60 protein-coding genes and 3 tRNA genes (2 of these 63 cut by a window edge) are annotated in these 55301 nt (G+C 73.1%); 40 read left to right on the top strand and 23 right to left on the bottom strand.

What is annotated here, in order from left to right; translation table 11 throughout:
• Nucleotides 1-135, bottom strand: the 5' portion of a protein-coding gene (locus tag IEZ03_RS09450) for a hypothetical protein (protein WP_184887111.1). 1092 nt of this gene lie to the left of the window's left edge; the window shows 135 of its 1227 coding nt (coding positions 1-135); the start codon lies at nt 133-135; its stop codon lies off the left edge, out of view.
• Nucleotides 136-221: 86 nt separating this feature from the next.
• Here IEZ03_RS09450 and IEZ03_RS09445 point away from each other — a divergent pair, with 86 nt between their 5' ends.
• A complete protein-coding gene (locus tag IEZ03_RS09445; protein WP_184887109.1) occupies nt 222-563 on the top strand; it encodes a hypothetical protein in 342 nt (113 codons plus the stop codon).
• 59 nt (nt 564-622) lie between these two features.
• Nucleotides 623-1015 (top strand): VOC family protein, encoded by a 393-nt coding sequence (locus IEZ03_RS09440; protein ID WP_184887107.1) that lies wholly within the window; start codon nt 623-625, stop codon nt 1013-1015.
• Nucleotides 1016-1035: 20 nt separating this feature from the next.
• Here the strand turns inward: IEZ03_RS09440 and IEZ03_RS09435 are convergent, their stop codons facing one another.
• The 3 genes from IEZ03_RS09435 to IEZ03_RS09425 form a co-directional block, all read right to left on the bottom strand.
• A complete protein-coding gene (locus IEZ03_RS09435) occupies nt 1036-1887 on the bottom strand; it encodes a DUF6416 domain-containing protein (protein WP_184887105.1) in 852 nt (283 codons plus the stop codon).
• Nucleotides 1888-1998: 111 nt separating this feature from the next.
• A complete protein-coding gene (locus tag IEZ03_RS09430) occupies nt 1999-4008 on the bottom strand; it encodes an MMPL family transporter (protein ID WP_184887103.1) in 2010 nt (669 codons plus the stop codon).
• Nucleotides 4009-4122: 114 nt separating this feature from the next.
• A complete protein-coding gene (locus tag IEZ03_RS09425) occupies nt 4123-4683 on the bottom strand; it encodes an ArsR/SmtB family transcription factor (RefSeq protein ID WP_184887101.1) in 561 nt (186 codons plus the stop codon).
• A 161-nt stretch (nt 4684-4844) separates the two neighbouring features.
• On the opposite strand from IEZ03_RS09425, the gene IEZ03_RS09420 reads away from it, so the two are divergent.
• Entirely contained in the window at nt 4845-5363 is a 519-nt protein-coding gene (locus IEZ03_RS09420; RefSeq protein ID WP_184887099.1) for a hypothetical protein, read from the top strand.
• Between the two features lie 142 nt (nt 5364-5505).
• Here IEZ03_RS09420 and IEZ03_RS09415 read toward each other — a convergent pair whose 3' ends face one another.
• The 3 genes from IEZ03_RS09415 to IEZ03_RS09405 form a co-directional block, all read right to left on the bottom strand.
• Entirely contained in the window at nt 5506-6369 is an 864-nt protein-coding gene (locus tag IEZ03_RS09415) for an MHYT domain-containing protein (RefSeq protein ID WP_184887097.1), read from the bottom strand.
• Between the two features lie 166 nt (nt 6370-6535).
• On the bottom strand, nt 6536-6934 hold the full coding sequence (locus IEZ03_RS09410; protein ID WP_184887095.1) for an NUDIX hydrolase: 399 nt from the start codon (nt 6932-6934) through the stop codon (nt 6536-6538).
• Nucleotides 6935-6962: 28 nt separating this feature from the next.
• Nucleotides 6963-7778, bottom strand: coding sequence for an SAM hydrolase/SAM-dependent halogenase family protein (locus IEZ03_RS09405; RefSeq protein WP_184887093.1), 816 nt, complete (start codon nt 7776-7778; stop codon nt 6963-6965).
• 35 nt (nt 7779-7813) lie between these two features.
• Here IEZ03_RS09405 and IEZ03_RS09400 point away from each other — a divergent pair, with 35 nt between their 5' ends.
• A complete protein-coding gene (locus IEZ03_RS09400; protein WP_229808161.1) occupies nt 7814-8725 on the top strand; it encodes a LysR family transcriptional regulator in 912 nt (303 codons plus the stop codon).
• Here the strand turns inward: IEZ03_RS09400 and IEZ03_RS09395 are convergent.
• The 4 genes from IEZ03_RS09395 to IEZ03_RS09380 all read right to left on the bottom strand — a co-directional run bounded on the left by IEZ03_RS09395 (nt 8722) and on the right by IEZ03_RS09380 (nt 13060).
• Entirely contained in the window at nt 8722-9117 is a 396-nt protein-coding gene (locus IEZ03_RS09395; protein WP_184887091.1) for a RidA family protein, read from the bottom strand. The genes IEZ03_RS09400 and IEZ03_RS09395 overlap by 4 nt on opposite strands.
• Before the next feature lie 161 nt (nt 9118-9278).
• Complete coding sequence (locus IEZ03_RS09390; protein WP_132050499.1) at nt 9279-9908, bottom strand: MerR family transcriptional regulator; 630 nt, start codon at nt 9906-9908, stop codon at nt 9279-9281.
• Nucleotides 9909-9968: 60 nt separating this feature from the next.
• On the bottom strand, nt 9969-12311 hold the full coding sequence (locus tag IEZ03_RS09385) for a beta-glucosidase (RefSeq protein ID WP_184887089.1): 2343 nt from the start codon (nt 12309-12311) through the stop codon (nt 9969-9971).
• A 29-nt stretch (nt 12312-12340) separates the two neighbouring features.
• Nucleotides 12341-13060 (bottom strand): IclR family transcriptional regulator, encoded by a 720-nt coding sequence (locus tag IEZ03_RS09380; protein WP_184887087.1) that lies wholly within the window; start codon nt 13058-13060, stop codon nt 12341-12343.
• 102 nt (nt 13061-13162) lie between these two features.
• On the opposite strand from IEZ03_RS09380, the gene leuC reads away from it, so the two are divergent.
• From leuC to IEZ03_RS09360, 4 genes are all read left to right on the top strand, one after another.
• The gene (leuC, locus tag IEZ03_RS09375) at nt 13163-14608 is read left to right on the top strand and encodes a 3-isopropylmalate dehydratase large subunit (RefSeq protein ID WP_184887085.1); all 1446 of its coding nucleotides are present in this window, start codon (nt 13163-13165) and stop codon (nt 14606-14608) included.
• A 9-nt stretch (nt 14609-14617) separates the two neighbouring features.
• Entirely contained in the window at nt 14618-15205 is a 588-nt protein-coding gene (gene leuD / locus IEZ03_RS09370; protein WP_184887084.1) for a 3-isopropylmalate dehydratase small subunit, read from the top strand.
• A gap of 111 nt (nt 15206-15316) precedes the next feature.
• On the top strand, nt 15317-15550 hold the full coding sequence (locus IEZ03_RS09365) for an SCO5555 family protein (RefSeq protein ID WP_184887083.1): 234 nt from the start codon (nt 15317-15319) through the stop codon (nt 15548-15550).
• A gap of 157 nt (nt 15551-15707) precedes the next feature.
• Nucleotides 15708-15986 (top strand): HU family DNA-binding protein, encoded by a 279-nt coding sequence (locus IEZ03_RS09360; RefSeq protein ID WP_021598708.1) that lies wholly within the window; start codon nt 15708-15710, stop codon nt 15984-15986.
• Between the two features lie 67 nt (nt 15987-16053).
• On the opposite strand, the gene IEZ03_RS09355 is transcribed toward IEZ03_RS09360, so the two are convergent.
• Complete coding sequence (locus IEZ03_RS09355; RefSeq protein WP_132050489.1) at nt 16054-16263, bottom strand: hypothetical protein; 210 nt, start codon at nt 16261-16263, stop codon at nt 16054-16056.
• Between the two features lie 9 nt (nt 16264-16272).
• Nucleotides 16273-16953 (bottom strand): 2-phospho-L-lactate guanylyltransferase, encoded by a 681-nt coding sequence (cofC, locus tag IEZ03_RS09350; RefSeq protein WP_184887082.1) that lies wholly within the window; start codon nt 16951-16953, stop codon nt 16273-16275.
• Between the two features lie 87 nt (nt 16954-17040).
• On the opposite strand from cofC, the gene IEZ03_RS09345 reads away from it, so the two are divergent.
• The 3 genes from IEZ03_RS09345 to IEZ03_RS09335 all read left to right on the top strand — a co-directional run bounded on the left by IEZ03_RS09345 (nt 17041) and on the right by IEZ03_RS09335 (nt 20130).
• A complete protein-coding gene (locus IEZ03_RS09345) occupies nt 17041-17913 on the top strand; it encodes a lysophospholipid acyltransferase family protein (RefSeq protein ID WP_184887081.1) in 873 nt (290 codons plus the stop codon).
• Between the two features lie 17 nt (nt 17914-17930).
• Nucleotides 17931-18920, top strand: coding sequence for an NAD(P)H-dependent glycerol-3-phosphate dehydrogenase (locus IEZ03_RS09340; protein WP_132050501.1), 990 nt, complete (start codon nt 17931-17933; stop codon nt 18918-18920).
• A gap of 88 nt (nt 18921-19008) precedes the next feature.
• Nucleotides 19009-20130 (top strand): D-alanine--D-alanine ligase family protein, encoded by a 1122-nt coding sequence (locus IEZ03_RS09335; protein WP_184887080.1) that lies wholly within the window; start codon nt 19009-19011, stop codon nt 20128-20130.
• A 157-nt stretch (nt 20131-20287) separates the two neighbouring features.
• Here the strand turns inward: IEZ03_RS09335 and IEZ03_RS09330 are convergent, their stop codons facing one another.
• From IEZ03_RS09330 to IEZ03_RS09300, 7 genes are read right to left on the bottom strand one after another with little or no spacing between them, the layout of a single operon-like run.
• Nucleotides 20288-22168 (bottom strand): beta-propeller domain-containing protein, encoded by a 1881-nt coding sequence (locus IEZ03_RS09330; protein WP_184887079.1) that lies wholly within the window; start codon nt 22166-22168, stop codon nt 20288-20290.
• 48 nt (nt 22169-22216) lie between these two features.
• On the bottom strand, nt 22217-22603 hold the full coding sequence (locus tag IEZ03_RS09325; protein WP_184887078.1) for a carboxymuconolactone decarboxylase family protein: 387 nt from the start codon (nt 22601-22603) through the stop codon (nt 22217-22219).
• Complete coding sequence (locus IEZ03_RS09320) at nt 22596-23507, bottom strand: NAD(P)-dependent oxidoreductase (RefSeq protein ID WP_221480843.1); 912 nt, start codon at nt 23505-23507, stop codon at nt 22596-22598. The genes IEZ03_RS09325 and IEZ03_RS09320 overlap by 8 nt, the downstream gene beginning before the upstream one ends.
• Entirely contained in the window at nt 23504-24238 is a 735-nt protein-coding gene (locus IEZ03_RS09315) for an SDR family oxidoreductase (protein ID WP_184887076.1), read from the bottom strand. The genes IEZ03_RS09320 and IEZ03_RS09315 overlap by 4 nt, the downstream gene beginning before the upstream one ends.
• The gene (locus IEZ03_RS09310; RefSeq protein ID WP_184887074.1) at nt 24235-25698 is read right to left on the bottom strand and encodes an aldehyde dehydrogenase; all 1464 of its coding nucleotides are present in this window, start codon (nt 25696-25698) and stop codon (nt 24235-24237) included. The genes IEZ03_RS09315 and IEZ03_RS09310 overlap by 4 nt, the downstream gene beginning before the upstream one ends.
• Nucleotides 25699-25751: 53 nt before the next feature.
• Nucleotides 25752-26312: a TetR/AcrR family transcriptional regulator gene (locus IEZ03_RS09305; RefSeq protein WP_184887072.1), complete on the bottom strand. Its 561-nt coding sequence runs from the start codon at nt 26310-26312 to the stop codon at nt 25752-25754.
• 10 nt (nt 26313-26322) lie between these two features.
• A complete protein-coding gene (locus tag IEZ03_RS09300; RefSeq protein WP_184887070.1) occupies nt 26323-27489 on the bottom strand; it encodes an acyl-CoA dehydrogenase family protein in 1167 nt (388 codons plus the stop codon).
• A 138-nt stretch (nt 27490-27627) separates the two neighbouring features.
• Between IEZ03_RS09300 and IEZ03_RS09295 the strand changes: the two genes are divergently transcribed.
• The 10 genes from IEZ03_RS09295 (at nt 27628) to IEZ03_RS09250 (ending at nt 34414) form a co-directional block, all read left to right on the top strand.
• Nucleotides 27628-29175, top strand: a complete 1548-nt coding sequence (locus IEZ03_RS09295) for a protein kinase domain-containing protein (protein ID WP_184887068.1) — start codon at nt 27628-27630, stop codon at nt 29173-29175.
• Between the two features lie 234 nt (nt 29176-29409).
• A tRNA-Leu gene (locus IEZ03_RS09290) sits at nt 29410-29483 on the top strand.
• Between the two features lie 5 nt (nt 29484-29488).
• Nucleotides 29489-29561, top strand: a tRNA-Leu gene (locus tag IEZ03_RS09285).
• A gap of 29 nt (nt 29562-29590) precedes the next feature.
• A tRNA-Tyr gene (locus tag IEZ03_RS09280) sits at nt 29591-29674 on the top strand.
• 68 nt (nt 29675-29742) lie between these two features.
• Nucleotides 29743-30330, top strand: coding sequence for a TetR/AcrR family transcriptional regulator (locus IEZ03_RS09275; RefSeq protein ID WP_229808160.1), 588 nt, complete (start codon nt 29743-29745; stop codon nt 30328-30330).
• 10 nt (nt 30331-30340) lie between these two features.
• Nucleotides 30341-31552 (top strand): cytochrome P450, encoded by a 1212-nt coding sequence (locus tag IEZ03_RS09270; protein WP_229808159.1) that lies wholly within the window; start codon nt 30341-30343, stop codon nt 31550-31552.
• A gap of 3 nt (nt 31553-31555) precedes the next feature.
• Nucleotides 31556-32335: an SDR family oxidoreductase gene (locus IEZ03_RS09265; protein WP_184887066.1), complete on the top strand. Its 780-nt coding sequence runs from the start codon at nt 31556-31558 to the stop codon at nt 32333-32335.
• The gene (cyp51, locus tag IEZ03_RS09260) at nt 32332-33672 is read left to right on the top strand and encodes a lanosterol 14-alpha demethylase (RefSeq protein ID WP_184887064.1); all 1341 of its coding nucleotides are present in this window, start codon (nt 32332-32334) and stop codon (nt 33670-33672) included. The genes IEZ03_RS09265 and cyp51 overlap by 4 nt, the downstream gene beginning before the upstream one ends.
• Nucleotides 33669-33863 carry a ferredoxin gene (locus IEZ03_RS09255; RefSeq protein WP_184887062.1) on the top strand — a complete coding sequence of 65 codons (195 nt, stop codon included), beginning with the start codon at nt 33669-33671 and terminating at the stop codon, nt 33861-33863. Before cyp51 ends, IEZ03_RS09255 begins: the two co-directional genes overlap by 4 nt.
• Nucleotides 33863-34414 carry a Cif family virulence factor gene (locus tag IEZ03_RS09250; RefSeq protein WP_184887060.1) on the top strand — a complete coding sequence of 184 codons (552 nt, stop codon included), beginning with the start codon at nt 33863-33865 and terminating at the stop codon, nt 34412-34414. Before IEZ03_RS09255 ends, IEZ03_RS09250 begins: the two co-directional genes overlap by 1 nt.
• Here the strand turns inward: IEZ03_RS09250 and IEZ03_RS09245 are convergent, their stop codons facing one another.
• Both IEZ03_RS09245 and IEZ03_RS09240 read right to left on the bottom strand, forming a co-directional pair.
• Nucleotides 34415-34876, bottom strand: coding sequence for a DUF3515 domain-containing protein (locus tag IEZ03_RS09245; protein WP_229808158.1), 462 nt, complete (start codon nt 34874-34876; stop codon nt 34415-34417).
• Nucleotides 34863-35096 (bottom strand): Lrp/AsnC family transcriptional regulator, encoded by a 234-nt coding sequence (locus IEZ03_RS09240; protein WP_132050628.1) that lies wholly within the window; start codon nt 35094-35096, stop codon nt 34863-34865. Before IEZ03_RS09240 ends, IEZ03_RS09245 begins: the two co-directional genes overlap by 14 nt.
• 134 nt (nt 35097-35230) lie before the next feature.
• Here IEZ03_RS09240 and IEZ03_RS09235 point away from each other — a divergent pair, with 134 nt between their 5' ends.
• The 3 genes from IEZ03_RS09235 (at nt 35231) to thiD (ending at nt 37989) form a co-directional block, all read left to right on the top strand.
• Nucleotides 35231-36151, top strand: a complete 921-nt coding sequence (locus tag IEZ03_RS09235) for a thiamine-phosphate kinase (protein WP_184887057.1) — start codon at nt 35231-35233, stop codon at nt 36149-36151.
• A gap of 257 nt (nt 36152-36408) precedes the next feature.
• Nucleotides 36409-37125 (top strand): cellulose binding domain-containing protein, encoded by a 717-nt coding sequence (locus IEZ03_RS09230; RefSeq protein WP_184887056.1) that lies wholly within the window; start codon nt 36409-36411, stop codon nt 37123-37125.
• 54 nt (nt 37126-37179) lie between these two features.
• On the top strand, nt 37180-37989 hold the full coding sequence (gene thiD / locus IEZ03_RS09225; RefSeq protein WP_184887055.1) for a bifunctional hydroxymethylpyrimidine kinase/phosphomethylpyrimidine kinase: 810 nt from the start codon (nt 37180-37182) through the stop codon (nt 37987-37989).
• Nucleotides 37990-38064: 75 nt separating this feature from the next.
• Here the strand turns inward: thiD and rpmB are convergent, their stop codons facing one another.
• On the bottom strand, nt 38065-38259 hold the full coding sequence (gene rpmB, locus IEZ03_RS09220; RefSeq protein ID WP_030164391.1) for a 50S ribosomal protein L28: 195 nt from the start codon (nt 38257-38259) through the stop codon (nt 38065-38067).
• A 225-nt stretch (nt 38260-38484) separates the two neighbouring features.
• Here rpmB and fakA point away from each other — a divergent pair, with 225 nt between their 5' ends.
• The 16 genes from fakA to IEZ03_RS09145 form a co-directional block, all read left to right on the top strand.
• Nucleotides 38485-40095, top strand: coding sequence for a DAK2 domain-containing protein (gene fakA, locus IEZ03_RS09215; protein WP_184887053.1), 1611 nt, complete (start codon nt 38485-38487; stop codon nt 40093-40095).
• 33 nt (nt 40096-40128) lie between these two features.
• Nucleotides 40129-42327, top strand: a complete 2199-nt coding sequence (gene recG, locus IEZ03_RS09210) for an ATP-dependent DNA helicase RecG (protein ID WP_184887051.1) — start codon at nt 40129-40131, stop codon at nt 42325-42327.
• Between the two features lie 81 nt (nt 42328-42408).
• Nucleotides 42409-42975 carry a 16S rRNA (guanine(966)-N(2))-methyltransferase RsmD gene (rsmD, locus tag IEZ03_RS09205; RefSeq protein ID WP_184887050.1) on the top strand — a complete coding sequence of 189 codons (567 nt, stop codon included), beginning with the start codon at nt 42409-42411 and terminating at the stop codon, nt 42973-42975.
• Nucleotides 42976-43005: 30 nt separating this feature from the next.
• A complete protein-coding gene (locus IEZ03_RS09200; protein WP_184887049.1) occupies nt 43006-44460 on the top strand; it encodes a penicillin-binding transpeptidase domain-containing protein in 1455 nt (484 codons plus the stop codon).
• A 151-nt stretch (nt 44461-44611) separates the two neighbouring features.
• A complete protein-coding gene (gene coaD / locus IEZ03_RS09195; protein WP_184887048.1) occupies nt 44612-45091 on the top strand; it encodes a pantetheine-phosphate adenylyltransferase in 480 nt (159 codons plus the stop codon).
• Nucleotides 45092-45184: 93 nt separating this feature from the next.
• A complete protein-coding gene (locus tag IEZ03_RS09190; RefSeq protein ID WP_184887047.1) occupies nt 45185-45832 on the top strand; it encodes a YceD family protein in 648 nt (215 codons plus the stop codon).
• A gap of 1 nt (nt 45833) precedes the next feature.
• Nucleotides 45834-46013: a 50S ribosomal protein L32 gene (rpmF, locus tag IEZ03_RS09185; RefSeq protein ID WP_131950505.1), complete on the top strand. Its 180-nt coding sequence runs from the start codon at nt 45834-45836 to the stop codon at nt 46011-46013.
• 282 nt (nt 46014-46295) lie between these two features.
• Entirely contained in the window at nt 46296-47072 is a 777-nt protein-coding gene (rnc, locus tag IEZ03_RS09180; protein ID WP_184887046.1) for a ribonuclease III, read from the top strand.
• On the top strand, nt 47065-47970 hold the full coding sequence (gene mutM, locus IEZ03_RS09175; protein WP_184887045.1) for a bifunctional DNA-formamidopyrimidine glycosylase/DNA-(apurinic or apyrimidinic site) lyase: 906 nt from the start codon (nt 47065-47067) through the stop codon (nt 47968-47970). The genes rnc and mutM overlap by 8 nt, the downstream gene beginning before the upstream one ends.
• Nucleotides 47971-48079: 109 nt before the next feature.
• Nucleotides 48080-48388, top strand: a complete 309-nt coding sequence (locus IEZ03_RS09170) for an acylphosphatase (protein ID WP_184890807.1) — start codon at nt 48080-48082, stop codon at nt 48386-48388.
• Between the two features lie 178 nt (nt 48389-48566).
• Nucleotides 48567-48764, top strand: coding sequence for a hypothetical protein (locus IEZ03_RS09165; protein WP_083946295.1), 198 nt, complete (start codon nt 48567-48569; stop codon nt 48762-48764).
• A 609-nt stretch (nt 48765-49373) separates the two neighbouring features.
• Nucleotides 49374-53030 (top strand): chromosome segregation protein SMC, encoded by a 3657-nt coding sequence (gene smc, locus IEZ03_RS09160; RefSeq protein WP_184887044.1) that lies wholly within the window; start codon nt 49374-49376, stop codon nt 53028-53030.
• 516 nt (nt 53031-53546) lie between these two features.
• Complete coding sequence (locus IEZ03_RS09155) at nt 53547-53948, top strand: globin domain-containing protein (protein WP_184887043.1); 402 nt, start codon at nt 53547-53549, stop codon at nt 53946-53948.
• 6 nt (nt 53949-53954) lie between these two features.
• On the top strand, nt 53955-54473 hold the full coding sequence (locus tag IEZ03_RS37715; RefSeq protein ID WP_221480840.1) for a globin domain-containing protein: 519 nt from the start codon (nt 53955-53957) through the stop codon (nt 54471-54473).
• A gap of 6 nt (nt 54474-54479) precedes the next feature.
• Nucleotides 54480-55118: an FAD-binding oxidoreductase gene (locus IEZ03_RS37710; RefSeq protein WP_308427955.1), complete on the top strand. Its 639-nt coding sequence runs from the start codon at nt 54480-54482 to the stop codon at nt 55116-55118.
• Nucleotides 55119-55123: 5 nt separating this feature from the next.
• Nucleotides 55124-55301, top strand: partial view of a DivIVA domain-containing protein gene (locus IEZ03_RS09145; protein ID WP_184887042.1) — the 5' end (the start) only. The gene runs 482 nt beyond the window's last position; only the first 178 of its 660 coding nucleotides appear in the window; it begins with the start codon at nt 55124-55126; its stop codon lies off the right edge, out of view.

The following is a 55301-nucleotide window of genomic DNA, read 5'->3' as shown; positions in this document are numbered from 1 at the left end:
GGTCATCTCCTCCTGGCCCCAGGCCTCCAGGCAGAACGGCATCCCCGCCCGGTCGATCAGGTGGCCGATGAGCAGCAGCTCCGGTACCAGCGTGGCGAGCTGCGCACGGCTCAGACGTTCGTACCGGCTGGGCATCGGTTCCCTCCAAAGGTGTACCGCCCGCAATATAGACAGTCGATCAGACATCTGTCCAGAAACCCGGGTTGCGGCAGACTCGGGTCATGAGCGAACTCCCCCCGCGGACCGTCGTCCTGCGCGACCACTCCGACGAGAACGGCACCAGGCACCTGCGGGCCGTGCGCAACACCTCGGGTGACATCACGCTCGAAGGCCACGACCTGGGCAAGGGGGTCAGCGACGTCTTCGGCCCCGGCATCACCGAGTACGAGTGGGCCCACCAGATCGCGGCGTCCGACGCGGCCCGCCTCCTGACCGCCCTGGGCGGCGGCCCCGGCGACGACGTCCTGGACCTGCTCCCCACGGGCCCCAGCGCCAACATCTACGGCCTACTGCGCACCCACGGGATCCCCTACACGGCAACCTTCTCCCGCCACGGCTCCTGAAGGCCCGCACACGCCCGTTTCCCGGTGCGCCGACCCTGGGCGGGAGTAGGTTCGCGGGCATGTGGGTGGAGTTGGTCACGGTTGTTGTGGACGACTATGACAGCGCCATCGAGTTCTTCACGGGGCCTCTCGGGTTCGAGCTGGTCGAGGACTCGGCCGCGTCGACCGATGACGGGCGGCCCAAGCGGTGGGTCGTGGTCCGGCCGCCCGGGGGCGGGACGGGGATTCTGCTCGCGCGTGCGGACGGAACCCGTCAGGCCGCCGTGGTCGGGAATCAGGTCGCCGGCCGCGTGGGGTTCTTTCTCCGGGTCGACGACTTCGATGCCGCGTACGAGCGCATGGTGGCCGCGGGGGTCGAGTTCGTCGGTTCGCCGCGTACGGAAGATTACGGGCGGGTCGTGGTGTTCCTCGACGTCGCGGGCAACCGGTGGGATCTGCTCGGTCCCGCCTGAGCGGCACGCCCCCGGTGGGGTCAACCGGTGGCCGGGTGCCCTGCCGGTGGGAAGGGGCGTACCTCGGTGGTCGGGGCGAAGCGCCAGTCTTCCCAGGCGAACGGGTCGTCCAGCAGGACGAGGGTGGACGAGCCGCCGCCCAGGCAGTGCGGGCCGCCGTGCAGGGACGCGACGAACTCGTGCCAGACGTCCGGGTCCTCGTATTCGAGCATCTGGCACGCGTCGGTGACGACGACGCAGCGGCGCAGTGATGTGCCCTCGTCCAGGTGGTCGAAGAACTCCCGCCATCCCTCTGCCGCGTCGTAGGGCAGTTGCAGGGCCGCGACGAGGTGCTGGACGGCCTTGACGGCGGTCGTGCACGCCGAGCCGAGGGCCATCCGCACGTCCGTGCCGGCGAGGGTGTCGCCCAGGTGCTCGATGAACTTCTGCACGTCGTTGCCGGGCACCGCGAAGGCGAGGACCTGGCCGGCATTCCGCCTCACGTGGTCGGCGGACAGGGCCCTTTCGAAGATGGCGGCGGTGCCCGGCTTGGCGCCGTAGTGCGCGCCGCCCTCCCCGGTCCACCAGCGGAACGGGTAGCGGCGGCCCGTCGCCCTGTTCGCCTGGCCCGCCTGGTTCAGGGCGCCCGCGACGACGTTCGGCGGGTTCTTCTTCCCCTCGGGGTCGAGGCCGAGTTCCGTCACGAGCTTGCTGCAGTGGATCTGCTGCCCCCGCTGGCCGAAGAGGTGGCGGAGTACGGCGCGGCCGTTGTCGTCCAGCGTCCGCCAGTAGGTGAGCGCCTTGTCCTCGTCGCCGTACGACCACTCGGGATCGTCGTGGCCGGAACCGCCGCTGTGCTCGTCCCATCGCCGGTCGTCGTCGGGCAGGTACATGGGGCGAACCTCTCGTGAGCCGGGCGTCCCCCCCATGGTGGCGGACGCCCGGCTCGGGTGCGGCCGGGGGGCGGAAGGCGGCCGTCCGGCGCCTACCGCGCCGGAGATGTGCTACTTCGGCCGCTCGCGGGCGGGCCACCAGAAGCGGGGGCCGGTGTCCAGTGCCAGGGCCGGGACGATGACGGAGCGGACGAAGAAGGTGTCCAGGAGGACGCCCAGGGAGACCAGGACCCCGATCTGCACCATCATCGTGACGGGCATGATGCCCAGGGTCCCGAACGTGGCCGCGAGGACCAGGCCCGCGCTGGAGATGACGCCGCCGGTCACCGCCAGGCCGCGGAGGACGCCCGTGCGGTGATCGGTGCGTCCCACCTCTTCGCGGACGCGGGAGACCAGGAACAGGTTGTAGTCCACGCCGAGCGCCACCATGAACAGGAATCCCATGAGGGCGACCTGGGTGTCGACGGCCGGGAAGCCGAACGCGTGGCGGAACAGCAGCCAGGCCGCGCCCAGTGCGGCGGAGTAGGACGCGACGACCGTGGCGACCACCAGGAGCGGGGCGACGAGGGCGCGGAGGAGCGCCACCAGGACGAGGAGGACGACTCCGAGGACGAGCGGGATCACGACGCGGCGGTCGTGGGACTGCGCGTCGGCCAGGTCGATCTCGGCGGCGGTGCCCGCTCCGAAGCGGGCGTCCGGGATGTGCTCGCGGAGCGCGCGGACGGTGCGCTCGGCCGCTTCGCTGTCGGGCGGGTCGGCCAGCACGGCGTCGAGCCTTGCGAGACGACCGTCGGTGGACGCCAGCGGGGCGCCGACGTCGGCCACACCGGGGGAGTTCCGGAGGGCGGCGGTCACGGAGGCCGCGTCCGGCCGGTCGGCGATGACCTGGACGGGCCGTCCCTGGCCGCCGGGGTAGTGCTCGGCCAGCAGGCGTTCCCCGACCGTGGAACTCGGCGTGGTGGTGAGGAAGTGGGCCCGGTCGAGGCCCGTGTCCATGCCGAGCGCGGCGGCCGACAGCGCGCCGAGGACGGCGAGGCCGCCGATCCAGACGAGGCGGGGACGTGCGGCGATGCGGTGGCCGACGCGGTCCCAGGCGCCGCGGGCGGGCGGGGCGTCGCCGTAGCGGGGGATCCGCGGCCAGAAGACCCAGCGGCCGAGGACGACGAGCAGGGCCGGCAGCAGGGACATCACGACGGCGAGCCCGCAGAGCACCCCGATGGCGGCGACCGGGCCGAGCGCGTGGTTGAAGCCCATGTCGGCGGCGAGCAGGCACAGCAGGCCGAGCGACACGGTCGCGGCGGACGCGGCGATCGGGGCGGCGGCGCGGCGGAGCGCGGCGGCCATCGCGCGGTGCCGGCCGGGGTGGCGGCGCAGTTCCTCCCGGTAGCGGGCGAGGAGCAGCAGCGCGTAGTCGGTCGAGAGCCCGAAGACGAGCGCGTTCAGGATGGTGGACATGCCGTCCGCCACGTAGAGGCCGGCGTGCTCGCCGAGCAGGTAGACGACCGCGCCCGCGACCTGGAGCGCGATCGCCGCGTTCACGATCGGCAGCAGCCACAGGACCGGGCTGCGGTAGGTGAGCAGCAGGACCGCCGTGACGACCAGGACCGTGATGATCAGGACCGGCCGGTCGATGCGCTCGAAGGCGTCGCCCACGTCGAGCGCGGCGCCGGCCGGGCCGGTCAGGCGGACCTCCAGGCCCGGCGGCGCCCCGGCCCGGGACGTGTCGCGCAGCGTCCCGGCCTTGTCGGTGAGGGTGTCGTCGTCGGCCAGCGGGACGGTCAGCATGAGCGCCCTGCCGTCCCGCGACGGCTGAGGCGGCGCGATCGCCGCGGTGGCGATGGGAGCGAGCGCGCGGCGGTCGGCCTCGGCCTCGGCGCGGTCCGCGGGCGTGATGCCCGACGGGCGGACGTAGGCGATGACGCCGGGGGCCGTCTCGCCGCCGGGGAACCGGGGCGTCAGCTCGGCCACCTCGGTCGACTGCGCGCCGCGGGGGAGTTCGGCGGACGATTCGGCCTCGACGACGTCGGACAGCCGGCTCGCCGCCGGGACGGCCAGGATCGTGATGACGACCCAGGCCGGCAGGACCGCCCAGGTGAGCAGGCGTTTGCGCGAGAGCAGCATGAGGTGCTCTCCTTTCGGTGGGGGACTCGTGTCGCGTGCGAACACGCCGTACGGCGTGGTGATGCGGGCCTCCGCCCGTCCGGGCCGCCGAGCGGCAACTCGGCGGTCCGGGCTCTAGACCTCCGGGAACGCCAGGAACCTGGCGTGGAGGGTGCGCGCGTCCGGCGGCGGGTCGTCGTCGGCGCGCTTGTAGCGGTAGATGAGCGCGATGTACTCCTCGAAGAAGGGCCGCACCTGCTCCGGCGTCAGCGTGACGGTGGAGAACGAGAACAGCAGCGCGTCGGCCCAGGGGCCCATCTCGTCGCGTGCCCGCTGGTAGCGGGTGAGCATGTCGAGTTCGTTCGCGAACTCCAGGCGGGTCAGCTCCTCGACCGCCTCGCGCAGCCGCGGCGGCTGCTCGCGGTAGGGCGGGATCCGCCGGTCCGCGGGCACCACCCGCCACCAGCGCTCCCGGCCGCGCGCCAGCTCCGGCACCTCCTCCACGAACCCGTGCTTGGCGAGCTGCCGCAGGTGGTAGCTCGTCGAACCGGTGGTCTGGCCAAGCTCGCGGGCCAGCGTCGTGGCCGAGACGGGACCGCGCCGCATGATCTCGGCGATCCGCCGCCGCAGCGGGTGCGCGAGCAGCCGCACCTGCGCCGGATCGGTGAGCACCTCGGGTGCCGGCTGTTCCTTCATGTACGGGACGCTAGAAGTTGCAAAGGGTCTTTGCAACGCCTCTTTGGAAAGTTCACCGCGGAGAGGGAGGGGACCCGGGACCTGAGAGGGAGCGGCGTGTCATTGGACGGACGGCACCGCTGTGATCAACTAAAGTCACTGAGGTCGCTGGGAGGGGAACGATGCGCGATCGCACGCACGAGGTGCCGCCGGGCGCGTCACTGGCCGAGAAGGTCGAGTGGCTGATCCGGAATCTGTGGCCGGCCCACGCGGGGCCGCCGCGCAACAACGTGGAGACGGCCGCGGCCATCGCCCGTGCCACCGGCGCGGACATCTCGTCCACCACGGTGTGGAAGCTGCGCACGGGACGCCAGGAGAACCCGCAGCTCAAGACGCTCACCGCGCTCGCCACGTTCTTCGGGGTGCCGATCGGGTTCTTCGGCTTCCCCAGCGAGGCCGACCCCATCGGCGACGACCTCACGCTGAAGGCGCTCGGCCGCGACGTGGAACGCGGCATTATCAGACCCGAGGTGCTGCGCGCCCTCGTCGACCTGTCCCCGGAGGCGCGGTGGGTCGTGGACGAGATGATCCTCGCCGCCGCGGCGGCCGACCGGCGGCGGAGCGACGGCACGGACCGCGCGCACCTTGCGGACCACGAGCAAGGTCCGGACCGCGGGGAGCCCGGCGAGGAGAGCGCCTGAACCGGGCCGGAACGCCGGACGGCGCGGCGGTGGCCGGAGGACCGGGCCGCCGCCGCGCCGCGGGGGAGAAGATCATCGGCCGGGCCCTTCATGGAAGCGGGGCGCCGGCGTGGACGGCGGGGCCGGGGCGGGTGAGGGTCTGTCAGCGGTCCGGTCCGCTGTCGAACCACTGGCCGGCGGACCGGCCCGGCGGCGGCGCGACGGGGTCGGCGGGCGTGCGCGGGGCCTCGCCGCGCTGCCGGGCCTGGATGCGCTCCTGCAGCTCGGCCTCGATCCGCATCTCCTCCTCGCTCGGCGCCATCGCGATGATGACGAGCAGGATGATCGACACACCGCCGACGCCGCCCAGCAGCGGCAGCAGGAAGTCGACGGGCCGCGCTCCGGTGGGGGCGGCCATGCCCTCGTGCATGGTGATGCGCATCGCCGCCATGCCGGTGTAGTGCATGCCGCTCACCGCGATGCCCATGATCGCGGCGGCCCCGGTGGTCGCCCGCAGGCCCTTGACGGAGAGGCTGAACCAGAGCGCAGCGGTGGCCGCCACGAGCGCGATCAGCACGGACAGGCCGACCAGGACGGGCTGGTAGTCGATGTGCCCGGACATGTTCATGGCCGTCATGCCGGTGTAGTGCATGCTCGCCACGCCGGCGCCCGTGATGAGGCCGCCCAGGATGATCACGGGTGTGCGGGCGCCGGCGAACCCGACGATGAACAGCCCGATCGCGACGACCGCGATCGCCGTCCCGCAGCTCAGCAGCGTGAGCGGCACGTCGTAGCGGATCTCGTGGTCCTTGACGGTGAAGCCGAGCATCGCGATGAAGTGCATCACCCAGATGCCGGTCCCGCCGATGGCGAGGGCGGCGAGCCCCAGCCAGGAGGCGCGCGAGCGGCCGGTGGCGGCCCGCGCGCGGGCGGTGCACAGCAGGCCGAGCAGCGAGCCGATGAACGACATGAGGTAGGCGGCCGCCGGCGTGAGCAGGCCGTAGGAAAAGTGATGGACCTCTGCCATACGGTCCCCCCGTAAGCGTTCTCTGACTGATCGCGGCATCCTAATGGGTCCACCTGCGCGAATGCCCATCCAGGGGACGTTTACCGCGGACTTGAGGTCCGTGTCAGGACGGCTAACGGTCCGTCCGCTACTACGTGGCAAGGGTTTCCGGACGAGTCCCGACCGATCAGGTCAGCAGGCCGTTATCCGCCGCGAGGTCCAGTGCCGCCTGGGCCGCCGGGGCCAGGAGGTGGCGTTCGGCGCGGCCGACGTAGCGGTACTCGTCCACCTCCCCGGCGGGGGCCATCGCGCCCCGGTGGCCGGAGGTGAAGCACGCCATGCGCACGTGGGAGAAGTCCGGCTGGTCATGGGCCGGCGCGCGGACGACGCCCAGCTCCCGGAATGACGTCCTGTCGAGCTCCAGGCCGAGTTCCTCCCGCACCTCGCGGGACAGGGCCGACCAGTCGTCCTCGCCCGGCTCCCGCTTGCCGCCCGGCAGATACAGCAGGTCGCGGCCGCGGGAGCGGACGGCGAGCATCCGGTCGCCCGACACCTGGACCCAGGCGACCACATCGAGATCTTCCACGGCGACGAGTCTCCCGCAGGGGGCGGCGCTACGCGCGGCGCAGGGTGACGCTCTCCGCCCCCGCCAGGCCGAGGACCTCGGCGGCCGAGCCCTGGTTGACCGCGAGGCCGAGCCGTCCGGACGAGTCGATCCAGACGAGGGGCTCGCCGGGGGCGACGCTACCGAAGGTCTCCTCGAACGTGGCCCGCGCGGACCCGGGGGCCGGAGCGCCCCACACGACGTCCAGCGGCGTCCCGCGGGGGAGCGGGCCGAACGCGGCGGTCAGGTCGTCGGGCCCGGCACCGAGGATCACGCTCCCGAAGCGATCGGTGTAGAGGACGGGGGCGGTCAGCTCCCCGTCGCCGGCCAGCGGTGACGGGACGTCCAGCGGCAGCGGCTCGACCGGGGGCCCGAAGTCCGCCAGGTCGACGCCGGCGGCGAGGTGCCCGGCGGCGGGGGAGAAGATGTCGCGCCCGTGGAACGAGGCGGACACCGCGGGCAGCCGGTACGCCGGGTTCTCCAGGGCGTGCGCCCGGACGGCGCCGCCCAGCGCGTCGGCGGCGGGCGCCAGGAGGCCGTTGTCCGGGCCGACCAGCACGTCGCCGCGCCCGGTCTCGATCGCGACGGGGCGCCGGGACGTGCCGACGCCCGGGTCCACGATCCCCACATGGACCCCGGCCGGCAGGTACGGGAGCGCCTGGCGGAGCAGCATCGCGCCTTCCCGGACGCCGAACGGCGTGATCTCGTCGCTCAGCACGAGCACGTTCGCGGCGGGCGCGACCGTGTAGACGACGCCCGCGCAGATCGCGGTGTAGGCGGCGCCGAAGTCGGTCGCCAGGCTGACGAACGGGCGGCTCTCCGGCATGCGGCGACCCTACCGGGCCCTCGTATGCTGCGTCCGTGCGCGCCGAAGCCCTCGACCCCGTCCTGCTGCGGACGTTCGTCGCCGTCGCCGACCTCGGCTCGTTCACCGCCGCCGCGGCCGCGGCGGGCTACACGCAGTCGGCCGTCTCCCGGCAGATCGCGGCGCTGGAGGACGTGTGCGGGGTGGAACTGTTCGCGCGCGGCGCCCGCGGCGTGCGCCCGACCCCGGCGGGGGAGCATCTGCTGCCGCACGCCCGCGGCCTCCTGGACCGGCTCGCCGAGACCGCCCGCGCGCTCGACGGGCTGCGCCGCCTCGACACCGGGACGCTGCGGGTCGGCGCGTTCCCCACCGCGAACGCCGCGCTGGTACCCCGGGCGCTCGCCCGGTTCCGGACCCGCCATCCCGGGGTCCGGCCGGTGCTGCGGGAGGGGACGACCGAGCGGCTGCTGCCGATGCTGGAGGCGGGCGACCTCGACCTGGCCGTGGTCAGCACCTACAAGATCCCGTCGATCGCCGCCGACGACCTGGTCGTGCTCGCCGACGACGCGCTGCTCGTCGCGCTGCCGAGCGGCCACCGGCTCGCCGCCCGCGGCCGCCTCGCGCTCGGCGACCTCGCGGACGAGACGTGGATCGTGGCCGACGACCCCGAGGCCGTCGCGGCCCTGCGCGCCCGCTGCGAGACCGCCGGGTTCGTCCCGGAGACCCCGCTGCGGGTCGCGGAGTGGATCTCCAAGCTCGGCCTGGTCGCGGAGGGGTTCGGCGTCACGCTCGTGCCCGCCCTCGCCGCGTCGGCCGCGGCGCGGGAGGGGGTGGTCCTGCGCGCGGTGGCGTCCGACGTGCCGCGCCGGTCCGTCTACGCGGCGGTCGGGCGGCATGCGCGCAGGTCCCCGGCGGTCACCGCGTTCCTCGCGGACCTGCGGGACGCCGCCGGGGAACTGAGCGCCTAGGGGACGGCCGCGACGATCTCGACCTCCAGGAGGGCGTCGGGGTGGAAGAGGCGCGGCACCTCGACGGTCGTGCTCGTGGGCGGCGGGCCGGTGAAGTACTTCGCGCGGACGGCCCCGTACTCCCGGCGGAGGCCGAGGTCGGTGAGGAAGGAGCGGATGTTGACGACGTCCCCGAACCCGGCGCCGTGCGCGGCGAGGATCCGCTCCAGCAACGAGAAGACCACCTCCGACTGGCGGGCCATGTCGCCCGGCGCGTCCACCTCGCCGTTCTCGTCCAGGGCGATCTGCCCCGAGACGTACAGCAGCGGGCCCTGGGTGACGTAGGCGGTGTGGGAGTAGGCGGTGTTCGGCGGCGCGGGGACGGTGGCGGGGTTTCCGATCTTGACGCGCATGGGGGCGTCCTCCAAGCGGGTTCCGTGGTCGCGATGAGGTGGCGTGACCGACGGTAGGCACCCGGCGGCCATGTCACCAGCGAAGACTTCGCACGGCAGACATGCATGACCCGCATGGCTCGGCGCGTCCGGACTCGAACACCCGGCAATGGCGGGGACGTTCAGTTCCGGCCGAATCGGCGGGACGAGGCGTCCTCCTGGGCGAGCCGGTGCAGGGCGGTCAGCACCTGCTCGTACAGGACGGTCGAGACCAGCAGCGAGTGCACCGCGCGGGCGCGCGGCGTCCCGTCGGCGACCCGGTCGATCTCGTGCTCGGCCACCTCGGCCGCGGCCTTCACGTACGGCCGCAGGTCGCGGAGGGTGATCGGGAAGCCGAGGCGGCGCAGCGCCACGAACGTGTGGGCGAGCAGGTCGCGGGCGGGGGCGCGGTCGCCGACGGTCCAGCCGAGCTCGCGGACGAGCGCGTCCACGTCCTCGCGGGCGGCGCGCCAGTGCGGGTCGTGCGGCGCCGCGACGTGCGGGCCGATGGCGTACTGCGTGGTGCCGAACAGCTCGTGCAGGCTGACGCGGTCGTCCTCGATGGCGGCGATGATCTGCTGGATCGCCGAGACCGGGAGGTCGCCGACGTCGCGCAGGGCGCTGATCAGGCGCAGCCGCTCCAGATGCCGCGCGCCGTACTCCGACCTGGTCGCGCTCACCGCCGAGCCCTTCGGGAGCAGGCCCTCCCGGATGTAGAACTTGATCGTCTGGACCGTCAGGCCGCTGCGATCGCTGAGCTCGGAGATCTGCACCGCCGTACCCTTCTCGACCGGACGTTCAACGCTATCCGGGTGGCCGCTCGGATACCGGCACTATCCAATGTCCGTCCGGGTTGGGGTGATATCGACGTCCTCGGCGGCCGAGCGGACGCGCTCGTCCAGCTCGATGCGCAGCGTCACCGACTCGCCGGGCGCGGCCTCGGCGACCGCGAAGCCCGCGAGCCGCCCCGCCGTACCGCCCGACACCGCCCTACGGTCCGGCACCGCGTAGAGCTGGACGGTCTCGCGGCCGGGACGGTCGCCGGTGTTCCGAACCGTCACCTCCGCCACCCCGCCGGCGACGGTGACCGGCCCGTACTCCCACGTCGTGTAGCCGAGGCCGTGCCCGAACGGGTACGCGATCTGGTCGGGCGCGTAGTGCCGGTAGCCGATGGCCGTGCCCTCCGCGTAGTCGAGGGTGCCGTCCGCTGCGGGAACGGGCGACAGGATTCCGTCGTCGGACGCGGGGAACGTCGTGGGGAGCCGCCCGCCCGGTTCCGCCGCCCCGGTCAGCACGTCGGCGATCGCGTCGCCGCCCTCCTGGCCCGGCAGCCAGGCCCACAGGATCGCGGCCACCTCGTCCCGCCACGGCATCAGGACGGGCGCGCCCGCGTTCACCACCACGACCGTCCGCGGGTTGGCGGCGGCGACGGCGGAGACCAGCTCGTCCTGGCGGCCGGGCAGGGCGAGGGACGTCCGGTCGAAGCCCTCGCTCTCCACGTCGTCGTTCGTCCCGACGATCACGACGGCCGCGTCGGCGCCGCGCGCCGCGGCCACGGCGGCGGCGAGCTCGTCGTCCTCGGGCAGGTGCGGCGCGCGGTGGCCGAGGCCGAACACCGTCGCGAACCGGCGCGGCGCGCGGGCGTGCCGCAACTCCACGGTGACGGGACGGCCCGCCGCCAGTTCCGCCCGGACGCGGTGCTCGGGCGGGCGCATCAGCGCCTCGGCCGGGTCGCCGTGGCCGGGCGCCAGCGTCACGGCCGTGGCGGTGCCGTCCACCCGCAGCTCGAAATCGCCCGTTCCGGTGATGGCGAAGGTGTGGTGGCCATCTTCAGCCGGTGTCATCTGAGCGCGCACGACGATCTGGGCCGTCCCCCTAGGCGGCCCGCCCAGGAAGACGAAATGCGCCGCCAAGCGGAGTTCGGAGCCGAGCACGGCACCTTCGGCGTCGAGGAACTCAAGCCGCACACCCGGTTCGCCCGTCTCGGGATCGGTCACCAGGTCGAGCGGCAAAGGCGCCAGCCGCTCATGTGGATGCACGCCCGGGTGAACGGTCAGCTCGGTACCGTCGCCCAGCGCTCGGCGAAGTCCCTCCACCGGCGACACGACGTGCTCGGGATTGACGTGGGCGCTGCCGCCGCCCTGCGCGCTGAACCGGACCGCGTTCGGCCCGATCAGGGCGACCCTGCACGGAGCCGCCAGCGGCAGGACCCCGTCGTTGCGGAGCAGCACCGCCGCCCTGGCGGCGGCGTCGCGCAGCTGCGCGCGGGCGTCGGCGGGCGTCGTCGCCGGCGGCGGCTCCGGAAAGCCCTCAAGGGCGCCCACCCGGGCGGCGAGCCGCAGCACGCGCAGCACCTTGTCGTCGGTCAGCTCCTCGGCGACCCGCCCGTCGCGGACGGCCTGGACGAGCCTGTCCCGCCACGGGCTGGTCGGCAGGCCCGGCATCTCCAGGTCCATGCCCGCGTCGGCGCTCTCCTCGGTCGAGCGGATCGCCGTCCAGTCCGACACCACGACGCCGTCGAAGCCCCAGCGCCGCTTCAGCACGTCCGTCAGCAGCGGCCGGTTCTCGGTCATCGGCGCGCCGTTCACCCCGTTGTAGGCGGCCATCACCGCCCACACGCCCGCCTTCACCGCCTCCTCGAACGGGCGCAGGTACAGCTCGCCGAGCGCCTCGTCGCCGATGCGCGCGTCGTAGGACATCCGGGACGTCTCGGAGTCGTTGCCCACGAAGTGCTTCACCGTCGCCGCGACCCCCGCGGACTGGACGCCCCGGACGAAGGCGGCGCCGATGCGAGCGGTGAGCAGCGGATCCTCGGAGTAGTTCTCGAAGTGCCGCCCGCCGAGCGGAGTCCGGTGCAGGTTCACCGTCGGGGCGAGTTGGACGTGCACGCCCCGCTCGCGCGCCTGGGCGCCGTTCAGCCGCCCGATCCGCTCGGCGAGCTCCGGGTCCCACGTCGCGGCGAGCGCGGTGGGGTTGGGGAAGAGCAGGCTCGTGTCGCGCTCGTCCCAGCGCGTGCCGCGGATGCCGCTCGGGCCGTCCGACATGGTGATCCGCCGCAGCCCGATCTCGGGGACGGGGCGCAGCGTCCAGAAACCGTCCCCGGTGAGCAGGTGGACCTTCTGGCCGAGCGTGAGCCGCCCGAGCCTTTCGCGCAGCGCCGACTCGTCGATGTCCATCCGGCCTCCCGGTTGCGGTTCTCACGGGTTCACGACGCGGTGCGGCGCATCCCCTCGGAGATCTTCTCGGCCGCGGCCGCGACCGGTGCGGCGTGCAGCCGGCCGGGTGAGCGGCTGAGGCGTTCGAGGGGACCGGACACCGACACCGCGGCGATCACCCGGCCGCCCGCGCCGCGGATGGGGGCGGACACGGAACCGACGCCCTGCTCGCGCTCGCCGACGCTCTGCGCCCACCCCCGCCGCCGGACGGACGCCAGCGTGGCGGCCTCGAACTTGGCGTTGCGCAGCCCGCGGTGCAGCCGGTCGGGCTCCTCCCAGGCGAGCAGGATCTGCGCGGCCGATCCCGCCGTCATCGGGAGCGCCGCCCCGACCGGGATGGTGTCGCGCAGGCCGCTGGTGCGCTCGGCGGCGGCCACGCACACCCGGACGTCACCCTGGCGCCGGAACAGCGACGCGCTCTCGCCGGTGAGATCGCGCAGCTGCGCCAGGACGGGCTGGGCGATCGCCAGGAGGCGGTCCTCACCGGCGGCAACCGCGAGTTCGGCGAGCCTCGGCCCGAGGATGAAGCGGCCCTGCGTGTCACGATGGACGAGGCGGTGGTGCTCGAGCGCCACGGCCAGCCGATGGGCCGTGGGACGGGCCAACCCGGTCGTCTGGACGAGCTGGGCGAGCGAGGCCGGGCCCGCCTCCAGCGCGTTCAGGACGAGCACGGCTTTGTCAAGTACGCCGACTCCGCTAGAGTTGTCCATGTCTTGATATTGCCGTCTCGTAATTTGAGATGCAAGTCGAAGTGACCCGGACCACGGCGCGATGGGGCGCCGACGATTCGTTCAGCAGGTGAGGTGGGAGTGATGGGCCGAACACTGGCCGAAAAGGTGTACGACGCGCACGTCGTACGGCGCGCCGAGGGTGAGCCGGACCTCCTCTACATCGACCTGCACCTCGTGCACGAGGTCACCAGCCCGCAGGCGTTCGACGGGCTGCGGATGGCGGGCCGCGCGGTCCGCCGCCCCGATCTGACGATCGCGACCGAGGACCACAACGTCCCGACGACCGACCTGCTGAAGCCCATCGCCGACCCGGTGTCGCGCACCCAGGTCGAGACGCTGCGCAAGAACTGCTCCGACTTCGGGGTCCGGCTGCACCCGATGGGCGACGCCGGGCAGGGCATCGTCCACGTCATGGGCCCGCAGCTCGGCCTGACCCAGCCCGGCATGACGGTCGTGTGCGGCGACTCGCACACGTCCACGCACGGCGCGTTCGGCGCCCTCGCCTTCGGCATCGGCACCAGCGAGGTCGAGCACGTCCTCGCCACCCAGACGCTGCCGCAGATCCAGCCGAAGACCATGGCGGTGACCGTCGAGGGCGCGCTGCCCGAGGGCGTCACCGCCAAGGACCTCATCCTCGCGATCATCGCGCGGATCGGCACCGGCGGCGGCCAGGGGCACATCATCGAGTACCGCGGCGAGGCGATCCGCTCGCTGTCGATGGAGGGCCGCATGACGGTCTGCAACATGTCCATCGAGGCCGGCGCCCGCGCCGGGATGATCGCGCCGGACGAGACCACGTTCGAGTACATCAAGGGCCGCCCGCACGCTCCCTCCAATGCGGTTGCCGGGGGGCCTGGGGGGTCGTCCCCCCAGAATGAAAGCGGCGACGACTGGGACCGGGCCGTCGAGTACTGGACGTCGCTGCGCACCGACGACGACGCGGTCTTCGACAAGGAGGTCGTGATCGACGCGGCCGAGCTGACGCCGTTCGTCACCTGGGGCACGAACCCCGGCCAGGGCCTGCCGCTCGGCGCGTCCGTGCCCGACCCCGCGTCCTTCGAGGACCCGGTGCAGCGGCAGTCCGCCGAGCGCGCCCTGGAGTACATGGGCCTGACCGCGGGGACGCCGCTCCGCGACATCGCGGTCGACACCGTCTTCGTGGGCTCCTGCACCAACGGCCGCATCGAGGACCTCCGCGCGGTCGCGGGAGTCCTGCAGGGACGCAAGGTGGCCGACGGCGTCCGCATGCTGGTCGTCCCCGGCTCCATGGAGGTCAAGAAGCAGGCCGAGGAGGAGGGCCTCGACGGGGTCATCTCCGCGTCCGGTGCCGAATGGCGCGAGGCGGGCTGCTCGATGTGCCTGGCGATGAACCCGGACAAGCTCACGCCCGGCGAGCGCAGCGCCTCCACGTCGAACCGCAACTTCGAGGGCCGGCAGGGGCCCGGGGGCCGCACCCACCTGGTGTCGCCCGCCGTGGCCGCCGCCACCGCCGTGACCGGCCGCCTGACCGCCCCCGCCGACCTGTAAGGAACCACGATGGAAGCCTTCACCACCTACACCGGGCGCGCGGTCCCGCTGCGCCGCAGCAACGTCGACACCGACCAGATCATCCCGGCGGTCTGGCTGAAGCAGGTCAGCCGCACCGGCTTCGACAAGGGCCTGTTCTCCGGCTGGCGCGAGGACCCGGACTTCGTGCTGAACCAGCCGCAGTACGCGGGCGCGGGCATCCTGGTCGCCGGCCCCGACTTCGGCACCGGCTCGTCGCGCGAGCACGCCGTCTGGGCCCTGCAGCAGTACGGCTTCCGCGTCGTCATCGCGCCGCGCTTCGGGGACATCTTCCGCAACAACTCCACCAAGATGGGGCTGCTGCCGGTCGTCCTCACCGGCGAGCAGGTCGCGGACCTCCAGTCGCGGATCGAGGAGGACCCCGCGCTGGAGGTCACCGTCGACCTGGAGAACCGCGAGGTCCGCTGGGACGGCGTGACCGCCCGCTTCGAGATCGACGACTACACCCGCTGGCGGCTCATGGAGGGCCTGGACGACATCGGCCTCACCCTCCGCCACGCCGAGGCCATCGACGACTACGAGGCCAAGCGCACCCCCTGGTTCCCCGTCACGCTGTGACGCGTTCCCCGGGGTCGGGGCATCTTCCCGACCCCGGGTAGGCGGTCGCCGAGGGCGACCATGGACAATTCCCCTAACGCGACGACTCGTTCGACCGTTGGGGGCATTGTTATGAGCACGGTCCCGTGGGCGGGGCCTCAGTGGGACGATCCCGAGCTGACGCGGCTGGCACTGCGGCTGCGGGACGCTCACCGGGCGGTCGCGCCGCTGCCCCCCGAGGACCGGCAGCGGCTCATCCGGCACCTCCTGGCGATCACCGATCTCGCGAAACGGGACGCCGGACTGGCCGCCCGCAGGCTGGAGACGTTCCTCGCCGATTTCCAAGAGACGCCCGACGTCGGTTAGCGTGCGCAGTGGCCGGATCCGGTCCGGTCACCCGGCGAGATGGGGGCGAGTGCGACAAAAACGCCAGCGACACGCCAACTCGTGCGTGCAGGTGATTGTGTCCATGCTGAGGGTCCCTTAGTTTCGTTCGGGCAAGGGGGGAACAGAGGAGTAACCCATGAACAAGCGTGAGCTGGTCGACGCCATCTCTGACCGGCTGGGCAGCAAGAAGGCCGCAGCCGAGGCCGTCGACGCCATCCTGGAGGCGATCCAGAACGCCGTCGCCAAGGGCGACAAGGTCGCGATCACCGGGTTCGGTTCGTTCGAGAAGGCCGACCGGCCTGCCCGTACGGCCCGCAACCCCGCAACGGGCAAGACCATCGAGGTTCCCGCGACGTCCGTGCCGAAGTTCAAGGCCGGGGCGGACTTCAAGAACCTGGTGGCCGGAAAGAAGTAGCCTCACCGCGACAGCGCCCGGGACCATGCTCCATGACGGTCCCGGGCGCTGCCGTGTGAGCGGCCCCTCAGTCGCGCGGCGGCAGCGGGAAGGTCGACAGCGTCACGACCGAGATCCGGTCGCCGTCCATCGCGAGGTTCACCCGCTGCCCGAGCCGCAGCAGCCGCAGCCCGCCCGCCGCGAACGCCTCGCCGTCGAACGGCAGCTCCGTCCCGTCGTCGAGGAGCACGCTCCCCGACCGCGTCGCGGCATCGAAACCCTTCACCGTCGCCTGCATACCCGAACCTTAGGCGAAGGCGGGCAGGCGGGCCGCCACCGCGGTGGTGCGGGGCCCCGCGCCCAGTTCGAGGGCGGCCCTGAGGTCCTCGACGGTGTCGACGTCGCGGCGGACGCTGTCGGTGCCGGGGAGCAGGATCTCGCGGACGCCGCGGGCCCGGTGCGCTGCGCGGGACTCGCCGCCGAAGGCGGGGGAGAACGCGACGCCGGGCCGGGCCGTGTACAGGGTCGTGCCGACGCCCGCCGCGTCCGGGACGAAGGATTCCGGCGCCCGGGCGGCCGCGTCGAGCACCCGGGCGAGTTCAAGAGGCCGCAAAGCGGGCAAATCGGCCGATAGTGCGCCCATGCCGGTGCCGGGGGCCAGTTCGCGGCCGCGGCCGGCGCCGTGCACGAGGGCCGGGTTCAGCCCGGCGTCCGGCACGTCGGGCACGACGAGGGCGCCGAGGGCGGCCAGGTCGGCGGCCGGGAGGGGATCGTCGGTGACAACGATCACGGTGCGGACCCGCTCACAGCGCAGCGCCGCGGCCACCGTGTCGGTCGCCACCGCCAGCGCGAGGGCCTCGCGGTGCGGGCCCGCCGCCGCGGACATGCGGGTCTTCGCCCGGGCCAGCACCTTCACCGGCACCACGAGCGACCACTGGAGATGAGACCCGCTGCTCTGTGATGTAGACCTGCTCTGTGATGTAGACATGGCAACTCGACACTATGCGTACGCACCCGCGACACTTGTGGGCACCCTGCGTTCGCTCGGGGACCGACTGAGGAGGGGAGACGGGGCATGAGCCACGGGTATTCGCCTGCCTGGCGGAAGCTCACGATCGTCATCCTGCGCCCGCTGCTCCGCGCGCTGCTGAAACGCGACTGGCGCGGCCGGGGCAACGTGCCGGGCGAGGGCGGCGTCATCATCGCCGCGAACCACATCTCCGAGGCGGACCCCCTCGCGCTCGCCCACTTCGTGTACGGGTCGGGCCGCTACCCCGTCTACCTGGCCAAGTCGACGCTCTTCGAGACCCGGTTCGTCCGGACCGTCCTGCGCGGCACCGGCCAGATCCCCGTCTACCGCGACCGGGCCGACGCGTCCCTGGCCCTGCGGGACGCCGAGCAGGCCCTGCGGGACGGCGAGTGCCTCGTGTTCTACCCGGAGGGCAGCTGCACCCGTGACCCCGAGCTGTGGCCCATGACCGGGCAGACCGGCGTGGCGCGGATGGCGCTGACGACCGGCGCGAAGGTCGTCCCCGTCGCGAACTGGGGAGCGCACGAGCTCCTGCCCTACAAAAAGGGCGCGCGGACGGGCCTCGCCGGGCGCCTGAAGAAGGGCTTCCACCCGTTCCCGCGCAAGACGATGAAGGTGGCCGCCGGGCCGCCCGTCGACCTGTCCCGGTACGCGGACCGGCCGCTCACCAGGGAGACGCTGCGGGCCGCCACCGACGACATCATGGCGGCGATCACCGGCCTGCTCGGCGAGCTGCGCGGCGAGGAGCCGCCCAAGGAGCGCTACGACCACCACCGGGTCCTGGAGGAGCGGCGCGCCGCCGCCCGCGCGGCGGGCGAGGCGTTCGAGCCGGCGGTCCCCGAGCCGGCGGTTCCCGAGGCCGCGGTCTCCGAGCCGGCGCGGCAGCGGACCGGCGACCCTAAGGCGGCCGACTCGTGACGTACCGCACCGCGGTGATGGGGGCCGGGTCCTGGGGGACGACGTTCACCAAGCTGCTGCACGACGCCGGCGGCGAGGTCGTCCTGTGGGGCCGCCGCCCCGAGGTCGTGGAGGCGGTGAACGAGCGGCACGAGAACCCCGACTACCTGCCGGGCGTCACGCTGCCCGCGGGCGTCCGCGCCACCCTCGACCCGGCCGAGGCCCTGGCGGGCGCCGACTTCGTCGCGCTGGCCGTCCCGGCGCAGACCCTCCGGCACAACCTCGGCGCCTGGCTGCCGCTGCTGCCGCCGGACGCGGTCCTCGTCAGCCTGATGAAGGGCGTCGAGCTCGGCACGTCCCGGCGGATGTCGGAGGTCATCGGCGAGGTCGCGAACGTCCCCGCGGAGCGGGTCGGGGTGTTCTGCGGGCCGAACCTGGCCCGCGAGGTCGCGGGCGGCGAGCCCGGCGCGGCGGTCGCCGCCTGCGCCGACGAGGACGCCGCGCGGCGCCTGCAGTCCGCCACGATGACGCCGTACTTCCGCGTCTACACCTCCACCGACGTCGTCGGCTGCGAGCTGGGCGGGGCGGTGAAGAACATCGTCGCGCTGTGCGTCGGCATGGCGGTCGGGCTCGGCTTCGGCGCCAGCACGCAGGCGCTGCTGATGACCCGGGGCCTCGCCGAGATCGCCCGGCTGGGCGCGGCGCTCGGCGCGGACGAGCACACCTTCGCGGGGCTCGCCGGGATGGGCGACCTCGTCGGGACGTGCATGTCCCCGCTGTCGCGCAACCGCACCTTCGGCGAGAACCTCGGCCGCGGGATGACGCTGGACGAGGTCATCTCCGTCACCAAGCAGACCGCCGAGGGCGTCAAGTCGGCGGAGGCGGTGCTGGAGCTGGCCCGCAAGCACAACGTCGAGATGCCGATCACCGAGGCGGTCACCGCCGTCCTGCACCACGGCATGCCGATCAAGGAGGCGGCCATCTCGCTGATCTCCCGCTCCCCGAAACCCGAACGGTACGGGCTGTGACGGCACCCCGGCCGGACCGGCCGGCGGGACCGCCGTACCGGAACCGCTCTTGGCCCGCCCGGGCTGATCACCGATAGGGTCGGACGTCATGTCCCAGGTTTCGAAGATCCGCGTGGCCGTCGTCTTCGGCGGACGCAGCTCCGAGCACGCGATCTCCTGCGTCACCGCGGGGGCCGTGATGGCCGCCATCGACCGGGACCGGTACGAGGTGGTGCCGGTCGGCATCGCCCGCGACGGGCGCTGGGTGCTGCCGCCCGCCGACCTCCCGCTCGCGATCGAGGGCGGCCGGCTGCCCGAGGTGACCGGCGAGGGCGGCGTCCTCGCGCTGCCGTTCGACCCGGGCAACCGCGGCCTGCTCGTCGTCGAACCGGGGCGGGTCCCGGAGACGCTCGGCGAGGTGGACGTGGTCCTCCCGCTGCTGCACGGGCCCTACGGGGAGGACGGCACGATCCAGGGGCTTCTCGACCTCGCGGGCGTCCGCTACGTCGGCGCCGGGGTGCTGGCGAGCGCCGTCGGCATGGACAAGGGCTTCATGAAGCTGGTCTGGCAGGCGCGCGGCCTGCCCGTCGGCCCGTACGTCCTGGTCGGTGACCGGGAGTGGCGCCGCGAACGCAAGCGCAAGATCGACGAGATCAAGGAACTGGGGCTCGCGGACGGCACGCCCGTCTTCGTCAAGCCGGCCCGGGCCGGATCCAGCATGGGCATCACCCGCGTCACCGCCGAGGCCGATTTGGAGGCCGCGGTCGAGGCGGCCCGCGAGCACGACCCCAAAGTGATCGTCGAGGCCGCGGTCGAGGGCCGCGAGATCGAGTGCGGCGTCCTGCAGGGCATGGACGACGGCCCCGCGGAGGCGAGCCTCCCCGCCGAGGTGCTGATGGCGGGCGACCACGACTTCTACGACTTCGAGACCAAGTACCTCGACGGCTCCACCACCATGGCCATCCCCCCGGACCTGCCGCCCGCGGCGATCGAGGAGGTCCGCCGCATCGCCGTGCAGGCGTTCGACGCGCTCGACTGCGAGGGCCTCGCCCGCGTCGACTTCTTCCACACCCCGGACGGCGGCTGGATCCTGAACGAGATCAACACCATGCCGGGTTTCACCCCCGCGTCGGCGTTCCCGCAGATGTGGGCCGCGACCGGGCTCGACTACCCGGCGCTGGTCGACCGGCTCATCCAGACGGCCGTGCACCGCTCCACCGGCCTGCGTTGATTGCAGTCCAGGCCCACTTCGCTCGCTGGCGCTCGCTACGTGACCTGGCCTGTGCGAGCGCTGCATCGCTTCGCGATCTTCCCGGTGCGGCTCGCCTTCGGCTTCGCCGCACCGGTCAGGTAACGCGCTCGCGTGCGTGGCTGGGGTCGCTGGGGGATTAGTTGTAGGGCAGCCAGGTCGAGGTCTTCAGGGTGGTTGCGTTTGTGGCTTTGGCGCCGTTCTTGGAGAACGTCCACAGGGTGTCGCCGATGATCAAGGAGCGGTCGATGCCGCCGTTCTGGTCGTCGGGCGGGTGGCGGACGGTTCCCAGCCCGCTGATGGACGACGCGGTCACCTTGAGGGCGAGGGCCTCGGCCTCTCCGCCGAGCCGGGATCTCGCGGGGATGACGGTCAGGCCGGAGTCCGGCCAGTACAGGAACGCGTGCGGAGCGAACTCCGCCTTCGACGTCGTTCCGGGCAGCGTGTGGTCGTCCAGCCTGCGGGGCTGCGTGGCGGAGACGTCGAAGAGCGAGACCTGGAGGCCCGTCGTCCGGCCGGTGCGGTCGGCGTCCTGCCCTACTCCGAGGAGGTTCCCCTCTTTGGTGGGGTGCAGGTACGCCGAATAGCCGGGGATCTTCAGCTCGCCGGTGAGGCGGGGGCGGCCCGGGTCCTTCAGGTCGAGCACGTACAGGGGGTCGACCTGCCGGAACGTCACGACGTAGCCGGTCGTGCCGATGAACCGGACGGAGTAGATCCGCTCGCCCTTGCCGAGCCCGTCGATGCGTCCGGCCTGGCGAAGGCGGTTCCCGGCCTGGTCCAGGACGTACACCGAACTCTGCGACGACCGGTCGCCGCGCGCGAACCGGCCGGTGGTCGTGGCGACGCGCAGCTTCCCGTCGTGCTCCGACAAGGAGTACTGGTTGAGCAGGAAGCCCTTGACCGAGCCCGACGCCACGTAGCGGGGACGTCCCTCGCCGCCGACGTCGAACTTGTGCACGTCGGTGCGTTCCTCGGACTGCTTCCCGCGCGGCCTCCACAGGGACGCGCCGGGGGGAGCGGCGGTGACGTACAGGCTCTTCCCGTTGCCGTAGACGGTGCTGCCGTCCGCGGTGACGCCGATCGCCTGCGGGTCGCCGAGCCCCTTGGAGAGGTCGAACGTCAGCACGCTCAGCACGGTCGAACCCGCGTACGAGGCAGGGCGGCTGACCCGCTCGCACGGCACCCGGTGGTCGCTCGACCGGCCGCCGGCCTCGACGCGGAACACCGGGAGCCAGGCTTCGAGCGGGGCCGTCACCACGGCCCTCCGGTTCGCCTCGGTGGCCTCCTCCATGCCGTTGCCGCCGGGGAAGTGGATGTCGGGCACGGACTTCAGCACGACCCTGACCGTCGGGCCGCTCTGCCGCGCGTCCAGGTAGTGGGCGTGGCTCGTCATCGTGCCGACGACCTTCGGGGCGGCGGAGATGTCGACGAGCGTCAGGCGCGTCGTGGGTCCCGGGGTCCGCGGCACGGGCGAGTCCCCTGCTCCCGGCGCCGGCCGCCGGGGGAGCGGGCTCACCGGGGACTCCTCGTCCAGGACGAGCACCCGGTCGCCGCTGAGCAGCAGCCGGGCCTCACCGTGGAGGCCCCTGCCCGGCAGCTCCAAGGTGTCCGTGACCTTGCGCGTCGCGGGGTCGATGAGGACGAGGTCGCCGCGGGCGATCGTCACGATCCTGCGGCCGTCGGTCTTGACGAGGTCGGGCTCGTCCGCGTCCTTCTCGTGGGCGTTCGTGGTGGAGTGCCGGGGCGGCTCGCCGGGGGCCGCGCCGGCGGCGGACCGCGGGCCCTTCAGGGCGATGTCGCCCTCCGGCAGGCCGACCGGCATGCCGTTGTCCAGTCCGTGCGGCCCGACGCGGTCGGCGGTCGCCTCACGCAGCCCTTCGTGGAGCGCGTCGCAGTCGTCGTAGGCGACGAGCCGCACCGGTGACCGGCTCGGCGGCGGGTTCGCAGCACCGGGGGAGCCGGTGCAGCCGGCCGCAAGGAACAGCACGCCCGCGACCGGAGCGAAGACACGACCACGCATGGACGTTCGACGCCCGCGGCATACCGCGGGTTCCCCTCAGTTCAGCATTCAGGGGGATTCGTTCTTGCGGGCGCGCTTCTCGTGCTTGGCGATGAGGGTGTCGATCTGGACGCTCAGCCGGGAACCGAGCGGCCAGCCCACGTAGTGGGTCAGGAAGACGCCGATCTCGCGCAGCTCGTCCGGTGACAGCTCGCCGTTGGCCAGCGCCGCCGGGATCTGGATGTCGAGGACGTCGTTCAGCCCCTGGCCCGCCAGCACTCCGACGAGGAGGAGCCGCCGGTCGCGCATGCTCAGCCCCGGCCGCGTCCAGATGTCGCCGAAGAGGTGGTCGACGGTGATGCCGAAGAACTCGCCGGGCGCGTCCTCGATCTCCCACCCGTAGACCTTGCGCATCATCTCCAGGCCACGTGCGCGCCGTTCGTCCTTCTCAGTCATCCTCATCTCCCGTCAGGCCCAGGCCCGCACCGAACCGCTCCAGGGCGAGGCGGGCGAACGGGGTGTCCACCCCCAGCTCGCCGGCCAGTTCCAGGGCGAGGGACAGGTCCTTCTCGCCGAGGTCCCGGGTGTGGCGGAGGATGTCGTACAGGTCGTCGTCCGGCTCCAGCGGCGCGGTCGTCGGCCGCAGCATGATCGACCCGGCGCCGCCGGTGATCGCGTCGGAGTGCCGGACGATCCGCCCGAGCTTGCGGAGCGACACCCCCGACGCCTCCGCCAGCCGCTGCGCCTCGGCCGCCGCGGTGAACGACACGAAGTGCAGCATGTTGCGGGCCAGCTTCGTGCGGGTGCCCGCGCCGACCGGGCCCATGTGCAGGACGAGGCCGGCCCAGTCCCCGAACGGCTCCCGGCAGCGCTCGAACGCCTCGTCCGTCCCGCCGACCATGACGGCGAGGCTCCCGGCGCTCGCCCCCATGAACCCGCCGCTGACCGGCGCGTCCACGACCTCGATGCCGTAGCGCCGCGCCTTCGCGGCCAGGTCCTCGGCGGTCTTCGCGCGGATCGTCGAGTGGATCGCCAGGACGGTCCCGGGGCGGGCGCTTGCGATGACCTCCTCGCCCACCTCGGCCACCTGGGCGTCGTCCCGGACCATGATCGACACCAGCTCGCAGGCGGCCGCCACCTCGGCGACGCTCCGCGCCGCCCGCGCCCCCGCCTTCACCAGCGGCGCGACCGCCTCGGGCCGGGTGTCGTGGACGACGAGGCCGCGCCCGGTGTGATGCTGCGCCATCGGCGCGCCCATCTGCCCGAGCCCGATGAACCCGACACTTCGAGTCCCCTCCGGGCTCATGCGTGCCTTCTGCGGGGGGACGACCCCCCGCGCCCCCCGATCCGCTTCGCTCATGCCCTGAACACCTCGCCACCGTCCACGTTCAAGATCTGCCCGGTGACCCAGGCGGCCTCGTCCGACAGCAGGAACAGGCACATCCCGACCAGGTCCTCGGGCGTGCCCATCCGCTTGAGCGCCATCTTCTCCTTGACGATCTTCTGCGACATGCCGCCGGGGACGACCGTCCGGTTCGCCTCCGTGTCGATCGGTCCGGGCGCGATCGCGTTCACGCGGATGTTCATGCTGCCCAGCTCGTGCGCGAGCTGCTGGGTGAGCCCGTTGACCCCGACCTTGGCCAGGCCGTAGAAGCCGGAGTACTGCCACGCGGCGGTGGACGACTGGTTGACGATCGAGCCGCCCCCGCGCTCCTGCATGTGCGGGTAGCAGGCCCGCGCGCACAGCAGCGCGCCGTCCATGTTCACGGACATGAACTTCTTGTAGTAGTCCCAGTCGACGGTGAACAGGAAGTCCAGCTTCATCGTCCCGAAGATGGCGGCGTTGTTGACGAGATGGTCGATGCCGCCGAACCGCTCCACGGCCGCCGCCGCCATCGCCTCGACCGACGCCGGGTCGGACACGTCCGTCCGCACGAAGGCGCCCTTGATGTCGTCGGCGACGGCCTGCCCGCGCTCGTCCACATCGGCGACGACCACGGACGCGCCCTCGGCCGCCAGCGCCCGGGCGTACGCCTCCCCGATCCCCTGCGCGGCCCCGGTGACAACGGCCACCCGCCCCTCGAACCTCATAGCCCCTCCGCGATCGCCTTGGTCTCCAGGTACTCCTCGAAACCGGCCACGCCCATCTCGCGGCCGATGCCGGACTGCTTGTAGCCGCCGAACGGGACGTCCGCGCTGTACCAGACGCCGCCGTTCACGCTGACCGTCCCGGTGCGCAGCCGGCCCGCGACCGCACGCGCCCGCTCCAGGTCGCCGCCGTGCACCGCGCCCGACAGCCCGTACGGCGAGTCGTTGGCGATGCGGACGGCGTCGTCGTCGCCGTCGTGGGGCATGATCACCAGCACCGGGCCGAAGATCTCCTCGCGGGCGGTGCGGGAGTCGTTCTCCAGCCCCGTGATGAGGGTCGGCTCGATCCAGAAGCCCTTGTCGCGGCCCTCGGGGCGGCCGCCGCCGCAGGCGAACGACCCGCCCTCCTCGGCGGCCAGCCTCAGGTAGCCCTCGATGCGGTCGCGCTGCCGCGCCGAGATCACCGGGCCGCAGATCGTCCGGTCGTCATCGGGGTCGCCGGCGCCGAGCTTCGCCAGCGACCGGGCCGTGATCTCCACGGCCTCGTCGTAGCGGGCGCGCGGGACGAGGATCCTGGTCGTGATCGCGCAGCCCTGCCCGGCGTGGGCGATCCCGGAGAACGCCGCGTACGAGCAGGCGGCCTTGAGGTCGGCGTCGTCCAGCACGATGAACGCCGACTTGCCGCCCAGTTCCAGGAAGACCCGCTTGAGGGTTGCGGCCGCGCTCGCCATGACGGTGCGGCCCGTCGCGGTGGAGCCGGTGAACGTCACCAGGTCGACGCGCGGGTCCTCGACGAGCCGGGCGCCCAGCCCGTGGTCGGACGACGTGACCACGTTGACGACGCCCGCCGGGATGTCGGTCTCCTCGGCGATGATCTCGCCGAGGACCGCCGCGCACCACGGGGTGTCGGGCGCGGGCTTGAGCACCACCGTGTTGCCCGCGGCGAGCGCCGGGCCCAGCTTGGCCAGGTTGATCTGGTGCGGGAAGTTCCACGGGGTGATCGCCCCGACGACGCCCGCGGCCTCCCGGCGGATCCGCCGGTGGCTGGGCATGCCCATCGGCTCGGCGCGGCCGAGGTCCCGCTCCCACTCGTAGGACTCGGCGAGCCCGGCGAACCAGCCGAGGTCGTCCACCGGCGCGTCCAGCTGGCCGCCGAAGGTCAGGAACCGGGGCGCGCCGACCTCCCGGATCGTGAGCTCGCGCAGCTCGTCCGAGCGCCGCTGCATCGCCTCCCGGAGCTGGCGCAGGCACCGCACCCGGAACGCCGTGTCGGTGGACCAGGAGGTCTCGTCGAACGCGCGGCGGGCGGCGCCGATCGCGCGGTCCATGTCGGCCGGGGTGCCGTCGGCGGCCGTGCCGAGCACGTCCTCGTTGGCGGGATCGATGGTCTCGAAGGCGCCGCCGTCCGCGCTCGGGGTCAGCCGCCCGTCCAGCAGAAGCAAGCGATCGGTTGTTCTGGACACCTGTCCAGACTACAGTTCAGGGCCGGGTCGGGCGCAAGACCGATCCGGCGAAATCAGGAAATAGAGGGATTCGCTAGGAAGATCCCGAGGGCGTGGTCGGCGCCGGGCGTCTCGCCCTCGTCCGGGGACGGGACCAGGTAGCCGCCGACCCACGCCCGCAGCATGAGCAGCGCGCGGAGCCGGGCCTCCTCGGGGGCGAAGCCCAGCTCGTCCAGGCACCCGGCGATGTGGCCCAGCAGCGCCCGGTCGGCGTGCCGCACCGCCTCCTCCGCGTCGGGGGAGTGCTGGGCCCACAGCCGCATCGCCCGGTCGACCGGCGCGACCTCGCGGCCGAGCGCCTGGATGCGCCGGAGCCGCTCCAGCGGATCGGGCGTGCTGCCCAGCGCGAGGGCCAGGACCTCGTCGGTGCGCTCGTGGGCCCACCGGTCCAGCAGCGCCCGCATCAGCTCGGACCGGTCCTTGAAGTGCCAGTAGAAGCTGCCCTTGGTGACGCCGAGCCGGGCGGCGAGCGCGTTGATCCCGACACCGCGCTCGCCGGCCCGCGCCAGCTCCTGGTAGGCCGCCTCGATCCAGTCCCGCCGGGCCACGCGCGCCCGGCTCGTCGTCCCGCCCACCGCTCTCCGTTCAGACCAGGGTCATGGGATCGGGTTCCATGCCCAGCGCGGTCCTGCCGTACAGGGCGTACGTGGCGTCGGCGTCGAAGACCACGTGCGCCGAGATCGTGTTCACGTCCCGCTGCGCGCGCTGGAAGGGGGAGTCCGCGAACTGGACGCTCGCCCCGCCCGACGCGCACAGCTCGTTCACGATCGTACGGGCGACGCCGGCCACGTGCGCCGCGACCAGCCGCGACCGCGCGCGCTCCGCGATCCCGTAGCTTCCGCCCGACTCGTAGGTCTCCGTCAGGTGGCGCACCGCGTCCTCCAGCAGGAGGCGGGCCGCAGCCAGGTCCGCGGTCGCCTTCGCCAGCCGGATCTGCCCGCTCATCAGGTCGCGCTGCTTCACGCCGGTGTACGCCATCACCCGGCCCTGCATCCGCTCCGCGTACCGGGCGAGCACGCCTTCGGCCACGCCCAGCACGGGCGCGGCCCCGGTCAGCGCGAACACCGGGACGAGCGGGACGCGGTAGATCGCGCCGTCGTGGACCCGCGAACCGGGCGACCTGCCCTCGGTGAGGTCGGTCAGCGGCACCGACCGGTGCGCCGGCACGAAGCGGTCCTTGATCTCGATGTCGTTGCTGCCGGTGCCGCGCATCCCGCTCGTGTGCCACACGTCGTGGACCTCGGCGTCCTCGCGCGGCAGCAGGAACAGCCGCGGCTCGATCGAGTCGGCCACGGTGACCAGCGCCATGACCATCACGTGGTCGGCGTGCATGACCCCGCTGCCCCACGACCAGCGCCCGGTGACGCGGTGCCCGCCGTCGACGGCCTCGGCCGTCCCGTTCGGCGCGAGGGTGCAGGGCACCAGCGCGTACGGCCGGTCCGCCCAGACCTCCCGCTGCGCCTCCTCCGGCAGCAGGGCGATCATCCAGTTGTGCAGCGTGTAGATGACGCTCAGCCAGCCCGCGGAGGCGTCGCCCGCGCCGATCTCCCGGCACGCCGCCACCATGGCGCCGAAGCCCTGCCCGCCGCCGCCGAACCGCTCCGGCACGAGCATCTGGAACAGCCCCGTCCCGGCCAGGTCGGCGACGGTCCCGTCGGACAGCCGCCGCGCCTCCTCGGCCGCGCGGGCCCGCTCGTTCAGTACCGGCGCCAGCTCCCGCGCCCGCCGGACGATCTCATCGCCATACTCCATAGTACGGAGACCATACTCGTAAGTATGTGCTGACGAAAGACCTCGAAAGATCTCCGGCATGGGGCGGGCGCCCCCCTGCGCACATCCCGATATGCCAGGCTTGTGGGACCGAGGCCCATACCCGAGGAGAACGCCCCCGTGCCGCACCCTGACCTGCCCGAACGCATCGGCCCCTACCGGGTCGTGGACCGTATCGGCGAGGGCGGCATGGGCACGGTGTTCGCCGGGCTGGACGACCGCGGGAGCAAGGTCGCCATCAAGGTCATCAGGCGCGAGTTCGCCGCCGACCGGCGGTACCGGGCGCGGTTCCAGGCCGAGGTGTCGGCGGCGCAGCGGGTCCGGCCGTTCTGCACGGCGCCGGTCCTGGACGCCGACCCCGCCGCGGACCCGCCCTACCTCGTGACCGAGTTCGTCAACGGGCCGAGCCTCAAGGCCGCCGTCGGCAAGGACGGCCCGCTGCGCGGCGCCGACCTGGAGGCCGTCGCGGTCGGGATCGCGACCGCGCTGACCGCGATCCACGACGCGGGCGTCGTCCACCGCGACCTGAAGCCCGCCAACGTGCTCCTGTCGACGTTCGGGCCGCGCGTCATCGACTTCGGCATCGCCCGGTCCCTGGACGGCACGCGGCTCACCGCGACCGGCGGCATCGTCGGCACGCCCGCGTTCATGGCGCCGGAGCAGCTCGACGGGCGGGGCGCCGACCCGGCGTCCGACGTGTTCGCCTGGGGCGCGACCGTGGCGTTCGCCGCGAACGGCAGGCCGTGCTTCGGCGGCGACTCGATCCCGGCGATCATCCACCAGATCGTCAGCGGGGACCCGGACCTGTCCGGGCTGGACGGCACGCTCCTCGCCGCGGTCGGCGCGGCCCTGGCCAAGGACCCCGCGCGCCGTCCGTCCGCCCAGACCCTGCTGGACCGGCTCATCTCCAGCGACGTCCGCCGGCCCCCGCAGACCCAGGGCACTGTGCAGCCCCAAGGCACTGTGCAGACCCAGGGCAAGGCGCATACCCAGGGCACCGTTTCGGCCCGGCCCCGGCCGGACACCCCCGCGCCCGCGCTGGCCGAGGGGGAGGCGGAGGCGCTGGTCGAGCGGCAGTACCGGCAGGCGGCCCAGGCCGGCGACCCGGCCGCCATGCGCAACCTCGCCCTGCTGCTCAGCGGGCAGGGCCGCACGGCCGAGGCGGAGACCTGGAACCGGTACGCCGACGCGGTCGCCGGCCGTCCCGCCGCCTACCGGCACCCGCCCGCCCACGGCGCCACCCACCACGGCGCCACCCACCACGGCGCCACCCACCACGGCGCCACCCACCACGGCGCCACCCACAGCGCCGCCGACCCGGCCCACCATGCGACCCACGGCGCGCAGCACAGCGCCTACCCGGTCCCAGGGCCGCCCCCGGCCGCCCATCGGTACCCGCCCGCGCAGGGGCCGCGCACCGACCCGCACGCCAGGCCGCCGGTGAACATCCTCACGATCTACTCCGTCGCGATGGGCGCGATCGGGCCGATCTCGTGCGGGCTGCTGTCCATCCCGGCGATCGTCACCGGGCATATGGGCCTGTCGCGGGCGCGCCGCTCGGGCGAGCGCGGGACGGGCCTCGCGGTGACCGGGATCGTCCTCGGCTGGCTCATGGTCGCGGTCTGGATCCTGATCATCATCGGCATCCTGCTGCCGGAAGAGCAGTGACCGGAAAACGCGTTGCGGCGGCGGGCCGGGCGATGGCACCGTTGACGACGTCGGCCCGTCCAAGACGGGCGGTACGAGACCCGAGAGGAGGACCGGCCATGGCTCTGGAGCAGTATCGACTTCGGTATCGACTCCGACTGCCCTCGGCGTCGCACGCCCGCCCCGGCCGGTATCCCGTCTCGCGCTAGACCCCGGCCGAGCCGCAGGCGAGTGACGCCACCTCGCGACGATCACGCGGCTCTACTCCAACGGGCAGAGAGGCCACTCTCAGGAAGTGGATGTTCCGGGTTCGAATCCCGGGAGCCGCACGCATGCCTCCGTAGTCCAACGGCAGAGACAGCGGCATGAGGTGCCGTGTGCTGGGGGTTCGAATCCCTCCGGAGGTACTGGGCGGGCCAACAGGGCCCGCACGTGGGGGGCGGCGCCGACGTCCGGAGAGTCGGGCCTGCCTGTAAAGCAGGTGCCTCGCGCTGAGTGGGTTCGAATCCCACCCGCCCCACGGCCGCACCCGGTGAAGTTCCGGCCCGGCATTGCGGTGCGCGCGTTACTGAACTAATGTCTGGACACGTGTCCGGCAATGAGCAGCTGACGACCGAGCCCACCCGCCGCCGTCTCACCGACCGGCAGGCCGACACGGTGCGGCGGCTGACCGACGCCGCCGTGGTGGAGGTCGGCGAGACCGGCTACGACGGCCTCACCGTCCGCAACGTCGCCAAGCGCGCCGGGGTCGCGCCCGCGACCGCCTACACCTACTTCGCGTCGAAGAACCACCTGATCACCGAGGTGTTCTGGCGGCGGCTCAGCGCGCTGCCGCCGGTGGAGGCCGACGGCACGCTGCACGAGCGCGTGGTGGAGGTGCTGCGCGAGATCGCGCTGCTGGTGTCGGACGAGCCGGAGCTGGCGGCGGCGTGCACCACCGCGCTGCTCGGCACCGACCCCGACGTCCGCGAGCTGCGGGTCCGCATCGGCGTCGCGATCCGCGGCCGCATCCAGGCCGCGCTGCGCGACCACGACGACCCCCAGATCCTCGGCGCGCTCGAGCTGGCCTACACCGGCGCGCTCGTGCACGCGGGCATGGGCTACACGTCCTACGCCCGCGTCGCCGACCGGCTCGCCGAGATGGCGGAGCTCATCCTGCCCGAACCCGCCGAGTGAGGTGACGGCCGTGGCCCCTGCCGCGCAGATCTTCTACAGCCCCTTCGACTACGCCGTCCACGAGGACCCCTACCCCTGCTACGCGCGGCTCCGCGACGAGGCGCCGCTCTACCGCAACGACGAGCTCGGCTTCTGGGCGCTGTCCCGGCACGCGGACGTGTCCGCCGCGTTCCGCGACCACGCGACGTTCTCCAACTCGCACGGCGTCTCGCTGGAGCCGAGCGCGTGGGGGCCGCAGGCGCACCGGACGATGTCGTTCCTCGCTCTCGACCCGCCGCGCCACACCCGGATGCGGGCGCTGGTGTCCAAGGGCTTCACGCCCCGCCGGGTCAAGGAGATGGGCGACGGCATCAGGGCTCTCGCCAGGCGCCACCTGGAGCCGGCCCTGGAGAAGCGCGAGTTCGACTTCGTGTCCGACTTCGCCGGATTGCTGCCCATGGACGTCATCTCCGAGATGATGGGCGTCCCCGAGGCCGACCGGGTGGAGGTGCGCCGGCTCGCCGACCTCGTCGTGCACCGCGAGGAGGGCCTCAACGACGTCCCGCCCGCCGGGATGGACGCGGCGCTCACGCTCGTCGGCTACTACCAGGACATGGTCGCCGAGCGCAGGCGCCGGCCCGCCGACGACCTGACCTCGGCGCTGCTGGACGCCGAGATCGACGGCGACCGGCTCGACGACACAGAGGTCATCGCGTTCCTGTTCCTGATGGTGGTCGCGGGCAACGAGACGACGACCAAGCTCCTCGCCAACGCCCTGTACTGGGCCTCGCTGAACCCGGAGCAGGCCGCCAAGCCCTTCGGCGACCCGGGACGGGTGGACGACTGGGTCGAGGAGACGCTGCGCTACGACACGTCCAGCCAGATGCTCGCCAGGCTGGTCACCACGGACATCGAGCTGCACGGGCAGCGGGTCCCCGCGGGCGACCGGATGCTGCTGCTGGTCGGGTCGGCCAACCGCGACCCGCGCGTCTTCGAGGACGCCGACAGCTACGACCTCGACCGCGACACCTCGCAGCTCGTCAGCTTCGGCGGCGGCCGGCACTTCTGCCTGGGCGCCAACCTCGCCCGGCTGGAGGCGCGGATCGCGCTCGGCGAGCTGGTGCGGCGCGTCTCCTCCTTCGAGGTCGACCACGCCGGCGCGGAGCGGGTCCATTCGGTGAACGTCCGCGGCTTCGCGGCGCTGCCCGTTCGCGTGGTCGGCCGGGGGCGGAAGGAGAGCTAAGGCATGCCAAGGTTCGATCCCCATCCCGAGCGGCGCCCGGTCGTGGTGGCGGGCGCGTCGTCCGGGATCGGCGCGGCCACGGCGGCGGCGCTGGCGGCGGCCGGGCACCCGGTCGCGCTCGGCGCGCGGCGCGTGGACAAGTGCGAGGAACTCGCCGCGACCATCCGGGCCGGCGGGGGAGAGGCGTTCGCGCACGCGCTGGACGTCGGCGACGCCGACTCCGTCAAGGCGTTCGCGGCGGCCGCCGAGGACGCGCTCGGCCCGGTCGAGGTCGTCGTGTCCGGCGCCGGCGACCTGTCCGCCGGGCGGCTGCACGAGCTCGGCTCCGCCGAGTTCGTCGCGCAGGTGCAGGTCCACCTCGTCGGCGCGCACCGGCTCGTGTCGCACTTCGTCCCGCAGATGGTGGCGCGGCGCCGCGGCGACATCGTGTTCATCTCCTCCGACACCGTCCCCGCTCCGCGGTCCTGGACCGGCGCCTATGTCGCGGCCAAGAGCGGCGTGGAGGGCATGGCCCGCACCATGCAGATGGAGCTGGAGGGGACGGGGGTGCGGGCGTCGATCGTGCGGCCCGGACCGACCGCGACCGGCATGGGCATGACCTGGGACGCGGAGACCACCGGCGCCGTGCTGGAGGACTGGGTGAAGTGGGGCCACGCCCGCCACCCGTACTTCCTGCGCCCGTCCGACGTCGCCGCCGCCGTGGCCGCGGTCGTCGCGACCCCGCGCGGCGCCCATCTCCGGCTCGTCGAAGTACAGCCCGAAGCCCCCCTGGAGGAATCATGACCGCTTTGGTGGAGCCGCGCGTGGTGTCGGGCGGGCCCGACCACCTGGAGGAGCTGCGCTCGGACCCGATCGGGCTGATGCGGCGCGTCCGGGACGAGTGCGGCGACGTCGGCGAGTTCCGGCTCGCGGGGCGGCGCGTCGTCCTGCTGACCGGCGCCGAGGCCAACGAGTACTTCTTCCGCGCCCCGGACGAGGAGCTCGACCAGGCCGAGGCGTACCCGTTCATGACGCCGATCTTCGGCGAGGGCGTGGTGTTCGACGCCACCCCCGAGCAGCGCCGCGAGGCCCTGCACAACCAGGCGCTCAAGGGCTCCTACATGAAGGGGCACGCCGCGACGATCGCCGCCGAGGTCGACCGGATGGTCGCCGGCTGGGGCGACGAGGGCGAGATCGACCTGCTCGACTTCTTCGCCGAGCTGACCATCTACACCTCGTCGGCCTGCCTGATCGGGCGCAAGTTCCGCGAGCAGCTCGACCGCCGGTTCGCCGACCTGTACCACGGCCTCGAACGCGGCACCGACGCGCTCGCCTACGTCGACCCCTACGCCGACATCGAGAGCTTCCGCCGCCGCGACGCGGCCCGCGCGGCGCTCGTCGAGCTGGTCCAGGGCATCATGGACGGCCGCCCGCCCAGCCCGCCGAAGGAGGACCGCGACCTCCTCGACGTCCTCATGTCCATCAAGAACGAGGACGGCACGCTGCGGTTCGACGCCGACCAGGTCACCGGCATGTTCATCTCGATGATGTTCGCCGGCCACCACACCACGTCCGGCACCGCCGCGTGGACGCTGATCGAGCTGCTCCGCAACCCGGACGTGCTGGACGGCGTCGTCCGCGAGCTGGACGAGCTGTACGCGGACGGCAGCGAGGTGTCGTTCCAGGCGCTGCGCGCCATCCCGTACCTGGAGTCGGCGATCAAGGAGGCGCTGCGGCTGCACCCGCCGCTGATCCTGCTGCTGCGCGTCGCGCAGTCCGACCAGGAGGTGTGCGGGCACCGCATCCCGGAAGGCACGATGGTCGGCTGCAGCCTCGCCGTCTCCAACCGGATCGAGGGCGACTTCCCCGACCCGGACGCCTTCCGCCCCGAGCGCTACGTCGCCCCGCGCGAGGAGGACGTCCTCAACCGCTGGACGTGGGTGCCGTTCGGCGCGGGACGGCACCGCTGCGTCGGCGCGAACTTCGCCATGATGCAGCTCAAGGCGATCTTCTCGGTGCTGCTGCGGGACTGGGAGTTCGAGCCCGCGCAGCCCCTGGAGACCTACCGCAACGACCACTCGAAGATGGTCGTCCAGCTCGCCCAGCCGTGCGCGGCCCGGTACCGCAGGAGGCGCCGGTGAGGATCGAGGCCGACCTGGACCTGTGCCAGGGGCACGCGATGTGCGAGATGGAGGCGCCGGACGTCTTCGAGGTCCCCCGCAAAGGCAAGGTCCGGATCCTGGACGCCGAACCCCCCGAGGACGTGCGCGCCGAAGTGCAGGCCGCCGTCCGCTACTGCCCGACCCAGGCGCTCAAACTGCTGGAGACGTGATGCCCTCATTCCCCCGTGAAGAACTCGACGCGATGGTGGAGCACTGGCTGGAGGAGAACCGGCGCTGCGAGGAGGCCGGCGACTGGCGCCCCCTCGCCGACCTCTACACCGAGGACGCCACCTACGGCTGGAACGTCGGCCCCAAGCAGGACTTCATGGCCGTCGGCCGCGACGAGATCCGCGACATCGCACTCGGCCAGGAGATGGGCGGGCTGGACGGCTGGATCTACCCGTACCAGAGCATCCTGGTCGACGAGCGCAAGGGCGAGGTCGTCGGCTTCTGGAAGCAGATCGCCGACGCCAAGCGCCCGGACGGGACGCCGTACGAGGTGCTCGGCATCGGCGGCTCGTGGTTCCGGTACGCGGGCAACCGGCAGTGGTCGTGGCAGCGCGACTGGTTCGACCTCGGCAACGTCACGGCGGTGTTCGTCGAGATGATGAAGGCCGACGTGCTGTCGGACGGGATGAAGCGGCGCCTGGACCGGGCGGCGTCCCGCGAGCCGATCCCCGGCTACTACCGGCGGGGGGAGAGCCCGGTCCCGATCTGGTGATCAGATCTGGCCCTCGGGCTTCGCCGGGATCGTCGCCTTGATCGCCGGGCCCAGCTCGATGAGGACGTCCCCGGCCGGGTTGTACTTGGGCGGGACGGTCACCTCGACGTAGGCCTGCCGCGCGACCGCGGTGAAGGTGACCGGGCGGTCGGCGGGGTACCCGAACCAGTCGATCCCGTTGATCGTCACCAGCTCCGACGTGGGCCGCAGCGAGGCGGGCCGCGGCACGCCGCAGCGCAGCGCGATCGCGGGCGACCCCCAGGCGGCGGTCAGCGGGGACTCGGGGGAGGTGTCGCGGCGCTCCTGCCCGTGCACGTTCGCGGGCAGGCGCAGCCCCTCGCAGAGCCGCTGCGTGGCCGCGTCGGGCTGCGGCACGGGAACCTGCACGGCCCCGCCGCCGCAGGCGGCGGCCACCAGCGCCAGCGCCGCGACCAGGAGCGGCTTCGGGCTAGATGTGAACAATCGGGCAGGTGAGGGTGCGGGTGATGCCTTCGACCGCCTGTATCTGCGCGACGACGAGCTTGCCCAGCTCGTCGACATTGCGCGCCTCCGCCCGGACGATCACGTCGTACGGCCCCGTGACGTCCTCCGCCAGCGTCACACCGGATATGCCGGAGATGTGATTCGCCACGTCGGCTGCCTTGCCGACTTCGGTCTGGATGAGGATGTAGGCCTGCACCATCACGTCCTCCCCGGTCGGAGAATTGGCCGTCGGACGGTTCACCGTATCGTGTTACGCGCCGCGGCGGGCGGCCGGGGGAGCGCGTGCCGCGATCGGGCCGCACACGACCGCGCGAACGGGGGAACCGGCGGAAAATGGGCACCATCGGCGACGTGGGCGAGTTCGGATTGATCGCCCGGCTGACCCGGCGGCTGCCGCCGGGTCCCTCGGTGCCGCTCGGCCCCGGCGACGACGCGGCCGTCGTCGCCGCGCCGGACGGCCGCGTCGTGGCCACCACCGATCTCCTCGTGGAGGGCAGGCACTTCCGCCGCGACTGGTCGGGCCCCTACGACATCGGCCGCAAGGCCGCCGCGCAGAACCTCGCCGACGTCGTCGCCATGGGCGCCCGGCCCACCGCCCTGCTCGTCGGGTTCGCCGCCCCGCCCTCGACCGACGCGGAATGGGCCGAGCGGCTCTACGACGGGCTCGCCGACGAGTGCCGCGCGGCCGGTGCGTCCGTCGCGGGCGGCGACGTCGTCGGCGCCCCCGAGATCACCCTCGCCGTCACCGCGCTCGGCGACCTGGGCGGCGGGGCGCCGCTCACCCGGTCCGGGGCGCGGCCCGGCGATGTCGTCGCCGTCCGGGGGCGGCTCGGCCACGCCGCCGCCGGGCTGGCCCTCCTCACCGCCGGGCTGGAGGGGCCCGCCGAGCTGATCGCGGCCCACCGGCGTCCCGAACCCCCGTACGCGGCGGGCGGAGAGGCGCGTGCGCACGGTGCGACCGCGCTGCTGGACGTGAGCGACGGGCTCGTCCAGGACCTCGGGCACATCGCCGCCGCGAGCGGCGTCCGGATCGACATCGACTCCGCGGCCGTGCCCGTCCCGGACGTCCTCGGGCCGGACGGCCTCCGGCACGCCCTCACCGGTGGTGAAGATCACGCGTTCGCCGGATCGTTCCCGCCGGACGCCCGTCTGCCGGCGACCTGGAGGCGGATCGGGGTCGTCGCCGAAGGATCGGGAGTGCACGTCGACGGCCGCGAACCGCCCGCCGGCGGATGGGACCACTTCCGGACCTGAACGCGCCGGGCACGCAGCGCGTACAGCCGTAAGCGTTGCCGGATCCTGTAGGCATGGTTGGTACGGGTTTGGTATACATCCTGTGATCGAAGAGGGATGGGATGGGACGACACAGCAAGGTTGGGCCACCGGAGGACGACCCCCTACGGGGCGCCCGAGGCTCCCGGGTCCGACCCTACGGAGCTCCGTCCGGTCCGCCCTACGAGTCCGGTCCGCCCTACGACGCCTACTCCGGGCCGACCGACGACCGGGTCTACGTGTCACCGCACGACCGCATCTCCACCGGTCCTCCGCCCGGCGCGGAACGCCAGAACGGGCCGCCGTCCCGCCGGCTGTTCGAGCCGCTCCCCGGCGACTACCCGGGTGACTTCCCGGGCGCTCCCGCCAACCCCTATCCCGCCGCCGCACCCGAACGGCCTCCCGATCCGCTCGACCTCGAGCCCGGCGGCGGCCGCCGCTGGCTCAGGTTCCTGTCGGTGCTCCCGGTCCCGCTGATGCCGATCCTCGCGCTGGTCGTCGCCGTCGGGATCGTCTCCTACGCGCTGAGCACCCAGCAGATATCCCTCAACTTCGCGGGCGGCGCGCCGAGCAACACGCAGACCGACCAGCGCGACAACCAGATCACCCAGCGCGGCCCGGACGAGCGCGCCAGCCGCGGCGCCGAGCGCTCCGACGGCCTCCTCATCGCCTTCCGCGTCGCGTCCCGGACCCCCGGCGGCTTCAAGGCCACCGCCACGATCGCCAACCAGGGCCCCCGGCCCGTGGACCAGTGGGCGCTGGCGTTCCAGATCCCGACCGCCTCGGTCACCGCCGTCAGCGGCGCCACCGCCGTCCGGACCGGCGCCACCCCGTTCCTGCGGGGCCGCACGGTCATCGCGCCCGGCGAGCGGGTCCGGATCGTCTTCACCGCGCGGGGGACCGCCGCCAAGCCGTCCTCGTGCGTCCTGAACGGCAGGCCCTGCGCGCTCGTCTGAGCGCGGCCGCCGGCTAGATCGCATAACCCGGCAGACCGCCATAAAGTGGGCGGCATGACGACCATCCCGTCCCTCGCGCAGGCGCCTCCCCTCGTGCTCACCGTCGCGGGCTCCGACTCCGGCGGCGGCGCCGGGATCCAGGCGGACCTGAAGACCATGCTCGCCCTCGGCGTCCACGGGATGAGCGTCGTCGCCGCCGTCACCGCGCAGAACTCGCTCGGCGTCCAGGGCTACTGGGAGCTGCCGCCCGAGGCGGTGCGCGCCCAGCTCGACTCCGTGCTGTCCGACATCGGCGTCCACGCGATCAAGACGGGGATGCTCGCGTCGACGGTGCTGGTCGAGACCGTCGCGGAGGCGCTCGCCGCCACCGACGCGCCCGCCGTCGTCGATCCGGTCGGCGTGTCCAAGCACGGCGACTCGCTGCTGGCGCCGGACGCCGTGCACGCCGTCCGCTCGGCACTGCTGCCGGTCGCGACCGTCGTGACCCCCAACCTCTTCGAGGTCGAGCAGCTCACCGGCGTCAAGGTGGTGGACGAGGCGGGCATGCGCGAGGCCGCCGAGGCCGTCAAGGCGCTCGGCCCCCGCTGGGTCCTGATCAAGGGCGGCCACCTGCCGGGCGAGCCCGCCGACCTGCTCTTCGACGGGGAGCACGAGCACCGCTTCACCGCGCCCCGCCACGACAACCGGCACACCCACGGCACCGGCTGCACGCTGGCGTCCGCCATCGCGTCCCACATGGCCATGGGGGAGGACGTCCCCTCCGCGGTGGCGAAGTCCAAGGAGTACGTGACGGGCGCGATCGCGGCGGGCTTCCCCCTCGGCTCCGGCATCGGCCCCGTCGACCACGCCTGGCGCCACCGCTGAGCACCCGGGCCCGGGAATGCGAAAGCCGGCTCACCGGGTGGGCCGATGAGCCGGCCGAGGCCGTCCGGGATCAGGTCAGACGGTCGGCTTGACGACCTTGCCGGCCTTGATGCAGGACGTGCAGGCGTTGATCCGCTTGGTGCTGCCGTTCACGACGGCGCGCACGCGCTGGATGTTGGGGTTCCAGCGGCGCGGGGTGCGGCGGTGCGAGTGGGAGACGCGCATGCCGAAACCGGGTCCCTTGCCGCAGACGTCGCAGACGGAAGCCACGGGAAACTCCAAGTGGTGTCGATGCTCTGGACCGGAGCGACGCCCCGATGCCACCGACGGCGGCCGGACATCACGGGTGCTCACTGAGGGCGCCTCGGACGAGGCGCGAGGATCAGAGTAGCCGACGCCGCGCCGGGTACGCGAATCGCCTCGCGGCCCGTCCGGCTTCCCGGAACGGCACGCGCACGGTACAGAAGAGGACGAGACGGCGAGAGGGGCGGGTCCGTGGGCGAGGTCCTCGACGGGGTGGCGGTGCTGCGGTGGAGCAGGCTCACGGCGGAGGCGCTTGGGCGCGCGAGAGCGGAGATCGACGCGCTGAACGTGTTCCCCGTCCCGGACGGGGACACCGGCACGAACCTGTACCTCACCGTGATCGCGGCGGCGGATGCGCTGGACGAGCTCCCGGACGGCGAGCCGCCGGACTCCGCGCGGATCTGGCGCGCGCTGGCGCAGGGGGCGCTGCTCGGCGCGCGGGGCAACTCGGGCGTGATCCTCAGCCAGGTGTTCCGCGGGCTCGCCGACGTCCTCGGCCCGCTGGAGGGGCCGCCGGACGGCACCGCGTTCGCGGGGGCGCTGGCCCACGCGTCGGGCCTGGCCCGCGAGGCGGTGGAGCGGCCGGTCGAGGGCACGATCCTGAGCGTCCTCGCGGCCGCGGCCGCGGCGTGCGGCGCGGAATCGTCCGGAACCGGACTCGCCGGGGTGACGCGGGCCGCCGCCGCGGGCGCCCGGCGGGCGCTCGGCCGCACCACGGGCCAGCTCGACGTGCTGGCGCGGAGCGGGGTCGTGGACGCGGGCGCGGCCGGGCTCTGCGTGGTCCTCGACGTCCTCGCGGCCGTGGTCACCGAGGAGTACCCGGAGCGGTACGAGGTCCCCCCGCGCGCGGCACCTCCCCGTACGGCGGGGGCGCCGCCCGCCGAGGAGCACCCCGGGCCGCAGGGGCCCGGCTACGAGGTCATGTACCTGCTCGACGCGCCGGACGAGGCGGTCCACGTCCTCCGCGAGCGGCTGGACGGCCTCGGGGACTCGCTCGTCGTGGTGGGCGGCGACGGCCTGTGGAACGTCCACGTCCACGTGGACGACGCCGGCGCGGCCATCGAGGCGGGCATGGCCGCGGGCCGCCCGCACCGCATCCGCGTCACCTACCTCGACGCCGGGGAGCGGCCGCACGCGCCGCACACCGGGCGCGCGGTGATCGCCGTCACCGCCGCCGGCGGGCTCGCCGCGCTGTTCGAGGAGTGCGGCGCGCGGGTCGTCCGGCGGGAGAGCGGCACGGTGCCGCCGCTCGCGGTGCTGGCGGACGCGATCCTCGCGGCGGGCGACGAGGTCGCCGTCCTGCCCAACGAGCCCGAGGTCCTCGCCCTCGCCGAGGCCGCCGCGGAACGCGCGCGGGACAGCGGCGCCCGGATCGCGGTCGTGCCGACGAAGGCGTCCGTCCAGGGGATGGCGGCGCTCGCCGTGCACGACCCGCTGCGCCGCTTCGGCGAGGACGTCATCGAGATGACCCGCGCCGCCGGCGCCACCCGCTTCGGCCACCTGGAGGTCGCGGAGCAGGAGGCGGTCACGAGCGTCGGGCTGTGCCGGCCCGGCGACGTGCTCGGCCTGATCGAGGGCGACGTCGTCACGATCGGCGCGGACGTCGCCGAGGTCGCCCGGCACCTCCTGAACCGGATGCTGTCCGGCGGCGGAGAGCTCGTCACGCTGATCGCCGGGGTGCACGCGCCGCCCGCCCTCGCCGGCGCGCTCGAAGACCATCTGCGCGGCGACCATCCCGACGTGGAGGTCGGCGTGTACGACGGGGGCCAGGAACGGTACCCGCTCCTCATCGGCGTCGAGTGATTCCCGTCCCCGCCATGGGCTAGAAAAGACTGCGTGGCGAATCTCGACGAGCCGTTGAGCAAGGTCCTGGGCGACAAGACGGCCAACGCGCTGAGGAAGGGCCTCGACCTGCACACGGTCGGCGACCTCCTGCACCACTACCCGCGCCGCTACGCGCACCGCGGGGAGCTCACCCAGCTCAGCGGCCTGCAGGACGGCGAGCACGTCACGGTCATGGCGGAGGTCGTCAAGGTCCAGGGCCGCAGCCTCACCCGCAGCCCCGGCTACGTCCTGGAGATCACCGTCACCGACGGGACCGGGCAGCTGAAGCTGAGCTTCTTCGGCCGCAAGGGCTCCTACCGGCCCGAGAAGGAGCTGTCGCCCGGCACCCGCGGCCTGTTCGCCGGGAAGATCAGCACCTACCGGCCCCGCAGCGGCAAGGAGGTGCGGCAGCTCACCCACCCGCAGTACAAGGTCGTCGCGGAGAAGGGCGCCGAGGAGGCCGCCCAGGAGTGGGCCGACGAGATCATCCCGATCTACCCGTCCACCAAGGCGCTGCCCATCGAGACGATCGGCACGTCCGTCGGCACCGTCCTCGACCAGCTGACCCTGCCCGCGGACCCGATGCCCGGCGCGCTGCTCGGCCGCCGCCGCCTCACCGGCCTGCGCGAGGCGTACGAGGGCATCCACCGCCCCCGCACCTGGGACGAGCTGGGCAAGGCCCGTGCCCGCCTGAAGTGGGACGAGGCGTTCGTCGTCCAGGTCGCCCTGGCCCAGCGCCGCCTCGCCGCCGCCGCGCTCCCCGCGACACCGCGCCCGCCCGCCTTCGGCGGCCTCCAGGCGGAGTTCGACGCGCGCCTGCCCTTCGAACTCACCGAGGGCCAGCGCCAGGTCGGCGACGAGATAGCCGCCGACCTGGCCCGGGGGCACCCCATGCACCGCCTCCTCCAAGGCGACGTCGGAGCGGGTAAGACCGTGGTCGCGCTGCGGGCGATGCTGCAGGTGGTCGACAACGGCGGGCAGGCGGCGCTGCTCGCGCCCACCGAGGTGCTCGCCCAGCAGCACTACCGGTCGATCACCGGCATGCTCGGCGACCTGGCGGAGGCCGGGCGGATCGGAGGAGCGGAGAACGCGACCCGGGTCGCGCTGCTCACCGGGTCGCAGGGCGCCAAAGCGCGCAAGGAGGCCCTGCTGGACGCGGCGTCCGGCACCGCCGGGATCGTCGTGGGCACCCACGCGCTCCTCCAGGAGAGCGTCCAGTTCGCCGACCTGGGGCTCGTCGTCGTGGACGAGCAGCACCGCTTCGGCGTCGAGCAGCGGGACGCGCTGCGCGAGAAGACCGGCGGCGGCCGCCCGCACGTCCTGGTCATGACGGCGACCCCGATCCCGCGCACGGTCGCGATGACGGTCTTCGGCGATCTGGAGACCTCGGTCCTCGGGCAGCTTCCGGCGGGCCGGTCGGAGATCCGGACCCACGTGGTCCCGCCGGAGAAGCCCGCGTTCCTCGCCCGGACGTGGGAGCGCATCAAGGAGGAGGCCGCCCAGGGGCGGCAGGTCTACATCGTCTGCCCGCGCATCGGCGAGAAGGAGGGCGACGAGGGCGACGCGATGGACACGGGCGACGCCGACGACTCCGGCCGCCGCTCCCCGCTCGGCATCATGGAGGTGCTGCCCAAGCTGGAGGAGCTGCTCGCCGGCCTGCGCATCGGCGTCCTGCACGGCAAGCTGCATCCCGACGAGAAGGACGCGGTGATGCGCCGCTTCACCGCACGGGAGCTGGACGTGCTGCTCGCCACCACCGTCATCGAGGTCGGCGTGGACGTCCCCAACGCCACCGTGATGGTGATCATGGACGCGGACCGGTTCGGCGTCTCCCAGCTCCACCAGCTGCGCGGCCGCGTCGGACGCGGCTCCCTGCACGGCCTGTGCCTGCTCGTCACCGACGCCGAGCCCGGAAGCAAGGCCCGGGAGCGGCTCGACGCCGTCGCGTCCACCACGGACGGCTTCAAGCTGTCCCGCCTCGACCTGGAGCAGCGCCGCGAGGGCGACGTGCTGGGCGCCGCGCAGGCCGGCCGGACGTCCAGCCTCCGGCTGCTGACCCTCCACCGCGACGAGGACGTCATCCGCGACGCCCGCGAGGAGGCCACGGCACTGGTCGAGTCCGACCCGGACCTGGCCGACCACCCCGGCCTGGCCACCGTCCTCGCGTCCCTCCTGGACGAGGACCGCGCCGACTTCCTCGAAAAGACCTGACCCACTCGGCCCTCGCGCCGTCGGTGGCCATGCACCGGCAGGCGTGCTTGGCCGCGCCGGGACGCCGGGATACTGGGGGACATGACGAGGGTCATCGCGGGGATCGCGGGAGGGCGGCGGCTCGCCGTCCCGCCCGGACGGGACACACGGCCCACCGGCGACCGCGCCAGGGAGGGCCTGTTCGCCACGGTCCTCGCCCTTCTGGGCCCGCTGGACGGCCTGCGCGTCGCCGACCTGTACGCGGGGTCCGGGGCGGTCGGGCTGGAGGCGCTCTCCCGGGGCGCCGCCCACGCGCTGCTCGTCGAGTCGCATCCGCGCGCGATGCGGGTGATCCGGCAGAACGCCGAGGCGCTCGGGCTGCCCGGCGCCGTCCCGTGCCCGGAGAAGGCGGAGCGGCTCGTCCGCACGCCGCCGGACGAGCCCTACGACTGGATCTTCGCGGACCCGCCGTACCCGCTGCCGGACGCGTCCGTCACCGCCCTGCTGGAGGACCTCCGCGACCACGGATGGGCCGCACCCGACGCGCTGGTCGTCGTGGAGCGCGCCGCGCGCGGCCCGGCGCTGCGCTGGCCGGACGGCTTCGAGGCCGAGCGGGACCGCCGCTACGGCGAGGCGATGTTCTGGTACGGCCGCGCGACCGGCCGTTGAGACCACGGCGGTTCGGGTAGGAGGACGCGCATGAGGCCCGGGATCGACCGTGCGTTGACCCGTACCTGGGTCGTCACCTTGGTGCTGGCCGCCGCGCTCATGGCGAACATCACCTACGTGCAGGGTTTCCAGGCCGAGGAACTGCGGGACTCCGCGCTCAACTCCCGCCGCCTGGACGACCGCTTCAAGGTCGACCGCGGGCCGATCGTGGCGGACGGCGTCCGGCTCGCCTGGTCGGAGAAGGCCGGCGACGAGCGCTACCGGCGCCGCTACCGCGAGGGGCCGGTGTTCGCGCCGGTCACCGGCTACTTCTCCGTCTTCTCCCAGACCGGGCTGGAGGAGGCCGCGAACCACTTCCTCGACGGGACCGACGACCGGCTCGCCACCGCCAACCTCATCGACAAGATCCTCGGCAAGAAGGTGCCGGGCGGGACGGTCGAGGCCACCGTCGACGTCCGGGCGCAGCGCGTCGCGTACGAGGCGCTCAGCGCCGCCGGCGCGCGGCGGGCGGCCGCCGTGGTCCTCGACGCCGACACCGGCGCGATCCGGGTGCTGGCGTCCACGCCGACCTACGACCCGAACGAGGTGTCCACCCTCGACGGGGAGCGGGCGACGGCGGCGTTCGAGCGGCTCAACGCCCAGCCGCTCAAACCGCTGCTCGACAAGGCCGCGAAGGAGCTGTTCCCGCCCGGCTCGACGTTCAAGGCCGTGGTCGCGGCGGCCGCCCTGGAGGCCGGGGCTACCTCGGACACCGGGGTCACGGCGGGCCGGAGCTACCGGCCGCCCGGCGCCGGGCAGGCGATCAACAACGACGCGGCCGACATCGGCGGATCGTGCGACCGCGCCCGCATCCCGCTCATCGAGGCGTTCGCGCAGTCGTGCAACACCACGTTCGCCTACATGGGGGCTGAGGAGCCGGGCAACGGCGCCGTCCACGAGAAGGCCGCCGCCTTCGGGTTCGGCGACCGCATCGAGTACGCGGACGGCGTGCTGAGCGCCGCCTCGTCCTTCCCCGAGACGGGCGAGGCGGCGCTCAGCGCGCTCGGCTCCATCGGCCAGGGCAGCACGGTCGCCACGCCGCTGCAGATGGCCATGGTCGCCGCCGCGGCGGTCAACGACGGGGTGGTCATGCGGCCCCGGCTGATCGAGAAGTTCCGCGCCCCCGGCGGCCGGACGGTGGACGACGTCTCGCCCCGCCGGATGTCCCGGGCGCTGAGCTCCGAGCAGGCCGCCCAGATGCGGGACATGATGGAGGCCGTGGTCCAGAGGGGCACCGGCAGGTCGCTGCGGGGCACGTCCATCCTGGGCGGCAAGACAGGGACCGCCGACGTCGAGGGCGCCTCCTACAACGAGCGCTGGTTCATCGGCTTCGGGCCCCGAGAGAACCCCGAGTACGCCGTGGCGGTGCTGACCGAGGCCCCCGGGTACGGCATCGAGTCCGGCCCCATCGCCGCCCGGATCGTCGCCGCCCTCAGCCGCGAGTAGGCCCGCCGGTGCGCCGCGTCCGGATCCGCGCCCGGATCCGCCCGCCCGCGGCGCTTCGGGAGGCTCGGGCGAGCCCGGGTGAAAGCAGGCCGAATACGATTTGGTACGTTCGCGCCGCAGGTCAGAAACCGGGACCGAAGGGGTTCGCACCGTGCGCCGTGTCGTCTGTCCGGGATCGTTCGACCCCGTCACCAACGGGCATCTCGACATCATCAGCCGCGCCTCCCGTCTCTACGACGAGGTGGTCGTCGCCGTGCTGATCAACAAGAACAAGAAGAGCCTGTTCACCGTCGAGGAACGGGCCGGCATGATCACCGAGGTCACCAAGGAGTACGGCAACGTCCGGGTGGACACCTTCTACGGGCTCACCGTCGACTACTGCAAAGAGCAGGACATCCCGGTCATCGTGCGCGGGCTCCGCGCCGTCAGCGACTACGAGTACGAGCTGCAGATGGCCCAGATGAACCACCGGATAGCCGGTGTCGAGACGCTTTTCATGGCGACGAACCCGGAGTACGCGTTCCTCTCGTCAAGCCTGATGAAAGAAGTCGTGAAGTTCGGCGGCGACGCCTCCGGCCTCGTCCCGGACCTCGTGCACGACCGGCTGGTGGACCGCCTCCGGCAGGAGTGAGGGCCCGGCCCTGGTGAGGCGGCCGCGAGTTGGGGGCACTGCCGAAGCTTCGGTATCCTGTGACATCGGCCATCGACAGCCGCCGGCTCTCCCATGCCTCACGAAAGCAGGAATCCACTGACTCGCCGCGACCCCAACGCCCCGCTCGTGCTCGACACCCGGGCGCTGGGCAGGCAACCCGGGTCGTCGCGGGAGGAGCACCTGTCCGTGCCGGCACCGGAGAACTTCGGCGTCGAGATGGTGGGCGTCCCCGAGGGCGCCGCGATCGAGCTGGACCTCCGGCTCGAAGCGGTACTCGAGGGGGTGCTGGTCACCGGTACGGCGACGGTCCCCCTCCAGGGGGAGTGCTCCCGCTGCCTCGACCCGATCGCCTCGACCTTCGAGGCGGACTTCCAGGAACTGTTCGTCTACGGCGACACCCGCTCCGGCGGGAACGCCGACGACGAGGAGCTCCGCCTCGAGGGCGACCTGATCGACCTCGAGCCCGTCCTGCGGGACGCGGTGGTGCTCGCGCTGCCGCTCTCCCCGCTGTGCCGGGAGGACTGTCCGGGCCTGTGCCCGGACTGCGGTGTACGGCTGGCGGACGCCGAGCCGGGCCACCGCCACGCGGCCGCCGACCCCCGGTGGGCTGCGCTGCAGGATCTCGCCGGCGACCTGGCGCCGGCTCCCCCCGGCCGGGGGGACGGGAGCTCAGGCCCCCGTGGTTCATCCGACCGACGAGAAGGAAAGCAGGAGGGCTGACGTGGCCGTCCCCAAGCGGAAGAAGTCGCGCAGCAACACGCGGCACCGGCGTGCGCAGTGGAAGGCCACCGCGCCGAACCTGGTCGAGTGCCCGACGTGCCGCGACCCCAAGCTGCCCCACACCGCGTGCGCGACGTGCGGCACCTACAACCGGCGGCAGGTCATCACCCCGTCGTCCTGAGGTCTTCTCGCATCCCGGGGGGCGGATCCGCGCGGACGGCGCGGCCCGCCCCCTGCGGTGCGGCAGGACCGGCACCCCGACCACCCCGGCGCGAGACGTCGGCGTGGTGACCGGCGCGGAGAGCGCGCCCGGAGCCGTGGTGCACGCCGGGATCACCGACCGGCGCGCACCTCGTCTTCGCGGACCTTCCCTCGCCGAGCGTCCTCGCCGTCCCGGCCGCCCGGCCGCGCGCCACAGACGCGACCGCGCCCTGCGCGGTGCACGGCCTGCGAGGAGGGCCCTGTGAGCGGCAAGAAAAGCGACCCCGCGCCGGACCGCGCGGAACTGACCGGCGCGCTCGGCGTGGACGTCGACGCCGAACTGCTCGAACGCGCACTGACCCACCGTTCCTACGCCTACGAGAACGGCGGGCTCCCCACCAACGAGCGACTGGAGTTCCTCGGCGACTCGGTGCTGGGGCTCGTCGTCACCGACACCCTGTTCCGGGGCCACCCCGACCTGCCCGAGGGGCAGCTGGCCAAGCTGCGCGCCGCCGTGGTCAACATGCGGGCCCTCGCGGGCGTCGCGCGGGGCCTCGGCGTCGGCGCGCACATCCGCCTCGGCCGCGGCGAAGAGGGGACCGGCGGCCGCGACAAGGCGTCGATACTCGCCGACACGCTGGAGGCGCTGATCGGCGCGGTCTACCTCGACCGCGGCCTGGACGAGGCGTCCGCCCTGGTGCACCGGCTCTTCGACCCGCTCATCGACCGTTCTGCGGGCCTCGGCGCCGGGCTGGACTGGAAGACCTCGCTTCAGGAGCTCACCGCAGTGGAGGAGCTCGGCGTCCCCGAGTACCACGTCTCCGAGAGCGGCCCCGACCACCAGAAGACGTTCCGCGCCACGGTCCGCGTCGGCGGGACGACCTACGGGTCCGGTGAGGGCCGCAGCAAGAAGGAGGCCGAGCAGAACGCTGCCGAGGCCGGCTGGAACGAGATCCGCCGGATCGTCGTGGAGCGCGAGGCCGCCGCGCAGGGCGAGCAGGCCAGGCAGGCCGGACAGGCGGCCCAGGCCGGTGCCTGAGCTTCCCGAGGTCGAGGTCGTCCGGCGCGGCCTGGAGAGCTGGACGGCGGGCCGCACGATCGCGTCCGCCGAGGTGCTGCACCCCCGGTCGGTGCGCCGCCACGCGCCCGGCCCCGCCGACTTCGCCGGGCGCCTCGCCGGGCGCACCGTCCACCCGCCGCGCCGCCGCGGCAAGTACCTGTGGCTGCCGCTGAGCACGCCGGACGGCCCGGCGGACGAGGCGGGCGAGGCGCTGCTGGCCCACCTCGGGATGAGCGGGCAGCTGCTCGTCGGCGAGCCGGACCGGGAGCGCGAGAAGCACCTGCGGGTGCGGATCGCCTTCGCCGACGGCGGGCGCGACCTGCGCTTCGTCGACCAGCGGACGTTCGGGCACCTCCTGGTCACCGACCTGGTCCCCGACGCGGTCGGCGGCGGGAAGGGCCCCGGGCTCGTCCCGGCGCCGATCGTGCACATCGCCGCGGACCCGCTGGAGGACGCCTTCGACGCCGAGGCGTTCTTCCGCGCCCTCCGCCGCCGCAGGACCGGCATCAAGCGGGCGCTGCTCGACCAGTCGCTGATCAGCGGGGTCGGCAACATCTACGCCGACGAGGCGCTGTGGCGGGCCAGGCTGCACTGGGGGCGGCCGACCGACACGATGACCCGGGCGGAGGCCGCGCGCGTCCTGGAGGGCGCACAGGAGGTCATGGAGGCCGCCCTGGCCGTCGGGGGGACCTCGTTCGACAGCCTCTACGTCGACGTGAACGGCGACAGCGGCTACTTCGAGCGGTCGCTGGACGCCTACGGGCGGCGCGACGAACCGTGCCGCCGCTGCGGCACCCCGATCCGCCGGGACGAGTTCATGAACCGCTCCTCCTACAGCTGCCCCGTGTGCCAGCCTCGTCCGCGCCGCATGCGCTGACCGCGGGCCGGTTCGCCTCGCGCGATCCCGTCCGCCGGTCGGGTGACGCGCCGACCCCCGCTGCGGTTACGTTTGAGCACGCTTGGTGACCACGATCGAGGAGGGGCTGATGGGGACCGGGGACGACGAGACCGCGCGGCTGACGGCCTGGGTGCGGGGGCGGGTCCAGGGGGTCGGGTTCCGCTGGTGGGTGCGGGCGCGGGCACTGGAGCTCGGCCTCGCCGGCAGCGCGACCAACCTCGCCGACGGGCGCGTCGAAGTCGTCGCGGAAGGTCCCCATGCGGAGTGCCGGAAACTGCTCGACCTGCTGAAAGGCGACTCCCCGGCCGGACTGCCCGGCAGGCCCGGCAAGGTCACGGGCGTGGTGGAGCGCTGGAGCGAGCCGCGCGGAGAGGCTCCCGGTTTCCACGAGAGGTGACCGGGTAGGGAGTTCCGGTTTATACCTGCTAAACTAGTAGTGGAAGGTTGTTACCGGCCTGTGATGTGCGTCTTGACCAGGACACCGGCCGGTGCGACTCTAGACGATACGCGCACCGACTTCAGCTGTTTCTCGTGCGCGATCCCTGCTGGTTACTCAGCGTGGAGGACCCTTAGTCATGGCGAAGGCTCTACTCGGCCACGTCGGCGGTCCCGACCCCCGGATGGTCGCGGAGATGCGGCGCCTTCAACAGCGCGTACGTGATCTGGAAGCCGAGCTCGTACGGCTTCAGGCAGAGAACGACGCGCTCGCGACGGCTCCGGACGACGATGTGATGTCCCTTGCGGTGAAGGACCGTGAACCGGCGCTGACCTGATCAGCGCCTTATTCCTGAACAGGGACGCCGCTATCCGGCGTCCCTGTAGCGTTGAGAAGCAGGTACATACCGCAGCGCCCTCGGCGGCGGGGCCGTGCAGGCCCTCTCCGGAGCGGGCGCCGCTGGTGATCGCCGCCTCGCCCCGGCCCGCTCAAGGGCCCGGGGCGCGATCAGGTATTGCGCATCCCCGCTGACCTGCCTTCGACCGCGGTCGCGACCGTCGAGGTCGTCCCATTGCCACCGTGCGTGACGGTGAAGTCGGGAGCCGAGACGGGCGGCAGTGTTACCCTCGGGCTGGTGTGTGCGGGACGGTCAGGATTCGGGCAAACTTCGGTACGCATTCACCCTGTCCGAATAGATGACATCTGTGACAATTGTCCGGATTTGGGGCATCTGGTGGTTCGTGGCCGTCGTGACCCGAATCCGTGTCGCCGCCCGCGCGTCCCGCCCGCGGGCCGGCCGCGGCCGATGTATAACGAACACGGCGTCGCCTGCCCCCGTCCCGGACGTCGTCGCGCCTGGTAGGGCCACGGGCAGGGGGCGGCGCGCAGGAGCCGCGCCGGTGGTCGCGGGCGGTGCCGACGGACATTCCAGGAGGACGGCGAGCGCGTGTACTTGAAGAATCTGACGCTGCGCGGCTTCAAGTCCTTCGCGTCGTCCACCACGCTGAAGTTCGAGCCGGGCATCACCGCCGTCGTCGGGCCGAACGGCTCGGGCAAGTCCAACGTCGTCGACGCCCTGGCCTGGGTCATGGGGGAGCAGGGCGCCAAGTCCCTGCGCGGCGGCAAGATGGAGGACGTCATCTTCGCCGGGACCGCCAACCGGGCGCCGCTCGGCCGCGCGGAGGTGGTGCTGACGATCGACAACACCGACGGCGCCCTCCCGATCGACTACACCGAGGTCACGATCAGCCGGCTGATGTTCCGGTCGGGCAGCAGCGAGTACGCGATCAACGGCGACCCGTGCCGGCTGCTGGACATCCAGGAGCTGCTCTCCGACTCCGGCATCGGCCGCGAGATGCACGTCATCATCGGGCAGGGGCAGCTCGACCGCGTCCTGCACTCGGGCCCGGAGGGACGCCGCGCGGTGATCGAGGAGGCGGCCGGCGTACTGAAGCACCGCAAGCGCAAGGAGAAGGCGCTCCGCAAGCTCGACGCGATGCAGGGGAACCTCACCCGCGTCCAGGATCTCACCGGTGAACTGCGGCGGCAGCTGAAGCCGCTGGGCAAGCAGGCCGAGATCGCCCGCAGGGCCGCCGTCATCCAGGCCGATCTCCGCGACGCCCGGCTGCGGCTGCTGGCCGACGACCTGGTCACGCTGCGGACGAGGCTGGAGCAGGAGGCCGCGGACGAGGCCGCGATCCGGGAGCGCCGCACCGAGACCGAGCGGGCGCTGAACGAGGCGCAGGAGCGCGAGCGCGTCCTGGAGGCCGAGGAGGCCGAGCAGGCGCCCCGGCTCGCCCAGGTGCAGGACACCTGGTTCCGGCTGTCGGCGCTGAAGGAGCGGCTGCGGGGCGTCGCCGACCTCGCGGCCGAGCGGCACCGCAACGCCGCGGAAGCGCGCGAGGAGGAGCGCCGCGGCCGCGATCCCGAGGACATGGAGCGCGAGGCCGCGGAGATCCGCGAGCAGGAGGAGATGCTCCGGGCGGCGCTGGAGGAGGCCCAGGACGGGCTCTCCGCGGCCGTCGGGGAGCGGTCGGGCGCCGAGGAGGCGCTGGCCGCCGAGGAACGGCGGCTGCAGGCCGCCGCCCGCGCCGCCGCCGACCGCCGCGAGGAGCTCGCCCGGCTGCGCGGCCGCGTCGAGGCGCTGCGCAGCAAGGCCGCCGCCGGGCGGTCGGAGATCGGGCGGCTCGCGGAGGCGCGCGAGGAGGCCGAGCAGCGCGCCGGGGCCGCGCAGGCCGAGTTCGAGGCGTTCGAGGCCGAGGTCGTGGAGGACCCGGAGCTCGCCGCCGAGCACGAGGCGGCCCAGGAGGCGCTCGCCACCGCCAAGGACGCCGCCGAGTCGGCGCGCGCGGCGCTGGACGGCCCGCGCCGCGCGCTCAAGGAGGCGCGCTCCGCCGTCGGTTCGGCGAGGTCGGCGGACCAGGCCGCGCAGAAGAAGGTCGCGGCGCTGCAGGCCCGGATCGAGGCCCTCGGCCTGACGCTGGCCAGTGCCGCCGACGGCGGGGAGACCCTGCTGGCCGCGGGCGCGGACGGCTCGCTCGACGGCGTCCTCGGCACGGTCGCGTCGCTGCTGAACGTCCGGCCCGGCTACGAGACGGCGATCGCCGCCGCGCTCGGCAACGCGGCCGAGGCCATCGCGGTCGGCTCCCTGGACACGGCCGAGGCCGCGCTCGCGCTGCTGCGCTCCCGCGACTCCGGGCGGGCCGGGCTGCTCGTCGGCGGGGGAGCGGCCGCCGCGTCCGGTCGCCTCCCCGGCATCGACTACGCGGTCGACGCCGTCACCGTGCCGGACGGCGTGCGTCCCGCGATCGAGCACCTGCTGCGTGATGTGGCCGTCGTGGACGACGTTCCGTCCGCCGCCGCCTTGGTCCGGAGGGAGCCCTCGCTGCGCGCCGTCACCCGTGATGGCGAGCTCGTCGGCGCGCACTGGGCGCAGGGCGGCGCGGCGGCTGGAGCGCAAAGCCTTCTGCAGATGCGCGCGACGCTGGACGAGGCCACCGAAGACCAGGCCGCGGCCGAGACGGCGGCCGGCGTCGCGGCCGGCGACCTCACGGCCTCCATGGAGCGTGAGCACGCGGTCCAGACGGCGGTGGAGGCCGCGGAGGCCGCCGCCAACGAGGCCCAGTCAGGCGTCAATCAGGCACAGGCGGAGCTCGACCGGGTCCGCGCGCGCTTGCGCGAGTTCGACGCGCAGGCCGCCCGGGAGGCCCAGCGCGCCGCCCGCCTGGAGGCCGACGTCCGCGCCGCCAGGGGTGAGGCGGAGCGGCTCACCAAGGCCCTGGACGCGGCGAACGAGTCCCTGGAACGCGATACCGAGGCGGCCGAGGAACTCGCCATGCGGCTCGCCGAGTCGGAGGAGGCCGCGGAGGTCGCCGAAGAGGCCGGCCACGACACGGAGGCCCGCGAGGAGCTGAACGCCCGCTGCCAGGAACTCCGCGCCGTCGAGATGGAGGCGCGCCTCTCCGTGCGCACCGCCGAGGAGCGCGTCCAGGCCATCGCCGGACGCGCCGACGCCCTCGAACGCGGCGCCCGCCGCGAACGCGAGGAACGCGCCCGCGCGGCCCAGCGCCGCGCCCGGCGCGAGGAGCAGGCAAGGGTCGCCAAGGCCGTCCACCGGGGCGCCGGGACGGCCCTGGAGCGCATCGAGCACTCCCTGGCCGCGGCCGTCCGCCGGCGGGAGGCCGCCGAACAGGCCAAGGCCGCACGCGAGGCCGAGCTGAAGGTCGTCCGCACCCAGGTCCGCGAGCTGTCGGCGACCCTCGAACGCCTCGTCAACGTCGTCCACGGCAACGAGGTCGCCCGCGCCGAGCAGCGCCTCCGCCTGGAGCAGTACGAGCAGCGGGCCCTGGACGAGTTCGGTTTGGAAGTCGAGTCGCTGGTGTCGGAGTACGGGCCCGACCAGCCCGTGCCGCCCGACCCGGACAAGGGAGAGGACGCCCAGCCCGCCCCGTACGACCGGACCGTCCAGGAGAAGCGCGCCAGGACCGCCGAAAGGCAGCTCAACCAGCTCGGCAAGGTGAACCCGCTCGCGCTGGAGGAGTTCGCCGCGCTGGAGGAGCGGCACGCGTTCCTCACCTCGCAGCTGGAGGATCTGAAGAAGACCCAGCGCGAGCTCCTCGGCCTCGTCAAGGAGGTGGACGACCGCGTCCAGGAGGTCTTCGGCACCGCCTACGACGACACCGCCCGCGAGTTCGAGCGGATCTTCGCCCGGCTGTTCCCCGGCGGGGAGGGCAGCCTGTCGCTGACCGAGCCCGGCGACATGCTCGCGACCGGCGTCGAGGTCTCCGCCCGCCCGCCCGGCAAGAAGGTCAAGCGGCTGTCGCTGCTCTCGGGCGGCGAGCGGTCCCTGGTCGCGATCGCGTTCCTCGTCGCCGTCTTCAAGGCCCGCCCGTCGCCGTTCTACGTCCTGGACGAGGTCGAGGCCGCGCTGGACGACACCAACACCCAGCGGCTCCTCACCGTCTTCGAGGAACTGCGCGAGGCGTCCCAGCTGATCGTGATCACCCACCAGAAGCGCACCATGGAGGGCGCCGACGCCCTCTACGGCGTCAGCATGCGCAACGACGGCGTCACCCAGGTGGTAAGCCAGCGGTTGAGGGACTGATCGCGGTGCCTATTGCATTGCCCTTGGCGGTCAGGCCCTAGAGGGCCTTCCCTTCGGCGGGCGCCGCGCGCGATCGCTGCATCGCTCCGGCTCGCCCAGGGGCTCGCTGCGCGATCAGGTTCCTCGCAGGCTCGGAACCTGCCTTCGGACGCGATCGCAGGCGTTGATGTCGGTGCGTGGTGCTGTGGTGGCTGGGGCCGGTGCGCGAAAATTTCACATAATCAAAATAATGGTCACCAGTTCCTTGGAACGCGACACCTCATCAGTGTTCACATTTCGGGCGGACGCGAGAGGTGGTGCCGCATGATTTTTCCCAGCAAATAACGCGTTGGTTACATCGCATTCGCGCCGGTTATCGGGTGAGTGCCCGGAGGGTGTGCACTGACCGTGACCCTGTGGCGACGCTGACGGGCTTGTGAGGGGCGGAACGCATCCACTACCCATGTGCACCGTGGTTCTCCGGCTTCCCCACCGGGCGAACACCGTTCGGTACGGAGAATGCGGAAGGTGGTGCGCGTGGACCCCCAGAAACTCAAGGACAATTTCGCCCTCGTGGGCGCGAACGGCATCGAGGTCGCCGAATATTTCTACGCCGATCTCTTCGCACGCGAACCGGGGTTGCGGCCGATGTTCCCGGTGGCCATGGCGAAGCAGCACGAGGTCCTGCTCGCCGCGCTCGCCCAGATCGTCTCGTCGGTCGACGACCCCGACACGCTCGTCCCGTTCCTGCGTGATCTCGGCCGGCACCACCACGGGTTCGGCGTCACCGGAGACCACTACGCCCCGGTGGGCGCCAGCCTCCTGGCCACCCTCGCCTACTTCAGCGGCCCCGAATGGAACGAGGACCTCGAACGCGACTGGACGGCCGCCTACGGCCTCGTCGCGAAGGTCATGACGGAGGCCGTGGCCGTCTCCTGACCCGATATGGACGCCCTACGCCTGAAAACGAGCTTCGACCGGGTCGCCGAGCAGGGGGACGCGGTCGCCCTGTTCTTCTACTCCGACCTGTTCGTCCGCAACCCCCATCTGCGCGACATGTTCCCGATCGGCATGCGCGGGCAGCGCGACAAGCTGCTGCGCGCCCTCGGGCACATCGTCTCCCAGGCGGACGACCTGCCCGCACTCGTACCGTTCCTCCAGCAGCTCGGCCGCGACCACCGCAGGTTCGGCATCGTCTCCGAGCACTACCCGCACGTCGGCGCCAGCCTCATCGCCACCCTGCGGCACTTCAGCGGCCCCGACTGGACCGACGACGTCGAGAGCGACTGGAACGCCGCCTACAGCCTCGTCGCCAAGGTCATGCTGGAAGCCGCCGACGAGGACGCGCTGAGCAGCCCCGCCTGGTGGAACGGCCAGGTCATCGCGGTCGAGCGGCGCCGCTTCGACATCTGCGTCCTGCGCGTCCAGCCGGACCGGCCGCTGCCCTACCGGCCCGGCCAGTAGGTCGCGCTGGAGGTCCCGTCCCGGCTGCGGCACTGGCGGTACTACTCGATGGCGAACGCCCCCCGCCCCGACCACACCGTTGACTTCCACGTCCGGCTCGTGGACGGCGGCCCGGTCAGCCCCGTCCTGGTGCGGGGCACCGAGACCGGCGACCGGGTCCGCATGGGCGCCCCGGTCGGCACGCTCACCCTCGACGAGTCGTCCGGCAGGGACGTCCTGCTCGTCGCGGGCAGCACCGGCCTGGCCCCGCTCAAGGCGATCCTGGAGCAGATCTCGCTCCGCCCCGACCCGCCGCGGGTGCACCTGTTCTTCGGCGCCCGCACCAGGGACGGCCTGTACGACCTGGAGGACCTGACCAAACTGGCCGGCGAGTTCCCCTGGCTCACCGTCGTGCCCGCCGTGTCGGACGAGTCCGGCGGCCACGGCTTCACCGCGCGGCTCCAGTCCGGGGGCCGGGCGGGCGGCGGCGACGTCGAGCACGGGAACCTGTCCGACATCGTGGCCGGGCACGGCCCCTGGGACGGCCACGACGCCTACGTGTGCGGGCCGTCCGCGATGGTCGGGCACACGGTCGAGCAGCTGGCGCGGCTCGGCGTGCCGCGTGATCGCATCCGGCTGGAAACCTTCGCCGACGCACAGAGGTGAGCGCGTTGAACTCCCCGAACCTTCCCGTCGTCTCCGAGGGCGCGCGGCTGACCCCGGGCGAACTGCGGTCGGTGGTCTTCGCCCGGGCCGCCCTCGGCCGCCGCGGGTACGACGAGGAACAGGTCCGCAACTTCCTGGCCTACGTCGAGCGGCAAGTCGTCCAGATCTTCACCGACCAGGCGG

This window comes from Actinomadura livida (assembly GCF_014648675.1).
GTDB lineage: Bacteria > Actinomycetota > Actinomycetes > Streptosporangiales > Streptosporangiaceae > Spirillospora > Spirillospora livida.
Note: the sequence above shows the minus strand (reverse complement) of the source record. Positions and strands in the feature narration are given on the sequence as shown.

Bases quoted from the DNA above. Each gene is read 5' to 3' on its own strand.
- cyp51 (WP_184887064.1), top strand. From the start codon at position 32,332: ATGACCGCTTTGGTGGAGCCGCGCGTGGTGTCGGGCGGGCCCGACCAC.
- IEZ03_RS09420 (WP_184887099.1), top strand. From the start codon at position 4,845: ATGCGCGATCGCACGCACGAGGTGCCGCCGGGCGCGTCACTGGCCGAG.
- IEZ03_RS09355 (WP_132050489.1), bottom strand. From the start codon at position 16,263: ATGCAGGCGACGGTGAAGGGTTTCGATGCCGCGACGCGGTCGGGGAGC.
- IEZ03_RS09345 (WP_184887081.1), top strand. From the start codon at position 17,041: ATGAGCCACGGGTATTCGCCTGCCTGGCGGAAGCTCACGATCGTCATC.
- leuC (WP_184887085.1), top strand. From the start codon at position 13,163: ATGGGCCGAACACTGGCCGAAAAGGTGTACGACGCGCACGTCGTACGG.
- IEZ03_RS09170 (WP_184890807.1), top strand. From the start codon at position 48,080: ATGGGGACCGGGGACGACGAGACCGCGCGGCTGACGGCCTGGGTGCGG.
- IEZ03_RS09440 (WP_184887107.1), top strand. From the start codon at position 623: ATGTGGGTGGAGTTGGTCACGGTTGTTGTGGACGACTATGACAGCGCC.
- IEZ03_RS09320 (WP_221480843.1), bottom strand. From the start codon at position 23,507: ATGAGCGAAGCGGATCGGGGGGCGCGGGGGGTCGTCCCCCCGCAGAAG.
- IEZ03_RS09300 (WP_184887070.1), bottom strand. From the start codon at position 27,489: ATGGAGTATGGCGATGAGATCGTCCGGCGGGCGCGGGAGCTGGCGCCG.
- IEZ03_RS09240 (WP_132050628.1), bottom strand. From the start codon at position 35,096: ATGGTGCAGGCCTACATCCTCATCCAGACCGAAGTCGGCAAGGCAGCC.
- IEZ03_RS09430 (WP_184887103.1), bottom strand. From the start codon at position 4,008: ATGCTGCTCTCGCGCAAACGCCTGCTCACCTGGGCGGTCCTGCCGGCC.
- IEZ03_RS09425 (WP_184887101.1), bottom strand. From the start codon at position 4,683: ATGAAGGAACAGCCGGCACCCGAGGTGCTCACCGATCCGGCGCAGGTG.
- IEZ03_RS09445 (WP_184887109.1), top strand. From the start codon at position 222: ATGAGCGAACTCCCCCCGCGGACCGTCGTCCTGCGCGACCACTCCGAC.
- IEZ03_RS09435 (WP_184887105.1), bottom strand. From the start codon at position 1,887: ATGTACCTGCCCGACGACGACCGGCGATGGGACGAGCACAGCGGCGGT.
- IEZ03_RS09335 (WP_184887080.1), top strand. From the start codon at position 19,009: ATGTCCCAGGTTTCGAAGATCCGCGTGGCCGTCGTCTTCGGCGGACGC.
- IEZ03_RS09325 (WP_184887078.1), bottom strand. From the start codon at position 22,603: ATGACTGAGAAGGACGAACGGCGCGCACGTGGCCTGGAGATGATGCGC.
- IEZ03_RS09165 (WP_083946295.1), top strand. From the start codon at position 48,567: ATGGCGAAGGCTCTACTCGGCCACGTCGGCGGTCCCGACCCCCGGATG.
- IEZ03_RS09415 (WP_184887097.1), bottom strand. From the start codon at position 6,369: ATGGCAGAGGTCCATCACTTTTCCTACGGCCTGCTCACGCCGGCGGCC.
- leuD (WP_184887084.1), top strand. From the start codon at position 14,618: ATGGAAGCCTTCACCACCTACACCGGGCGCGCGGTCCCGCTGCGCCGC.
- IEZ03_RS09250 (WP_184887060.1), top strand. From the start codon at position 33,863: ATGCCCTCATTCCCCCGTGAAGAACTCGACGCGATGGTGGAGCACTGG.
- IEZ03_RS09395 (WP_184887091.1), bottom strand. From the start codon at position 9,117: ATGCGCGTCAAGATCGGAAACCCCGCCACCGTCCCCGCGCCGCCGAAC.
- cofC (WP_184887082.1), bottom strand. From the start codon at position 16,953: ATGTCTACATCACAGAGCAGGTCTACATCACAGAGCAGCGGGTCTCAT.
- IEZ03_RS09265 (WP_184887066.1), top strand. From the start codon at position 31,556: ATGCCAAGGTTCGATCCCCATCCCGAGCGGCGCCCGGTCGTGGTGGCG.
- IEZ03_RS09315 (WP_184887076.1), bottom strand. From the start codon at position 24,238: ATGAGGTTCGAGGGGCGGGTGGCCGTTGTCACCGGGGCCGCGCAGGGG.
- IEZ03_RS09235 (WP_184887057.1), top strand. From the start codon at position 35,231: ATGGGCACCATCGGCGACGTGGGCGAGTTCGGATTGATCGCCCGGCTG.
- thiD (WP_184887055.1), top strand. From the start codon at position 37,180: ATGACGACCATCCCGTCCCTCGCGCAGGCGCCTCCCCTCGTGCTCACC.
- IEZ03_RS09200 (WP_184887049.1), top strand. From the start codon at position 43,006: ATGAGGCCCGGGATCGACCGTGCGTTGACCCGTACCTGGGTCGTCACC.
- IEZ03_RS09330 (WP_184887079.1), bottom strand. From the start codon at position 22,168: ATGCGTGGTCGTGTCTTCGCTCCGGTCGCGGGCGTGCTGTTCCTTGCG.
- IEZ03_RS09340 (WP_132050501.1), top strand. From the start codon at position 17,931: ATGGGGGCCGGGTCCTGGGGGACGACGTTCACCAAGCTGCTGCACGAC.
- IEZ03_RS09385 (WP_184887089.1), bottom strand. From the start codon at position 12,311: ATGGACATCGACGAGTCGGCGCTGCGCGAAAGGCTCGGGCGGCTCACG.
- IEZ03_RS09190 (WP_184887047.1), top strand. From the start codon at position 45,185: ATGCCTCACGAAAGCAGGAATCCACTGACTCGCCGCGACCCCAACGCC.
- IEZ03_RS37715 (WP_221480840.1), top strand. From the start codon at position 53,955: ATGGACGCCCTACGCCTGAAAACGAGCTTCGACCGGGTCGCCGAGCAG.
- IEZ03_RS09380 (WP_184887087.1), bottom strand. From the start codon at position 13,060: ATGGACAACTCTAGCGGAGTCGGCGTACTTGACAAAGCCGTGCTCGTC.
- rsmD (WP_184887050.1), top strand. From the start codon at position 42,409: ATGACGAGGGTCATCGCGGGGATCGCGGGAGGGCGGCGGCTCGCCGTC.
- IEZ03_RS09405 (WP_184887093.1), bottom strand. From the start codon at position 7,778: ATGCCGGAGAGCCGCCCGTTCGTCAGCCTGGCGACCGACTTCGGCGCC.
- IEZ03_RS09360 (WP_021598708.1), top strand. From the start codon at position 15,708: ATGAACAAGCGTGAGCTGGTCGACGCCATCTCTGACCGGCTGGGCAGC.
- IEZ03_RS09365 (WP_184887083.1), top strand. From the start codon at position 15,317: ATGAGCACGGTCCCGTGGGCGGGGCCTCAGTGGGACGATCCCGAGCTG.